This window comes from Tenebrionibacter intestinalis, assembly GCF_016632365.1.
Lineage (GTDB): Bacteria > Pseudomonadota > Gammaproteobacteria > Enterobacterales > Enterobacteriaceae > Tenebrionibacter > Tenebrionibacter intestinalis.
The window spans coordinates 1-57,671 of sequence record NZ_JAEPBH010000021.1 but is presented as its reverse complement, the minus strand read 5'-3'; the positions used below and the strand labels follow the sequence as shown (position 1 = coordinate 57,671).

The 57,671-nt window shown below is 54.3% G+C and carries 44 protein-coding genes and 3 pseudogenes (1 of these 47 running past the window's edge); 32 read left to right on the top strand and 15 right to left on the bottom strand.

What is annotated here, in order from left to right; translation table 11 throughout:
- The 4 genes from hrpA to JJB97_RS09595 form a co-directional block, all read left to right on the top strand.
- A protein-coding gene (gene hrpA / locus JJB97_RS09610) for an ATP-dependent RNA helicase HrpA (protein ID WP_238713803.1) crosses the window boundary here: on the top strand, positions 1–386 show its end. Its footprint begins 3,514 nt before the window's first position; the window shows 386 of its 3,900 coding nt (coding positions 3,515–3,900); its start codon lies off the left edge, out of view; it ends in the stop codon at positions 384–386.
- A gap of 133 nt (positions 387–519) precedes the next feature.
- On the top strand, positions 520–1,317 hold the full coding sequence (locus tag JJB97_RS09605; RefSeq protein ID WP_238713802.1) for a YdcF family protein: 798 nt from the start codon (positions 520–522) through the stop codon (positions 1,315–1,317).
- A 218-nt stretch (positions 1,318–1,535) separates the two neighbouring features.
- Complete coding sequence (gene aldA / locus JJB97_RS09600) at positions 1,536–2,975, top strand: aldehyde dehydrogenase (protein ID WP_238713817.1); 1,440 nt, start codon at positions 1,536–1,538, stop codon at positions 2,973–2,975.
- Positions 2,976–3,297: 322 nt separating this feature from the next.
- Entirely contained in the window at positions 3,298–4,416 is a 1,119-nt protein-coding gene (locus JJB97_RS09595) for an S-(hydroxymethyl)glutathione dehydrogenase/class III alcohol dehydrogenase (RefSeq protein ID WP_238713816.1), read from the top strand.
- A gap of 108 nt (positions 4,417–4,524) precedes the next feature.
- On the opposite strand, the gene JJB97_RS09590 is transcribed toward JJB97_RS09595, so the two are convergent.
- Positions 4,525–4,863, bottom strand: a complete 339-nt coding sequence (locus JJB97_RS09590; RefSeq protein ID WP_238713801.1) for a hypothetical protein — start codon at positions 4,861–4,863, stop codon at positions 4,525–4,527.
- Positions 4,864–4,949: 86 nt separating this feature from the next.
- Between JJB97_RS09590 and tssD the strand changes: the two are divergent.
- Both tssD and JJB97_RS18560 read left to right on the top strand, forming a co-directional pair.
- Positions 4,950–5,205, top strand: a pseudogene (tssD, locus tag JJB97_RS09585) (type VI secretion system tube protein TssD); the annotation flags it as partial.
- Between the two features lie 54 nt (positions 5,206–5,259).
- A pseudogene (locus JJB97_RS18560) lies at positions 5,260–5,534 on the top strand (arylsulfatase regulator).
- A 156-nt stretch (positions 5,535–5,690) separates the two neighbouring features.
- Here JJB97_RS18560 and JJB97_RS09580 read toward each other — a convergent pair.
- Together JJB97_RS09580 and JJB97_RS09575 are read right to left on the bottom strand one after the other, a co-directional pair.
- Entirely contained in the window at positions 5,691–5,993 is a 303-nt protein-coding gene (locus tag JJB97_RS09580) for a YdgH/BhsA/McbA family protein (protein WP_238713800.1), read from the bottom strand.
- A gap of 177 nt (positions 5,994–6,170) precedes the next feature.
- Entirely contained in the window at positions 6,171–7,091 is a 921-nt protein-coding gene (locus JJB97_RS09575; protein ID WP_238713799.1) for a LysR substrate-binding domain-containing protein, read from the bottom strand.
- Positions 7,092–7,396: 305 nt separating this feature from the next.
- Between JJB97_RS09575 and hglS the strand changes: the two genes are divergently transcribed.
- The 10 genes from hglS to JJB97_RS09525 all read left to right on the top strand — a co-directional run bounded on the left by hglS (position 7,397) and on the right by JJB97_RS09525 (position 21,912).
- Positions 7,397–8,740, top strand: coding sequence for a 2-oxoadipate dioxygenase/decarboxylase HglS (gene hglS / locus JJB97_RS09570; RefSeq protein WP_238713798.1), 1,344 nt, complete (start codon positions 7,397–7,399; stop codon positions 8,738–8,740).
- 40 nt (positions 8,741–8,780) lie between these two features.
- Positions 8,781–10,295 (top strand): carboxylesterase/lipase family protein, encoded by a 1,515-nt coding sequence (locus tag JJB97_RS09565; protein WP_238713797.1) that lies wholly within the window; start codon positions 8,781–8,783, stop codon positions 10,293–10,295.
- A gap of 810 nt (positions 10,296–11,105) precedes the next feature.
- Complete coding sequence (gene cas3f / locus JJB97_RS09560) at positions 11,106–14,093, top strand: type I-F CRISPR-associated helicase Cas3f (RefSeq protein ID WP_238713796.1); 2,988 nt, start codon at positions 11,106–11,108, stop codon at positions 14,091–14,093.
- Positions 14,094–14,382: 289 nt separating this feature from the next.
- A complete protein-coding gene (gene csy1 / locus JJB97_RS09555; protein ID WP_238713795.1) occupies positions 14,383–15,702 on the top strand; it encodes a type I-F CRISPR-associated protein Csy1 in 1,320 nt (439 codons plus the stop codon).
- Positions 15,699–16,643: a type I-F CRISPR-associated protein Csy2 gene (gene csy2 / locus JJB97_RS09550; protein WP_238713794.1), complete on the top strand. Its 945-nt coding sequence runs from the start codon at positions 15,699–15,701 to the stop codon at positions 16,641–16,643. The genes csy1 and csy2 overlap by 4 nt, the downstream gene beginning before the upstream one ends.
- 11 nt (positions 16,644–16,654) lie before the next feature.
- Positions 16,655–17,656, top strand: a complete 1,002-nt coding sequence (gene csy3 / locus JJB97_RS09545) for a type I-F CRISPR-associated protein Csy3 (RefSeq protein ID WP_238713793.1) — start codon at positions 16,655–16,657, stop codon at positions 17,654–17,656.
- 11 nt (positions 17,657–17,667) lie between these two features.
- Positions 17,668–18,222 (top strand): type I-F CRISPR-associated endoribonuclease Cas6/Csy4, encoded by a 555-nt coding sequence (gene cas6f / locus JJB97_RS09540; RefSeq protein WP_238713792.1) that lies wholly within the window; start codon positions 17,668–17,670, stop codon positions 18,220–18,222.
- 649 nt (positions 18,223–18,871) lie between these two features.
- On the top strand, positions 18,872–19,120 hold the full coding sequence (locus tag JJB97_RS09535) for a hypothetical protein (protein WP_238713791.1): 249 nt from the start codon (positions 18,872–18,874) through the stop codon (positions 19,118–19,120).
- Positions 19,121–19,199: 79 nt separating this feature from the next.
- Complete coding sequence (gene tehB, locus JJB97_RS09530) at positions 19,200–19,796, top strand: tellurite resistance methyltransferase TehB (RefSeq protein WP_238713790.1); 597 nt, start codon at positions 19,200–19,202, stop codon at positions 19,794–19,796.
- Positions 19,797–20,418: 622 nt separating this feature from the next.
- Entirely contained in the window at positions 20,419–21,912 is a 1,494-nt protein-coding gene (locus JJB97_RS09525) for a tetratricopeptide repeat protein (RefSeq protein WP_238713789.1), read from the top strand.
- 7 nt (positions 21,913–21,919) lie between these two features.
- On the opposite strand, the gene JJB97_RS09520 is transcribed toward JJB97_RS09525, so the two are convergent.
- Positions 21,920–23,092 carry a benzoate/H(+) symporter BenE family transporter gene (locus JJB97_RS09520; protein ID WP_238713815.1) on the bottom strand — a complete coding sequence of 391 codons (1,173 nt, stop codon included), beginning with the start codon at positions 23,090–23,092 and terminating at the stop codon, positions 21,920–21,922.
- A 91-nt stretch (positions 23,093–23,183) separates the two neighbouring features.
- On the opposite strand from JJB97_RS09520, the gene JJB97_RS09515 reads away from it, so the two are divergent.
- Positions 23,184–23,705, top strand: coding sequence for a helix-turn-helix domain-containing protein (locus JJB97_RS09515; RefSeq protein ID WP_238713788.1), 522 nt, complete (start codon positions 23,184–23,186; stop codon positions 23,703–23,705).
- A gap of 28 nt (positions 23,706–23,733) precedes the next feature.
- Here JJB97_RS09515 and JJB97_RS09510 read toward each other — a convergent pair whose 3' ends face one another.
- Positions 23,734–24,306: a hypothetical protein gene (locus tag JJB97_RS09510; protein WP_238713787.1), complete on the bottom strand. Its 573-nt coding sequence runs from the start codon at positions 24,304–24,306 to the stop codon at positions 23,734–23,736.
- 191 nt (positions 24,307–24,497) lie between these two features.
- On the opposite strand from JJB97_RS09510, the gene JJB97_RS09505 reads away from it, so the two are divergent.
- Entirely contained in the window at positions 24,498–26,465 is a 1,968-nt protein-coding gene (locus JJB97_RS09505; RefSeq protein ID WP_238713786.1) for a peptidase U32 family protein, read from the top strand.
- Between the two features lie 238 nt (positions 26,466–26,703).
- Here JJB97_RS09505 and JJB97_RS09500 read toward each other — a convergent pair whose 3' ends face one another.
- Complete coding sequence (locus JJB97_RS09500) at positions 26,704–28,242, bottom strand: methyl-accepting chemotaxis protein (protein WP_238713785.1); 1,539 nt, start codon at positions 28,240–28,242, stop codon at positions 26,704–26,706.
- Between the two features lie 654 nt (positions 28,243–28,896).
- Between JJB97_RS09500 and JJB97_RS09495 the strand changes: the two genes are divergently transcribed.
- Together JJB97_RS09495 and JJB97_RS09490 are read left to right on the top strand one after the other, a co-directional pair.
- Entirely contained in the window at positions 28,897–32,199 is a 3,303-nt protein-coding gene (locus JJB97_RS09495; RefSeq protein WP_238713784.1) for an autotransporter domain-containing protein, read from the top strand.
- 404 nt (positions 32,200–32,603) lie between these two features.
- The gene (locus JJB97_RS09490; protein ID WP_238713783.1) at positions 32,604–32,849 is read left to right on the top strand and encodes a DUF2526 family protein; all 246 of its coding nucleotides are present in this window, start codon (positions 32,604–32,606) and stop codon (positions 32,847–32,849) included.
- Between the two features lie 263 nt (positions 32,850–33,112).
- Here JJB97_RS09490 and JJB97_RS09485 read toward each other — a convergent pair whose 3' ends face one another.
- Positions 33,113–33,631: a GNAT family N-acetyltransferase gene (locus tag JJB97_RS09485; RefSeq protein ID WP_238713782.1), complete on the bottom strand. Its 519-nt coding sequence runs from the start codon at positions 33,629–33,631 to the stop codon at positions 33,113–33,115.
- Here JJB97_RS09485 and JJB97_RS09480 point away from each other — a divergent pair.
- The 5 genes and pseudogenes from JJB97_RS09480 to JJB97_RS09460 all read left to right on the top strand — a co-directional run.
- Positions 33,617–33,910: pseudogene (locus tag JJB97_RS09480) on the top strand (helix-turn-helix domain-containing protein); the annotation flags it as partial. The gene JJB97_RS09485 and the pseudogene JJB97_RS09480 overlap by 15 nt on opposite strands.
- A 114-nt stretch (positions 33,911–34,024) precedes the next feature.
- On the top strand, positions 34,025–35,056 hold the full coding sequence (locus JJB97_RS09475; protein ID WP_317978178.1) for an NADP-dependent oxidoreductase: 1,032 nt from the start codon (positions 34,025–34,027) through the stop codon (positions 35,054–35,056).
- Between the two features lie 458 nt (positions 35,057–35,514).
- On the top strand, positions 35,515–36,171 hold the full coding sequence (locus tag JJB97_RS09470; RefSeq protein ID WP_238713781.1) for an FCD domain-containing protein: 657 nt from the start codon (positions 35,515–35,517) through the stop codon (positions 36,169–36,171).
- A 347-nt stretch (positions 36,172–36,518) separates the two neighbouring features.
- The gene (locus tag JJB97_RS09465; protein ID WP_238713780.1) at positions 36,519–37,838 is read left to right on the top strand and encodes an MFS transporter; all 1,320 of its coding nucleotides are present in this window, start codon (positions 36,519–36,521) and stop codon (positions 37,836–37,838) included.
- A gap of 4 nt (positions 37,839–37,842) precedes the next feature.
- Positions 37,843–38,676: a shikimate dehydrogenase family protein gene (locus tag JJB97_RS09460; RefSeq protein WP_238713779.1), complete on the top strand. Its 834-nt coding sequence runs from the start codon at positions 37,843–37,845 to the stop codon at positions 38,674–38,676.
- 41 nt (positions 38,677–38,717) lie between these two features.
- Here the strand turns inward: JJB97_RS09460 and JJB97_RS09455 are convergent, their stop codons facing one another.
- Positions 38,718–38,939: an amphi-Trp domain-containing protein gene (locus JJB97_RS09455; RefSeq protein WP_238713778.1), complete on the bottom strand. Its 222-nt coding sequence runs from the start codon at positions 38,937–38,939 to the stop codon at positions 38,718–38,720.
- A gap of 251 nt (positions 38,940–39,190) precedes the next feature.
- Here JJB97_RS09455 and JJB97_RS09450 point away from each other — a divergent pair, with 251 nt between their 5' ends.
- Entirely contained in the window at positions 39,191–39,364 is a 174-nt protein-coding gene (locus JJB97_RS09450; RefSeq protein WP_238713777.1) for a hypothetical protein, read from the top strand.
- Positions 39,365–39,766: 402 nt separating this feature from the next.
- Here JJB97_RS09450 and JJB97_RS09445 read toward each other — a convergent pair whose 3' ends face one another.
- From JJB97_RS09445 to narU, 6 genes are all read right to left on the bottom strand, one after another.
- Complete coding sequence (locus JJB97_RS09445) at positions 39,767–41,416, bottom strand: alpha,alpha-trehalase (RefSeq protein ID WP_238713813.1); 1,650 nt, start codon at positions 41,414–41,416, stop codon at positions 39,767–39,769.
- A 369-nt stretch (positions 41,417–41,785) separates the two neighbouring features.
- Positions 41,786–42,466: a respiratory nitrate reductase subunit gamma gene (gene narI / locus JJB97_RS09440; RefSeq protein ID WP_238713776.1), complete on the bottom strand. Its 681-nt coding sequence runs from the start codon at positions 42,464–42,466 to the stop codon at positions 41,786–41,788.
- On the bottom strand, positions 42,463–43,158 hold the full coding sequence (narJ, locus tag JJB97_RS09435; protein WP_238713775.1) for a nitrate reductase molybdenum cofactor assembly chaperone: 696 nt from the start codon (positions 43,156–43,158) through the stop codon (positions 42,463–42,465). The genes narI and narJ overlap by 4 nt, the downstream gene beginning before the upstream one ends.
- Positions 43,158–44,702 (bottom strand): nitrate reductase subunit beta, encoded by a 1,545-nt coding sequence (gene narH / locus JJB97_RS09430; protein WP_238713774.1) that lies wholly within the window; start codon positions 44,700–44,702, stop codon positions 43,158–43,160. Before narH ends, narJ begins: the two co-directional genes overlap by 1 nt.
- Positions 44,699–48,439: a nitrate reductase subunit alpha gene (locus JJB97_RS09425; protein WP_238713773.1), complete on the bottom strand. Its 3,741-nt coding sequence runs from the start codon at positions 48,437–48,439 to the stop codon at positions 44,699–44,701. Before JJB97_RS09425 ends, narH begins: the two co-directional genes overlap by 4 nt.
- A gap of 86 nt (positions 48,440–48,525) precedes the next feature.
- Complete coding sequence (gene narU / locus JJB97_RS09420; protein ID WP_238713772.1) at positions 48,526–49,917, bottom strand: nitrate/nitrite transporter NarU; 1,392 nt, start codon at positions 49,915–49,917, stop codon at positions 48,526–48,528.
- 581 nt (positions 49,918–50,498) lie between these two features.
- Here narU and JJB97_RS09415 point away from each other — a divergent pair.
- The 4 genes from JJB97_RS09415 to JJB97_RS09400 are packed head-to-tail and all read left to right on the top strand — an operon-like array spanning position 50,499 to position 53,090.
- Entirely contained in the window at positions 50,499–50,738 is a 240-nt protein-coding gene (locus JJB97_RS09415; RefSeq protein WP_238713771.1) for a hypothetical protein, read from the top strand.
- On the top strand, positions 50,729–51,313 hold the full coding sequence (locus tag JJB97_RS09410) for a YmfQ family protein (protein WP_238713770.1): 585 nt from the start codon (positions 50,729–50,731) through the stop codon (positions 51,311–51,313). Before JJB97_RS09415 ends, JJB97_RS09410 begins: the two co-directional genes overlap by 10 nt.
- A gap of 2 nt (positions 51,314–51,315) precedes the next feature.
- Positions 51,316–52,548 (top strand): hypothetical protein, encoded by a 1,233-nt coding sequence (locus JJB97_RS09405; RefSeq protein ID WP_238713769.1) that lies wholly within the window; start codon positions 51,316–51,318, stop codon positions 52,546–52,548.
- Between the two features lie 17 nt (positions 52,549–52,565).
- Positions 52,566–53,090 carry a tail fiber assembly protein gene (locus JJB97_RS09400; protein WP_317978177.1) on the top strand — a complete coding sequence of 175 codons (525 nt, stop codon included), beginning with the start codon at positions 52,566–52,568 and terminating at the stop codon, positions 53,088–53,090.
- A gap of 630 nt (positions 53,091–53,720) precedes the next feature.
- Here JJB97_RS09400 and pqqU read toward each other — a convergent pair.
- Complete coding sequence (gene pqqU, locus JJB97_RS09395) at positions 53,721–55,832, bottom strand: TonB-dependent receptor PqqU (RefSeq protein ID WP_238713768.1); 2,112 nt, start codon at positions 55,830–55,832, stop codon at positions 53,721–53,723.
- Between the two features lie 284 nt (positions 55,833–56,116).
- On the opposite strand from pqqU, the gene JJB97_RS09390 reads away from it, so the two are divergent.
- Both JJB97_RS09390 and JJB97_RS09385 read left to right on the top strand, forming a co-directional pair.
- Positions 56,117–56,347, top strand: a complete 231-nt coding sequence (locus JJB97_RS09390; RefSeq protein WP_238713767.1) for a hypothetical protein — start codon at positions 56,117–56,119, stop codon at positions 56,345–56,347.
- A gap of 779 nt (positions 56,348–57,126) precedes the next feature.
- On the top strand, positions 57,127–57,354 hold the full coding sequence (locus JJB97_RS09385; protein WP_238713766.1) for a hypothetical protein: 228 nt from the start codon (positions 57,127–57,129) through the stop codon (positions 57,352–57,354).
- The last annotated feature ends 317 nt before the right edge of the window (positions 57,355–57,671 follow it).

Sequence of the window (57,671 nt, the reverse complement as noted above, 5' to 3'; positions counted from 1 at the left end):
GTGTGGATATGTCTATGGCGCTGGGACTGGCGGATATCAAAAACCAGATGGGGGGACTTGTTTATCGCGGCTTTGTTACCGGCAACGGCTGGCTGCGGCTGGCGGACACCCAGCGCTATTTACAGGCGATTGAAAAGCGCCTTGAGAAAATGGCGGTCGATCCCCATCGCGATCGCGCGCAAATGCTCAGAGTTGAACAGGTGCAGCAGGCGTGGCGCGAGTGGCTGAATAAACTACCGCAGGCGCGCCGCGACGATGAGGATGTACAGGCCGTGCGCTGGATGATAGAAGAGTTGCGCGTAAGTTACTTCGCCCAGCAGCTTGGCACGCCATATCCCATTTCCGACAAGCGCGTGTTGCAGGCGATGGAGCAGATTAACGGCTGAAGCGAGGGAATGTCTGTCTGGTTTGCCGGTTTTTTGTGTATGCGGTGAAGCCGGCGGCCGTCGCGCGGTAGACCTGGCCCTTGCGCGCGTCCGGGCGCGGGCACAGGTAGCGTTTTGAGAAAAGGTGATCACAATGTCGATAACGTTTCCTGTTCTTAACAAAGAGACTCGCCAGGCGATAAATACTCTCGGACGCTGGTTGGCGCAGGATGATGTTTCGCCGGCGCCTTGTGTTGCTGCAGACGTCATTATTCTGGCGGGAAATGCCGTTATTCCCACTATTGATGCGGCCTGTCGGTTGGCGGACGCAAGCGAATTACCGCTGGTGATAAGCGGCGGCATTGGGCATTCCACTCCTTTTCTTTATGCCGCCATTGCGCAACATGAAGCTTACAATATTTTATCTACTACGGGGCGTGCTGAGGCGGCAATCCTTGCGGATATCGCACATCATTTCTGGAACGTACCGAAGACGCGAATTTTTACCGAAACGCGCTCCACTAACTGTGGCGAAAATGCCGGCTTTACGCGTGCGTTGCTGGCCGAAAAGGGGCTTAAACCGCAGCGTGCGATTGTTGCGCAGGATCCCGTCATGCAGCGCCGTACGCTGGCGACCTTTGCCCGCGCCTGGCGCGGGCAGCCGGAGGCGGTGCAGTGGTTGGGATACCCCGGGCGGATCCCGGTAGTCCGGGAGGATAAAAACGCGCTTCATTTTGTGGGTGGAGATGAGGGAATGTGGACGATGGAGCGTTATGTAACTTTGCTGCTGGGCGAGATCCCGCGCCTGCGGGATGATGAAAACGGCTATGGCCCGGCAGGGAAAGATTTTATTGAGCACGTCGCTATCCCTGCCGAAGTAGAACGTGCCTGGACGAGGCTTAGCGCCGCCTCGCAGTCTATTAGCGCGCTGCGCCAGCGCGTTGTGTTGTAAAAAAACAGGCTGACCGTTTGCGTCGGCAACGCCGGATACGGTCATTTCTTCCGCTTTCTTCCCCATTCTCTATCTCGCTTATGTAGCGATATTTCTTGGATTTGATCACAAAATTAGCTTTGCGTTGTTACTTTTTAGCCAGCAATTCATGACTCTTTAACAGGTTATTCACCAAGCGCTTTATTAAATTTCACACAGACGCCAGAAGGGAGTACATGATGACTGAACCTGTAAAGCAACCCATGTATATCAACGGTGAATTTGAAGCCTGGGCAGGAGGCTCGTGGATTGACGTTGTGAATCCGGCAACGGAGGAAATACTTTCACGTATTCCGGATGGCGGCGAGCAGGAGGCTGCGCGCGCCATTGATGCCGCCGAGCGCGCGCAGCCCGCCTGGGAAGCGCTGCCGGCTATTGAGCGCGCCGTATGGCTGCGCAAAATTGCTGCCGGTATTCGTGAGCGTGAGCAGGAAATTGCGGCGCTGATTGTGGCTGAAGGCGGCAAAACACGCCAACTGGCGGCAGTGGAGGTGTCATTCACAGCAGACTATCTCGATTATATGGCCGAATGGGCGCGGCGTTATGAAGGGGAGATCATACAAAGCGATCGCCCCGGTGAAAATATTCTCGTTTTTAAACGTGCGCTTGGCGTAGTGGCCGGTATCCTACCGTGGAATTTCCCCTTTTTCCTGATAGCCCGCAAGATGGCGCCTGCGCTGGTAACAGGCAATACTGTGGTTATCAAACCAAGCGAATTCACGCCTAATAATGCGATTGCTTTTGCGCAGATCGTACATGAGACGGGATTGCCGCGCGGGGTGTTTAACCTGGTATTCGGGCGCGGGGAAACCGTGGGACAGGCGCTCTCTGCAAGCCCTAAAGTGGCGATGGTCAGTATGACCGGCAGCGTGGCGGCTGGGGAGAAGATCATGGCGACGGCGGCGAAAAACATCACCAAAGTCAGCCTTGAGCTGGGCGGCAAAGCGCCTGCTATTGTAATGGCTGATGCCGATCCCGGGCTTGCAGTAAAAGCGATTGTCGATTCCCGCGTGATAAATACCGGCCAGGTATGCAACTGCGCCGAGCGCGTTTACGTTCAGCGCGGTATATACGAAGATTTTGTCGCGCGCCTTACCCGGGCGATGCGTGAGGTGAAATATGGCGACCCGTCGCAGCGTGACGATATAGCGATGGGGCCGCTGATTAACGCCGCCGCCCGAACGCGCGTGGCGCAAAAAGTAGCCCGTGCGGTGGAGCAGGGCGCACGCGTCGTGCTTGGCGGCGAGACGCCGCAGGGGCCGGGTTATTTTTATCCGCCAACGCTTTTGGTGGATGTACAGCAGTCTATGGCGATTATCCATGAAGAGACATTTGGCCCGGTACTGCCAGTCGTGGTTTTTGACACGCTGGATGAGGCGCTGGCGATGGCAAACGACAGCGAATATGGCCTTACGTCGTCAATTTATACCCGTGATTTGAACGTGGCTATGAAGGCAATTAAGGGGCTGAAATTTGGCGAAACGTATATTAACCGTGAAAATTTCGAAGCGATGCAGGGGTTCCATGCAGGCTGGCGTAAGTCCGGTATTGGCGGCGCAGACGGCAAACACGGCCTGAATGAGTTTTTACAAACGCAGGTTGTGTATTTGCAATCGTAACGCAGCGCGCCCATAGCCTCTCGCAGCGAGGCAGGGCGCGCTTATTTTGCCGCGTCTGGCGGTAAATAGCGCTCTGCGTTTCCTGTGTCGTCTGTTGCATGTTGCTGTGAATGTTTTATTCAGCGACTGAGAATATAAGAAATACAATATAGGCGGTGATAAAAATTGTTACCTTGTTAAGGTATCGCTTTGCGCCAGGCCGGTCGCTCACTTATGAGCCGCCAGCAGTTAAGACGAGACTGAAAACGGCGCGTAGCGTAGTTTTTTGCCGTCTGGCGCGTGCTGGTTTTGACATTATTCATACCAACGGAAGAAGACAATGATTAAATCACGTGCTGCTGTTGCATTTGGGCCGGGTAAGCCGCTGGAAATTGTAGAAATTGACGTGGCGGCGCCCCAAAAAGGCGAAGTACTGGTGAAAATTACCCATACCGGCGTGTGCCATACCGACGCGTTCACCCTTTCCGGCGACGATCCTGAAGGCGTATTCCCGGCGGTATTGGGGCATGAAGGCGGTGGGGTAGTTGTAGAAGTCGGCGAGGGCGTGACCAGCCTCAGCCCGGGCGATCGCGTTATTCCGCTATACACCGCTGAATGCGGCGTATGCAAATTCTGCACTTCGGGAAAAACCAATCTTTGCCAGGCGGTACGCGGTACGCAGGGAAAAGGCCTGATGCCGGACGGCACCACGCGTTTTTCTTATAACGGCAAGCCTGTTTATCATTATATGGGGACCAGCACGTTTAGCGAATATACGGTGGTTGCTGAAATTTCACTGGCAAAAATAAATCCCCATGCGCCTCTGGATAAAGTTTGCCTGTTGGGCTGCGGCGTAACCACTGGTATCGGCGCGGTACACAACACGGCAAAAGTGAAGCCTGGCGATAGCGTGGCGGTATTTGGCCTGGGCGGCATTGGCCTTGCGGTGATTCAGGGGGCGGTGCAGGCAAAAGCCGGGCGTATTATCGCAATTGATACCAATGCGGAAAAGTTTGCGCTGGCGCAGGAAATGGGGGCGACCGACTGCGTTAACCCGAAAGATTACGATAAACCGATACAGGATGTTGTTGTCGCTATGACCGACGGCGGCGTGGATTTCAGCTTCGAATGTATCGGCAACGTTGATGTGATGCGCAGCGCGCTTGAGTGCTGCCACAAAGGTTGGGGGGAAAGCATTATCATCGGCGTGGCCGGGGCCGGGCAGGAAATCCGTACCCGTCCGTTCCAGCTAGTCACGGGGCGCGTCTGGCGCGGCAGCGCCTTTGGCGGCGTAAAGGGGCGCAGCCAGTTGCCGGGGATGGTGGAAGACGCAATGGCGGGCAGAATTCATCTTGATCCGTTTATCACCCATCGCCTGCCGCTGGAGAGAATTAACGAGGCGTTTGAGTTGATGCATGAAGGAAAATCCATTCGCACCGTCATCCACTTCGGCGATGCGTAATTAACGGGCCGCCGCTGCTGAGCGGCCTTTTCGCCCGTTGGACAGAGATTCGGGTATCGCCGCTGGCGGTATTGTCAACCCGTCGGGCGTATTCGCTATGGTGTAAGTTTACGTTGTTTCATCAAGCGTCAGCCGTAGCTGCGCCTGCGGCTCCATGAGCAATGTAAAGAGCTTCTGTGCAGACAGCTCATGGAGGTTTATTTGCTCAGCGCCGCGCCAGATATGCATCCCGCGCGTTACGCAAAGGCGCAGCCAGGTCATGATAGCGGCCGTCAGCAGCGAACAAACGTGCTGCGTCTGGCTGCATTCCACCCTGGTCTGCGAGGGCGTACAGAGAGCATTAAGGAAGACATTGATATCCGCAGGCGCGACAAGCGCTTCGATGTCGGGCAATAGCCTGGCGGATACGTCGCTGGAGAGGCAAAGGGTTAACGTAGAATTTGTCATGGGGTTATTTTTGATCAAAATCAAAAATAAGAAAATGAATTTTCCTGGTTTTCGCCGTTGATATCAAAAGACGCCGGCGGGGTAAAACACCACTCCTGTACCGCGCTGTCTGTGAAGGCCGAACCATGAAGAAGGCAACAATCAAGATGTACCGTATTCTGGAATCGGGCATCGAGGCCGAATATTTCAATATTATTCTGGAAAACGTCAAGTTCACAACGGTTGCGCCATACTTGTCGCCACCTTGAAACACTCGAATTGTGTTATGAGGCGATTACCTGGAAGTACACGGAGGGTAATATTAACTATCGTGATTCATGGAACGATCGTTGTTGTGCCTGATGACAAAGAGCATAAGGGGGCAAGCGCTTCCTTTGACACAAACGAGGAGAGAAAATGGTTGACTTAACCGCAGAACAGCGACAACTGGCGAAAATGGTTCATGATTATGCCAGCCGGTTTCCTCTGACAGAAAAATGGCGATGCTCTGTTATTGCAGGGCTGTTATGACTATATGGAAGCCTTTAAACGGGTGATGGACAGCGCTTCAAAAAATCCAGATGGGCTACATTTGCCTGCAATACCCTGGATATTTTCGCTTTGCAAAATGGATGGAAAGGCTGGCACTGGGCATTGCAGATGGAGTCATTGAGGTGGCGAAAGATCACTAAAAACCTCGCGCCGGAAATTTCGACGGTTCCGACGTAGAACCCCATAAGAAACTACTGACGTCATTTTTGCCGCCAAAAAGTAGTCGGGACAAGAAAGCGGTGAGCGCCCCCCGACGGGGAGCGCTTTTCTGGCGAAAACGCCAGAAGCGGCTGGCGTTACTTCACTACCGCCTGTCTGGCGTCTTTGTACACTTCCGCGACGGCTACAAAGTTCGGCCCGTGTTCGCGTGCGGCGATAATTCTGTAATACTGGCCGCCTTTATCATCAGCAAGTTTGGACAGCTTGTTATGAAGATCGCTTGGGGAGGAGACGGTGCCGCCGGAGGTGGAGACGTTCACATTACCCAGCGAAGTCAGTTTGAAATGATCTGCTTCATCTTTAGAGATTTGCGTTGCAGCAAATGCGCTAAAGGAGACAGCAGACATCATAACGCAGGCAATTAAGGCTGTTTTTTTCATCACTGAAGCATCCTTGTTTGATAAACGAAATAGCGGTCACGCGGACCGTCATCAGAAGTGTAGCGCGCATCAGTAAAAAAGCGACATCTGTCCTTAACTAAATTTAATTAGTTGATTTTCAAAATAAAAATTCAAAAAAAACAGATGTTAACCCGTGCGAAGAAGTGACGCGGCCATTCAGGGTACGCCTTTTCGAATGCAGGCCAGCAATAGCGTGGCGCTGTGGGGCATCGGATGCGCTACACGGGTCAGGATGCCGATGGGATCGCCCATACCCGATATTTTAACAGGTAACGTACACAGCATCCCCTGGCGCAAATCTTCTTTTACTGCGCCGGATGGAACAAACCACACATATGGATAATTCAGCGTTAGCTGGCGTGAAAGCGAGGCTGACAGGGTTTCCACACAGGCGGCAGGCAGCTTACAACCCTGGCTTACAAGCAAAGTTTCGGCTATCTGGCGTGGCGCAGTGCCCGCCGGCGGGACAATTACCGGCCATTCCATTACCTGTTTCAGCGTAATGGTAACGTTGAGCAATGGGTGCTCAGGGCGTACAACCAGCTTCAGGGTTTCCCGAAATAGCGGTTCATAGCTAAGTCCGGCCATCAATTCAGGATCGGCCACACGGCCAATGCCCAAATCAATTTCGCCTGTTTTCAACCCTGCCAGCAGCATGGCGTTGCTCATGGCCGCTACCTGTATTGTTACGCCGGGATGACTGGCGTGGAAGGGGCCGATAATGGCGGGCAAAATACCGGGGGCCGCCGTGGGCAGAGCGCCAATACGCACCACATCGGCGCTCTGGTCGCCAGGAGATTTCAATGAAAGCGCGGCATGGTTAAGAGCATCGAGCACTCGTACGGCGTGGGTCAGAAACTGTTCACCCTTTAATGTAAGCTGCGCGCCAAGGCGCCCGCGTTCAAACAGGCGTGTGCCGGTTAGTTGTTCCAGTTCATTAAGTGTCTTAGACAGTGCGGGCTGGCTGAGATGAAGCGTTTCAGCCGCGCGTCCCAGCGTCCCCTGCTGAGCGACAGCGACAAAGGTATGGAGGTGGCGTAAGCGGATACGCTGGCTAAAGAGGGTATTTTTATCCATAGCTAAAGGTAAAAACAGTAGGGGGGGCGAAACAAGGACATTTACTTAATTTTGTTAACCTGTTTGCAAATTAAAATTAACATAAAGGCGATGGCGGCTGAAAAACGCGTTCTGTCCCGGGTGAGCAAAACTGGCTAAGCCTGCATTTTGGAAGGGAGATGTTTTGTCACGTCCTGGCCCGCGCTGGAAAGAAGATCACAAAATGCAAATAATTCTTCTTCGTATCTGCGGGCGGACTACGCTTTCCAGTGACATATTCGGTAAAAAAATGGGATAACTAAACAATCCACTGGAGGCGTAGCACAATGACGAATACCGTCACGGCAGATTACATCCGGGAGATATTTGCTCAGGCGATGTCGGCCATGTATCAGCAAGAAGTTCCTCAATACAGTACTTTGCTGGAGCTGGTGGCGGATGTGAATCTCAGCGTGCTGGAAAATTCTCCGCAGCTTCATCAGCAGTTGGCGAATGCAGGAGAGCTTGCCCGGCTGAACGTGGAGCGCCACGGCGCTATTCGCGTCGGCACTGCGCAGGAACTTGCGATGCTGCGGCGTATTTTTGCCATTATGGGTATGTATCCTGTGGGCTATTACGATCTGTCGCAAGCGGGCGTGCCGGTACATTCCACTGCATTTCGCCCAATTGATGATGCGTCGTTGGCGCGCAATCCGTTCCGGCTGTTTACCTCGCTGTTGCGTCCTGAACTTATTGAAGATGAAAAGCTGCGTCGGCGCGCGCAAAGTATTCTGGCAAAGCGTGACATCTTTACCCCGCGCTGTCGCGAACTGCTGGCGTTGCATGAGCAACGCCAGGGATTTAGCGAGCGGCAGGCGCAGGCGTTCGTTACCGAAGCGCTGGAAACTTTCCGCTGGCATAACCATGCCCTGGTGGATGCCGCCACCTATGAGTCGCTCTCCCGGGCGCACAGGTTGGTTGCCGACGTGGTGTGTTTTCGCGGTTGTCATATCAACCATCTTACGCCACGTACGCTGGATATTGATCGTGTCCAGGCTATGATGCCGGATTGCGGTATTACGCCTAAAGCCGTCATTGAGGGGCCGCCGCGGCGTGAGCGGCCCATTTTGCTACGCCAGACCAGTTTCCAGGCGCTTGAGGAGCGCATCATATTTCATGGCGACAGCCCGGGCGCCCACACCGCCCGCTTTGGCGAAATCGAACAGCGCGGTATGGCGCTAACGCCGAAAGGGCATGCGTTGTACGACAGACTGCTGTTTGAAGCCGGAAGCGGTGTCGATAACTTTAGCCACCAACTGCGCCTACAGGAAGTATTTCGCCCCTTCCCGGACGATGAAAACGAAATCATACGCCAGCAACTGGGTTATTTTCGCTATCGCCTGACGCCTGCGGGCGAGGGTCATCGCCACGCTATTCATCCTGCAAAGGATGTGTGTCGCCTGATAGAGCTCGGCTGGATCGAGGCTCATCCTGTTACCTATGAAGACTTCCTGCCGGTGAGTGCGGCGGGTATTTTTCAGTCCAGTTCCGGCGATCGTACAAAAATGCTGAACGCGGGGCGAGCCAGCCGTGAGCGCTTTGTCGCCGCCCTTGGCTGCCCGCCGCTGGATGCGTTTGCGCTGTATCAGGAGGCGGAAAATCGTAGTAAACGGCGTTGCGGTCTATTGTAAACGCGGTAATCTGCGTGGGTACAAAATTAAGGACGGTTGTATGGAAAACCCACGCTTCCCCATTGTCACGCTTTCTCAGGGCCAGTTGGCCGGTACGCTCGACAACGGTATTGCCGTTTGGCGCGGCATTCCCTATGCTCAACCACCTACCGGAGAAGGGCGCTGGCGCGCGCCGCGGCCGGCTACGCCGTGGGAAGGGGTAAAAATGGCCGATAAATTTGGGCCGTCGCCGTGGCAGGACGCGCAGACGTGTTGTGAGGTCGGCGGCGGCGATCCGGGTGTCTTTTCAGAAGACTGCCTGTACCTCAATGTCTGGGCGCCTGCCGCGCGTAGTACGCCGCTGCCGGTCATGGTTTGGCTGCACGGCGGCGGTTTTACCCTTGGCGCGGGTAGTTTGCCGCCCTATAACGGCGACGCGCTGGCCGCGCGAGGCGTTGTGCTGGTCACGCTCAACTATCGCCTGGGGCATCTTGGTTTCTTCGCGCACCCGGCGCTTACCGGAGAGGATCCGCTCGGTCAGACCTGTAATTTCGGGCTGCTGGATCAGATTGCCGCGCTGGCCTGGGTGCGCGATAACATAGCCCATTTTGGCGGCGATCCCGGCAATGTCACGCTGTTTGGCGAATCTGCCGGCGCGCGTAGCGTACTGTCTTTGCTGGCTTCGCCGCTGGCGGGCGGCCTGTTTCATAAAGCGATTATTCAGAGCGCCTATACGCTCAGCGATGTCAGTCTCGATAAGGCGCTAACGCAGGGCGTCGCCGTGGCGCAGCATTTTGGACTCAGGAACGCCACCGCCGATCGTCTACGCGCGCTTCCGGCGCAAGCGTTTTCTCAGTTGGCTTCGCCGCTGAATATCGGCCCTGCGCCGGTTTGCGGCGATCGGGTATTGCCTGTCCCCATGCTCGACGTCTTCTTTGCCGCACGTCATCATCGGATGCCGGTAATGGTGGGTAGTAACAGCGATGAGGCCAGCGTTATGGCGGTATTTAACGTTAATGCTGAAAAAGAAATTCAGCGTATACGTCGTGAAGACAGGTTTGGTCTGGGGCTTATCAGGTTATTGTATCCCGGCGTGCGTCGCGATGAAGAGCTGGGGCGCCAGGTGTGTCGGGATATGGTCTTTACGACAATGGGTTATGTCGTCATGCAGGCCCAGCAGCGGCTTGGGTTGCCGTGCTGGCGATATTGGTTTGATTATGTCTGCGAGTCTGAATATTCAACCTGTCCCAGCGGCGCCGGGCATGGCGATGAAGTGGTCTATGCATTTGATAACCTACACCGCACGCCGCCCGCCAGCGCCTGTGTCAGCGCACAGGATATTGCGTTTGCCGGCCAGGTGGCGGATTACTGGGTTGCTTTTGCCCGCCATGACATGGCCGCCCCCCCGGTATTGCCAGGCCCGGTTGCCTGGCCTGCAAGCGTACGCGGCGTCGATCGCCTGCTGCGCATTGGCCTTAACCGACGCGCGGGCTTTCGTATCGAAAAACATTTTATGCGCGCCAGAATGGCGCTGTTTAAGCGCGTGATGAAACGCCACGTGAGTCTGGATAAGTGAGTATGTACAAGGATTTTTTCCTGTTTGCGCAGCGCCAGCCCGCTTTCCAGTAAAATATTTACCACACAAGCACATTTTTTATTTGTAGAAATGAATAAACGGCTTGTGTTTATTGTTGTAAAAAATAACTCTGTTGTCTGCGATATACTTCCTGTAAATCGCACTTCCGGATTGAGATTACGCTGATCTGATGAGTTGGCGTTTTTTTATTTATGTTTAATCCTTGAAGGCGCGCCGTTAAGCAACTGGTACACTATCAGCGTGCCGGTATTTATGCTGCCGCCGGGAACTGATTATTCACGACCTGCCTCAACGAAAATAAAAACATAGAGGTTTCAACGTCATTAAGATTAACGATTTTGTATTCCGCTATGCTAATTTATTTTTAAAATATTAACTGGAAATTTTTGTTATATTAAACTCAGTTTGGTTGGGTAATTTCCACCAGGAGAAATTTAAACACATAATGATTAATCTGTTTAAGGTGGTAGGGAAATGATATTTATTTTTTTGACAGGTATAATGCCGGTAAATTTTTAAAGTGAAACTCTCTGTTAAAACGGGAGCGTTGCGGTATGTCTGTATTTTCCAGGCCCACACTATTTTATTCAAACCATGCTGATAATCATTATCTCAGTTATTGCCATACTCCCGTTCGCTTTAACCGGCGTAAAAGTGGTGTAGCCAGGCCGAAGCCTGCCATTTATGAACAACCGAACGCGCTGCGCTATCCGTATCCGTTGCGGCAAACTACACGCCGAAGCGCGCCATTATTTCAGACGGACCTGGTAGCGTGGGCTGATGCCGTTTATGGGTAATGCGCCTGTGCGTGACGGCGGAGTGAATAGCTGGCGTAGCGCTGAAACGTTTGCCGTGCTGGCCGCCATTGCCGCATTGTTTCACGATTTCGGCAAAGCCGGGCGCTGTTTTCAACAATCGCTGGCCGGCACTGGGAAATTTCGTTTTCAGCCCTATCGCCATGAATGGATTTCGCTGCGCCTGTTTGAGGCATTTGCGGGGCAAAAAAGCGATGATGAATGGCTGGCAAAACTGGGGCAATTATCCAGCGCTGATGAGAAACCGCTGCTGGCGAAGCTGGTTAAAGACCATCCGGACAGGCGTATTTGCCCCGTGAGCGGGCAGGCGCTGAACGCCAGCCCGCTGCGCAGCCTGGCGCCGCTTGCGCGCGCCGTTGGCTGGCTTATTCTCTCACATCACCGCCTTCCGCAGGCGCGTACCGGGGAGCCTGATATTGCATACTGTCGCCAGTGGCTGGAAAATCAGCTTAATCCAGACTGGAACTCGTTGAATCACAAGAAGTTTAAAACGCGTAAAATTTTTGAAACTGTCTGGACCTTCCCACAAGGAACGCCGCTGCGCAGCCGTACCTGGCGGCATAAGGCGCAACAGGTCTCAAGGCAGGCGATGAAACTGCAAGTGTTGCGCGGCGCCGGCGAGCAGGGCTGCCTGTTTACTCAGCATATGGCGCGCCTGACCTTAATGCTGGCCGATCACCATTATTCGGCGCAGCCCGCTGCGCCGGCGTGGCGGGATGAAAACTATGTCGTCTGGGCTAACGGCGCTAAAAGCGGGGGATTGCGGACGATGCATCAGCGGCTGGACGAACACCTTTGCGGCGTGGCGCACTATTCGATGCTGATTGGGCGTATGCTGCCGCGCGCAATGGCCCTGTTGCCGGCTATCGGGGAGCAGCCGGGTTTTTGCGAGCGGATCGTTGATAAACGCTACCGCTGGCAGAACAGCGCCTGGGATGTGGCGTTTGCGCTGCGCGCGCGTAGCCGACGGCACGGTTTTTTCGGCATTAACATGGCCTCTACAGGGTGTGGCAAAACCTTCGCCAATGCCCGCATTATGTCTGCGCTGTCAGATCCTCACAGGGGCTGTCGCTTCAGCGTTGCGCTTGGGCTACGCACGCTGACTCTGCAAACTGCCAGCATGCTGGAAAAAAGGCTGGGTTTAAGCCATGACCTGTTAGCGGTGCTGACCGGTTCGACGGCGGCGCGAGAGCTTCATGACCCCCCTTTGCCCGAACCGGATGACGGCAGCGACAGCGCCGACGCGATGCTGGAGGAGAGCGATGATGTACATTTTGCCGGCGTTGTTTGCGCAGGCCCGCTCGGGGAATGGCTGAATAAAGACCCGCGCGTAGCGCGGATGGTATGCGCGCCAGTGCTGGTCACCACGATAGATCACCTGATGCCTGCGGTTGAAGGCGTAAGCGGCGGTAGACAAATTCCGGCTATGTTGCGTCTGTTGAGCAGCGATCTGGTGCTCGACGAACCGGACGATTTCGATCCTGCCGATTTACATGCCCAGTGTCGGCTGGTTCACTGGGCCGGTATGCTGGGCGCTCGGGTGTTGTTGTCATCGGCAACGCTACCCCCGGCGCAGGTAGAAACGCTGTTTAGCGCCTATTGCGAAGGGCGGCGCGCATGGCAGCGTGAATGCGGCGACGCGGGAGTGTCGTTGAATATTTGCTGCGCCTGGTTTGATGAATATGGATCAACGGCCCGGGATGCGGCGAGTGATGAGACTTTTAGTATGGCGCATCGTGAGTTTGCCCTGCTTCGCGCCAGCCGCCTGTCTGAACAAAAGCGCCTGCGGCTGGGAAATATTGTGCCGGTCAGGGCCGCTGCTGCCGGTCGCCGTGGCGCAATTGACGCCGTTGCCGCTGAAGTGCAGCGCCAGATGCTGCGTCTGGATGCAGATCATCATGACCGCCACCAAAGCGGCAAAACCGTCTCGTTGGGGATAGTGCTTCTCGCCAATATTGACCCGCTGGTGGCCGTGGCCCAAACGTTAATGGCGCAGGCGTCGCCGGACGGCTGCTGTATACATTACAGTATTTACCATAGCCAGCACCCGCTGGCGGTGCGCTCATTTATTGAAAAACGGCTCGACAGGGCATTTGATCGTCGCGATCCGGCGCAGTTGTGGCAGTTGCCGGAAGTCAGCGCGGCGCTGTCCGACAGTCTGGCGCGGCGCCATCTCTTTGTCGTGCTGGCCACATCCGTGGTTGAAGTGGGGCGCGACTGGGATGCGCACTGGGGCATTATCGAACCCAGTTCTATGCGTTCACTTATTCAGTTTGCCGGACGCATACAGCGCCATCGTGCAATAGCGCCCGCCTCGCCGAACCTGATTATCCTTGGACGTAACATTAACGCGCTTAGCGGACGTAATCCGGCTTACTGCCAGCCGGGTTACGAAACCCTGAAATGGTCATTGCCCAGCCATGACATGCAGGATTTGCTGCCGGAGGCTGCCTGTCGGGGCATCAACGCGCTGGCGCGCATTGCGGAGAATAACGATGATAATGCCTTCGCCGCGCTGGAACACCGGCGGCTCAGAGCGGAACTGTTAGGTCAGGATGAGATGAAAGCGCCGGCGGCTGCGCTCTGGTGGCGTGCGCCCGTGACCTGGTGCGCCGAGTTACAGCGACGTCGACCGTTTCGCTGCACTGGCCCCCAGGCGCAGTTTTTTATTCGTATGTCGAACAACGACGATATACCCGCATTTTTTTTTAAAACCGAAACGGGAAACTGGAAAGCATCGGAGCGATTTATACGCTGCGAACTCACGATGGGCGAAGGCGTAAAGCCGTGGTTTCGTATTGATTACAATGTCGTACTAACAGCGCTTGCCGATGAACGAAAAATGACGCTGACGGCAGTATCGGAACGTTATGGTGAAGTAACGCTGCGTGTGCATAAACGAAGTAGTGCGGATCCGTGGTGGTTTCATCCGTTGTTGGGCGTGTTTCGCACGCCTGATTAAATATCACCGCGCGTCGCCGCGTTTGTTTCGATGAAACGTATTGCGCTGGTTTGAATAAAGAAGGCGCATAATATCTGGAAAAGTTTCATGCCCATTAATGTCCTGTTTAACGATGCGTCGTGAGGAGACTTATCTCGCAAAAAATAAAATGCGTTTTTTCTGACACTGCTAATTAGCTCAATGTTCTGGATAATAAATCATTGTACTTACAAGCGGGTGTTTGCGTTCGTAGAAAAAACTTATTTTTTTATTTCACTGTATTTTGATACCAGCGCGTTTGGGAGAAAATATGTCGCAGGATGCTCTGACTGCCTTTATTGCTGATTATATATTTAAGCGACGCCAGTCAAAACTGGCGCTTTTTGATAAAAATGCAGCGTTGCGGCTGGCGGGGGCAAGCGCCAGTCAGCAGGCCGTTATTGCACAACAGCGTTGTGAACTGGAACAGCGTTATACGCCGCAGAACTGGCTGACCGATGCCGCCAGCCGCGCGGATCAAATTGCGCTGGTTACTCATGCGGCGAAATTCACCCACGGCGATTCTAAAAGCAGCAGCGTCTACTGCGAGGCGCAGACGGAAGGGGGCTATCTGAGCAGTGCGGCACTGAAAGCCCCCGTGTTGGATGTGGTCGGCAACGCCGCTGCGCTTGACGTGGCCAAATTTCTGCAAACGGAAATTGCGGGCGACTCACTCCTGGCATGCCTGAAACGCGGCGACGTCTCTGCTCTGAGCGCTTATGCTGAAACGCCGCAGCAGCTCAACGAGTGGGTAACGGGTTTTTCTCGCGCGCTGGCCGTGGGCAAACCGTCTTCTCACCGCCTGGCAAAACAGGTCTATTTTCCGGTGGGCGCCGGCTATCACCTGTTAGGCCCCCTGTTTGCCAGTTCGCTTGCGCATGCGGTTTACCAGAAAATAGCGGCGCTGCGTTCCGGCGAAGACGCAAAAGATATCCGGCAGGCGCTGCGTGAGAAAAAATGGCATCCCAGGCCGCTGGTGGCTTTCCCTCAGTTGGCTGAAATGCGCTTTGGCGGCACTAAACCGCAGAATATATCGGCGCTTAACAGCGCGCGCGGCGGCCGAACCTGGCTGCTGCCTTCGCGCCCTCCCGAATGGATAACGGCACGCAAACCGCCGCAGAATCTTCACTCTTTTTTTGCCGCCGGCGGCCGTTACGACCTGGAGGCAACGCCGGCGTTATGCCGCATCGCAGGGTTAATTACCGGCGCAGGGGAGAATAAAAACTGCCGTATCCGCCGTATGCGCGACGGTTATATCGATGAGTTAATCGATGCGTTATTTGCAATGGCGGCAGAACTTCAGCAAACGGCGTGGCAGGGATGGAGTCTGGGATGTCCAAAACTGAAACAGCATCAGCAGCTTTGGCTCGATCCGGGGCGGATAAAAAACGAAGACGCGTTTGCGCAGGCGCGTGAAAAAGACGACTGGCAGCATGCCGTCGCGGAGGATTTCGCCCGCTGGCTCAATCATCGCCTGCGCCAGTTTTTGCCGGACGTCGGTTTAGTTGAAAAATGCGAATGGCAGACCTGGCCGCGTTTTCGTCAACAGCTACGCGTCATGGAAAAAATTATCAGGGAGGCGTTAAAGTGAGCTCGCTTATTATACTGCATCGCCTGCGGGTGGAAAACGCCAATGCCGTTGCAGGCCTGACTTACGGCTTTCCGGCAATGACCCACTTTCTCGGCTTTACTCACGCGCTCTCGCGCAGGCTTAACAACAGCCATTCGCTGCGGCTTGATGGCTGTGCGGTCGTCTGCCACGCCTGTCAAATACACGCGCATGCATCGGGGCGCGATTATCGATTCGCGCTTATGCGTAATCCGCTTACCAGAGAGGGGAAAACCGCGCCGTTTAATGAAGAAGGGCGGATGCATATGACCGTTTCGCTGCTGATGGCCTGCCATGGTGAAATCGCAAACGGCGAATATGGTCAAAACGCGCTCGCCGACTATCTTGCCCATCTCTGTCCGACTATGAAACTTGCTGGCGGTACTATCGTGGGCAGTACGCCGCCACATGTCGAGGTGCTTGACTGGCCGGAGAATACGCAAGCGTTGCGCCGCATTCAGTGGCGGTTGATGCCGGGGTTTGCCCTGCGCGATCGCAGCGCCTGGCTTGTCGAACATCTCCAGGCGCTGCGTCTTGAAGATCCGCAGGCCACGCGGCTCGACGCCTGGCTGGATTTCGCCGCGCTGAAAATGCGGGCCGAACTGCCGCAGTCCTGCTCGCCCGATTCAGGGGCGAGCGCTGCATGGCGCTACATGCCAAAGCCGCTGCCCGGCTATCTGGTCCCAATAATGACCGGCTGGCAGAGAATTTCGCCGCTTTACGCGCCGGGCGAGGTTGTCAACGCGCGTGATGCGCAAACGCCATTTGCCTTTGTCGAAGCCGTTTACGGAGTGGGGGAATGGTGTGGGTTGCACCGCGTTCGCGCGATTGAAGACATTCTCTGGCGCTATCACACCACAGGTTCAGGCTACTACTGCGGCGCTACGGAACCTGCGCTGCATTGCGTGGAACATTTCGACTAAAAGGACAGATTATGGCTAAGGCATCCGATGCTGTAAAAACCGCGTCTGTGCTGGCATTTGAACGCAAGCTGGCGACATCAGATGCGATGATGTATGCCGGTTGCTGGCAGGGAGAACAGTGGCAGCCGGTGGTAATAAAAGAGAAAGCCGTGCGCGGCACGATTTCAAACCGTCTGAAAAACGCGATTGCCTGCGATCCGGTTAAGCTTGACGCTGAGATTCAAAAGCCGAATCTACAGCGCGTGGATACGGCGGCGCTCAGAGCCGATGCAGATACTCTGAAAGTAAATTTTACCCTGCGCGTGTTAGGCAACCTCTGCACGCCGTCGGTGTGTAATGACCGCATTTATCAGCAAGCGCTTGAACGGGTGATTGCCGGTTACATTGATGAACACGGCTTTTGCGAGCTGGCCCGCCGTTATGCCTGTAATCTGGCGAACGGGCGTTTTTTGTGGCGTAACAGGGTGGGGGCGGAGCAGATTCGCATTTGCGTCACCTGCGGTCGCAATAGCTGGGCGTTTAACGCGTATGACTATTCATTGCGAGAATTTTCATCCGGCAATGCCGGACTGGCCCCGCTGGCCCAGGAAATTGAAAAAGGCCTGAGCGGTAAACACGCCGTGCTGTTGCAGGTGGAAGCGCAGGTGCTGATGGGGGCAGGTCAGGAAGTGTTTCCGTCTCAGGAACTGGTGCTTGACGCCAATAGCAGCAAAAGCCGCTTTCTTTATCAGGTAGATAATGTGGCTGCGATGCATGCGCAGAAAATTGGCAATGCGCTGCGCACTATTGATACCTGGCACCCTAAAGTGGCTGAACTGGGGGCAATTGCTATCGAACCATACGGCGCGGTAACCAGCCGTGGCGTAGCCTGTCGTCAGCCGAAAGAAAAGCTTGATTTCTATACGCTGCTGGATGACTGGGTAATAAAAGGCAAAGCGCCTGACGTGGCGCAACAGCACTATGTTATGGCCGTGTTGATCCGCGGCGGGGTGTTTGGCGAAAAAGGAGAGTAAGGAGAGGCGTAATGAACAGTTATCTCAATATTCGCGTACTTCGGGATCCTGAGTTTTCAACAGAAGCGCTAATGGCGGCGCTGTTTGCCAAGCTTCACCGCGCGCTTGGCGCCAGGGGCAGGGGCGACATCGGCGTCAGTTTTCCCGAGTATTCGCGCACGCCCGGATCGGTACTGCGCCTGCACGGCACGGCGGTTGCGCTGAGCGAACTGGAAGCGACCCGCTGGCGCGCCGGGTTGGGTGACTATTGCCACGTTACTGATATCGCCCTCGTGCCTGCGGGCAACCGCTGGCGCACTGTCAGACGGGTACAGGTCAAAAGCAGTCCGGCACGGTTGCTCAGTCGGTCGGTGCGAAAGGGATGGCTCAGTGAGGCGCAGGCGCAAGAGCGACTGGCGAGCGCCCAGCCACAGCAGAGTGATCAGCCATACCTTAACCTGAAAAGCCTCTCCAGCGGCCAGCACTTTCGCCTGTTTATTTGCCACGGAGAGCTGTTGAGCGCGCCGGTTGTCGGGCGATTTAGCAGTTACGGCCTGAGCGCCCGGGCGACCATTCCGTGGTTTTGACTAACGGATAAAGCCCAGCCCCGTTTGCTTTTGTCATTGCAAAGTGCGGGTTTGCTCACGGCTGTGTTATGTCGTAAAAACAATAATGTTAACCAATAAATATATATTTTAGTTGACTGTCGTACAGGCAGCTTAGATATGTTTAAAGTTTTTATATCCGATGTGATGCGTTGACTGCCGCACAGGCAGCGTTATACCCACGCGGCGCTGATACTGTGCTGCGTATATTTCTTGCGTCTGCGTGCGGCCAGTGCCGCTAAGCTATCATCAGATGCCCAGGTTTGCCGGGCAAATGGCCTGCTTTAGCGTAACAAAAGCTGGCTGCGACAGGCGATGGGCTGGCCGCACTATGTTGGCGCTACGGGGCGATTTCCCGTTGCGCCGCCGTGATTTCGCCAAAACGGATAATCCAATAACCTTTTGTTTTAAAAAAGTTGTTTTTAAATTTTTTAGTGAAAATTTTGACTATAGCCTTTTATACTTCTTTTTGACGCTGGTCATCCGCCTGGTAATTTCTTAAAATGCATTTAAAATACCACTTTAAACGTTAAAAATGTGGGTAAGACAATGTCTTTGCGCCAGCGAAAGCTCCTGAGCCCCCGGCGGGAAGAATTGGTATGGCGCCTGATATTATTGGGCTAAGGTGGGCGTGGCGTTATGCGGCGACTATCTGGCCTGCCGTTCTGGCAATGTGCCGATTGGCGCGACTGTCGCTCTCCGGGCGCGGCTGGCGAGGGCGTTTATCTGGCGCACGCTGTGCTGTTTGATAGCGCAACACCCGAGTCAGCCGTTGGAATACCTCTTTTCGGCGTTTTTCGCTCGGCCTGGCGTTTTGTCCCAGCGGCTGGCGTTGCCGCTGTTTATTTTCTCCGGCCTGATTATTGGGGGCTTATCGTAGGCAACCTTGCGCTGCTGGCGCAGGGCAAATTGCGCTTTTACGTACCGCACCCTGAACGTTCTTTACAAAAGGAAAACTTATGACCGTCCGTGACGCAAACTACTTCACAGATAAATATGGCCTGACGCTTACGCACTCTGAAGTGCTCAATGCCGCCACCCTTATTGCGCCAGGCAAAGCGCTGGATCTGGGCTGCGGAAACGGTCGCAACAGCCTCTATCTTGCGGCGAACGGCTTTGATGTCACCGCCTGGGATCGCAATGCCGCAGGCATTGAGAATATGCGCCGTATTGCTGCTGCAGAGGGGCTGGAAGAGCATCTGCGCAGCGATATTGTCGATCTTAATACTGTGCGCTTTGACGGCGACTACGACTTCATTCTTTCCACTGTCGTGATGATGTTCCTGCAACCGCAGACAATTCCGGGGCTGATTAGCAATATGCAGCGCACTACGCGCAGCGGTGGCTACAACCTGATTGTTGCGGCTATGGATACCGATGATTTTCCGTGCACGATGGGTTTCCCGTTCACCTTTCGTCGCGGAGAGTTGAAAAAGTATTACGAAGATTGGGAACAGGTAAAATACAACGAGGATGTCGGCCAGCTTCACCGTACGGACGCCGACGGCAACCGCATCAGGCTGCGCTTTGCTACTATCCTTGCGCGTAAACCTTAATTCCGCGCCTGTTAGCGTGTTAAGCGCTGTAAAAAATCCAGTGATTTTTTACAGCCTGATTTTCTCGCTAAAGCGCTGCGCAGGCATCAACAATGACGTGAAACCCGATCGCCTCACAAAGGTAGTATGGTGCTTTATTACCTGCCGCCATGCTCCCGAGGCGTAAGTTTGTCATTAGCCCAGTATAAATATCTGCTCATTAAAGGCCGCCGCCGGGCGCATTAAGAAAACGATGCATTAGTTCATTAGCGAAAAAAGCGCCAGAACCAGCCTTTAAGCGTGAACGGGTAACACATCTGTTAATGATCTCTGGCGTGCCTGTTCGGTGAAACAGACAGCTTAAGAAAGTAATTATCCGTAAAAATAACTGAGTTTCCGGAGAGAACGTTTATATTTATAGCCCGGTCTGCCAACAGAAAAATGTGAATAATAACGAACGCGGGTAAAAAGACGGCATCATAATACGGAATTTTTCCGTAAAGAGTTTTTATATCCGCATAGCGCGGCTGGACACCGGTTAACGGCCAACGATAGTATAATGAATCTGCAAATCGCTTAGCGGCAACCACTGGCATTGCCGGGGTTTCGCAGAGTATTAAGCCGGTCACCAGAGGAGAAAAAGATGAAGGGAAAACGCGCGCCGCAGGACAAAAGCCAGGCTGCCTTGCGCCAGGCGGTGACAGGGCTGATGGAAAGCGGAAAATATCAGGAAGCGCTGAAAAAAATACAAAGCCGCCTGCTGTTTGGGCCTAAAGATATATGGCTTATTGTAGAAGCGGCGCGCTGCTGTCGCCGCCTTGACAGAAAAGATGATGCCGCGCGTTATTACACTCAGGCGTTAAGCATCGCGCCAAATGATGCCGGTGCGCTGAATGGGCTGGGTCTTATTCATTATGAGCGCGGTAATAATGAGGAGGCGGAAAAATACTACCGCCGTGCGTTACGCGCTATCGCCAACTATCCCGCCTGTCGCAATAACTATGGCATATTGCTGCACAAGCTGGATCGGTTTGAGGAAGCGGTGGAACAGTATGAGGCCGTGCTTGCCGAGGCGCCGAACTATCACGACGCTCGCTACGGCCTGGCCTCTGTTTTTGCGCAAATAAAACGGTTTGACGAGGCGGAAGCGCATCTGCGCTATCTTCTGGCTCATCAACCTGAGGATACGCGCAGCAGTACTGTTTTAGGCATGATACTTATCCAGCGCGGCCGTTATGAAGAAGGCTGGAAGCTGTATCGCGATCGTTATGCGCAAAACAATATCTACCGCTTTGTTAACCGTCCAGCGTTCAGCTTCCCTTACTGGCAGGGCGAAGATTTGCACGGTAAAACGATTATGGTGCACCGTGAACAGGGGCTGGGCGATGAGATTCAGTTTAGTCGCTACGTCAGCCGCCTTAAGCAAGAAAAAGGCGCAGCGGCAGTTTGCCTTGTATGTAGCCGCGCCCTGGTATCGCTGATGCGCCAGTTGCCAGGGATAGACAACGTGATTGAGTATGCGCCGGGTAAGCCATTGCCGGTGTTCGATTACTGGATAATGCTGCTGGATTTGCCTTTCTATTTCACCGATTCACCCACCCCTTTTGCCATGACGCCGCCCTGTTTCAGCGCCGATCCGCAGGCCGTTGCGCGCTGGCCGCTGCCGCCAGGCAAGCTGCGCGTGGGCCTGGTATGGAAAGGTTCTGTCGGGCACAATAAAGATCGTTTCCGATCGTTGCCCGGCCTTGAGACGCTGCGCCCGTTGTTTAGCGTACCGGGTATTCAGTGGGTCAGTCTGCAAAAAGGCGCCGGGGAAGAAGAGGCGCTTAACCCGCCTTCGGGCATAGCGCTGCTGGCGCTTGGGCACCTGGTGCAGGATTATATTGATACGGCGGCGATTATCGCCCAGCTCGATCTGGTCATTAGCGTGGATACATCCGTGGCACACCTTGCCGGCGCGCTAAACAAACCCTGCTGGACGCTGGTTTCCGCCATTTGTACGGACTGGCGCTGGCTGGAGGGGCAGGATACCACGCCGTGGTATCCATCAATGCGCCTGTTGCGCTGCGATCCGAAAGAGGGCTGGACGCTGCCGGTTTTACGCATGCGTGATGCGCTGATGAGTATGGTTGAATAAACGCATTTCATCGACGCCGCCTGTGTGCTGCCGACAATACAGCGTAACACAGACCGCCGCCGGCAAGCCCCCAGAATGCTGAACTGATGCCCCAAAGCGTTAGCCCGGAGGCGGTAATCAGAAATGCGACAGTCGCCGCATCGCGCTCGGTTTCATTCATCAGCGCCTGATAAAGGCTGCCGCCGAGCGCGCTAAGCAGCGCCAGCCCGGCGAGCGTGTGAATAAACGCGGCAGGGAGCGCCGCCAGCAAAATGGCGATACCGCCGCCCGCAATACCCGCCAGTAGATAAAATACGCCAGCGGCGGCGGCGGCCTGCCAGCGCCGCTGCGGGTCGGGGTGCGCTTCCGGGCTTTGGCAGATGGCGGCGGTAATGGCGGCGATGCTTATGGAATAGACGCCGAGCGGGGCCAGCGCCAGTGTGATCAGACCGGTTGACGTCATCAGCGGCGATACCGGTACGCAGTAGCCTGCGGCTTTCAGTGCGGCTACGCCGGGGGCATTTTGCGAAGTCATCGTCACTAAAAAAAACGGCACGCCGATGCCGAGCAGCGTCGGCAGGCTGAAGACTGGCGTTATCCATACCGGCGCGGCAAACAGGCTAACGTTGGGCGCGGCGCTGACGTTATCGCCCAACAGCGCCGCTGCCAGCCCTACTACCAGCGCGGCGGCTACGGCGTAGCGCGGCGCCAGCGCTCTGGTAATAAGCCAGCTTATTAACATCCCGCCACACATTACCCCCTGGTCGCGCAGTCCGCCGAAGGTTTCAAGCCCGAAACGCAGCAGAATACCGGCCAGCATGGCGGCAGCCAAAGTATGCGGTATTGTGCGCATCAGCCAGGCAAATAGCCCGGATAGGCCGCACAGTACAATCAGTACGGCAGCAAAGATAAATATACCCGTAGCCTCGCCGGGCGTAACGCCATGTAGGCTGGTGGCAAGCAGCGCCGCGCCCGGCGTTGACCAGGCTGTTAATACCGGCGCGCGCCAGCGCAGCGTTAGCAACAGTGTGCTGGCGCCCATCCCAATACCGAGCATGGTCATCCAGCCGGCAATCTGCGGCGCAGCGAGGCCTGCGGCGGCGGCGGCCTGCCAGATAATGGCGGCTGAACTGGCATAGCCCACAAGCACGGCAATAAAGCCAGAAAACAGCGTGTGAAGGGGGATAGGGGGAAAGCGAATAGCAACTCCATTGCGGGATGGCACCGGGCGACTATAGCACCGTGCGTTATAACGCACAAGCTGCTATGCTGTGGCAAAAAAAGGAGTTACTGTGAATATCAATAACATACTGCCTTCGGTTGTCAGGCAATTACGCCAGGCCCGCGCCTGGAGCCTGAGCCAGGCGGCGGAGCGGACGGGGGTATCGAAGGCGATGCTCGGCCAGATTGAGCGCGGCGAGTCCAGCCCTACGGTGGCGACGCTTTGGAAGATAGCCACCGGCTTTAACGTGCCGTTTTCCGCGTTTTTCAGCGAACCGCCGCTGGCGCCGGCAGATGCATCAGGGCAGATGACGGCGGTGCCGCTGTTTCCCTATGATGCCGCGCTGCGCTTTGATCTGTTGGTCGTCACGCTGCCCGCCGGCGCGCTCAGCGAATCTTCGCCCCACGAGCAGGGCGTGATTGAGGATGTGGTGGTTATTGAGGGCGTACTGGAACTTGGGCGAAACGGGCGCTGGCAGCGGCTTGCGGTGGGAGAAGGGCTGCGCTTTCCAGCAGACAGCGCCCATTCTTACCGCAACAGTGCCGGCGTAGCGTGTCGATTTCATTCGCTGATTCACTACCCAATGGCCTGAACGCGTTGCCAGCGCCACGCTGGCGTGTTTAAGGGTTAAAACACAGCGCTACAGCGCTGGCAGGCGCGTTGCTGTTAAAAAAAGCGGCGTAATCACGGGTCAGGCTGTGTGCCCCGGCAAGGGCGCTGGCCGAGGAATAAAGGGAGTAAGCGGTATTGTAGCTGCGCCAGCCTTCTTTATCCTCGCAGGCCGGGTGGCGCCTGAGGCTGACGCCGGTTGCAGAAAACTGCGCCATGAGTAAATGTAGCTGCTCGCGGGCCGCTTCCTGCTGGCGCTGCGTACTGTTGGCGCGCGTTAGCGTCAGATTACGCTCTTGCGCTTGCGCGCACTGCGCCTGCACATTCTCCAGCGCGGCGTTTTGCTCAATTAGCGCTTTTTCGCGCAGCTCAAGCGCTTTTTCCCAACGCAGGAGCTGCTCTTTTTCCGCCATACGGGCTTTGTAAAACGCTAGCTGTTCATTTTGCAACGCCAGCCCCTGCGCTGTTAGCGCTCTGTGTTCCTGCCAGAGCTGCCAGCCAGCCCAGGCGAAAAACATCAGCACTGCCAGCGTAGGCGCGATAAATTTGCGTGTAAAAAGTGTGAGACAGGTTTTCAGGTTCATTGTTTATCATCCATGTAAAACGCGCGTCCTTAAGCTGCCCGAAATAAGGCGCTGTAGCGCTAAAAGTATGCCTGAAACAGGTTGCTGTGGGCGAACATAAAAAGCGACGGAAATTAAAATCGCAGACGGGTTTTGCCGGATGCGTATTGTGACTACAATAGCCGCTTTTCAGCACACAACGGATATCCCTGATGCGTCAGCACTCTGCTGCTCTCGAACTGCTCAGCCCGGCCCGCGACGCCGCCATCGCTCGTGAGGCGATCCTTCACGGCGCCGATGCAGTCTATATCGGCGGCCCGGGTTTTGGCGCACGCCATAATGCGGGCAACAGCTTAAGCGATATTGCCGCGCTGGCGCCGTTTGCCCATCGCTATGGCGCGAAAGTGTTTGTGACACTTAATACTATTCTTCACGACGACGAACTGGAGTCCGCGCGTCGGCTTATTCACGCTCTTTACGAGGCGGGCGTGGATGCGCTGATTGTACAGGATATGGGCATTCTTGAACTGGACATCCCGCCAATTGACCTGCACGCCAGCACCCAGTGCGATATTCGAAGCGTTGAAAAAGCGCAGTTTCTGGCACAGGTCGGATTTTCACAGATTGTGCTGGCCAGAGAGCTGGATCTGCAGCAAATCCGCGCCATTCACGATACCACTGACGCCACGCTGGAATTTTTTATCCACGGCGCGTTGTGTGTGGCCTATTCCGGGCAGTGTTACATTTCGCACGCGCAGACCGGGCGTAGCGCTAACCGCGGCGATTGTTCACAGGCCTGCCGCCTGCCGTTTACGCTCAGAGATGACCAGGGACGCGTGGTGGCATTTGAAAAACACCTGCTGTCAATGAAAGACAATAACCAGACCGCCAATCTCGCGGCGCTGGTGGACGCAGGCGTACGCTCTTTTAAAATAGAAGGGCGTTATAAAGATATGAGTTACGTGAAAAACATCACGGCCTGGTATCGCCAGCAGCTTGACGCGCTGCTTGAAGATCGTAGCGATTTGCATCGTGCCTCACATGGCCGCACGCGGCACTATTTCACCCCGTCGCCGGATAAAACGTTCCATCGCGGCAGTACCGATTATTTTGTTAACGGCCGGCAGGGCAACATTGGCGCTTTTGATTCACCTACCTTTGTCGGCCTGCCGGTGGGCGAGCTGGTGAGGGTAGGGCCGGACTGGCTTGATGTGCAAAGTGATGAAGAGCTGGCTAACGGCGACGGCCTTAACGCGCTGGTAAAGCGTGAGGTGGTGGGTTTTCGCGTCAACGTGGCGGAAAAAACCGGACCGGGACGCTGGCGTCTGTGGCCGAATACGCTGGCGGACGGGCTTCGCAAACTGCGTTTGCCGCATCCGCTTAGCCGCAACCTCGATCACCGCTGGCAACAGGCGTTACTGAAAAACTCCAGCGAACGGCGGATCGCTGTGGATTTGACGCTGGGCGGCTGGGAAGAGCAGTTGATCCTTACCGCCACGTCAGAAGACGGCGTGAGCGTAACGCATACGCTCGACGGCCTGTTTAGCGCCGCGCGGGATGCGCAAAAAGGTCGTGAGGCGCTGGAAAATGGGTTGGGTAAGCTGGGGCAGTCCCTTTACAGCGCGCGCAGCATTCAGCTTTTGCTGCCGGAAATATATTTTGTTCCCGGCAGCCAGCTTAACCAACTGCGCCGTGATACGATTGCTCTGCTTGACGATGCGCGCCTTGCGGCTTTTTCACGCATGACCCGCCGCCCGCAGTCCACGCCGCCGCCGGTGTGGCCGCAAAGCCACCTGACGTTTCTTGCCAACGTTTATAACAAAAAGGCGCGTCAGTTCTGGCAACGCCACGGGGTAACGCTCATTGATGCCGCCTATGAGGCGCATGAAGAAAAAGGCGACGTACCGGTGATGATAACCAAACACTGCCTGCGCTTTGCCTTTAACCTGTGCCCGAAACAGGCGAAGGGCAGTATTAAGAGCTGGCGCGCCACGCCGATGCAGCTTGTGCAACAGGATGACGTGTTAACACTGAAGTTTGACTGCCGGGCGTGTGAAATGCATGTTATCGGCAAGATCAAACAACACGTGCTGAAAATGCCGCTGTCGGGCAGCGTGGTAGGGTCGGTATCGCCGGATGAACTATTAAAGACGCTGCCGTCACGGCGGGAAAAGCGCTGATGGCGAGTCGTTACAGCTAGCGCGCCGTCCCGACGTGTAACGGCAAAAATGGATATAGTCGCGCCAGGGTAATCTGGTCATCCTCAACTGACGGCGGATAGCCCGCTTGCCGCCGCCTGCTGTATCGCAGAAAAGTCGGTTTACACGCCTTAAGACGTTAATTTACTCTGTTTGTGCCGGTAATGGCGCAAACCAGCAGCGTTATACCGCGTTGCAATGGCGACAGCGGACCGCTTCATTACGCCAGGCGGAATACGGCAACGCACTGCCTGAGTTCGTGTGATTTCTGGCTGAGCAGCCGTGTGGACGCCGAAGCGGACTCAACCAGCGAAGCGTTCTGCTGGGTAACAGAATCCATCTGGCCGATAGCGATATTGATCTGATCGATACCGCTGCTTTGTTCGCGGGTGGACATAGCGATTTCGTCCATTATTCCGCTCACCTGCTTTACCGAAGCGAGAATGCGCTCCATGCTTTCACCTGCGCGGTTGACCTGACTACTGCCGCTGCGAATCTGTTCGCCGGACAATTCAATAAGTTCTTTGATTTCTTTCGCTGCGACCGACGAGTGCTGGGCAAGATTGCGCACCTCGCTTGCCACTACTGCAAAACCGCGCCCTTGTTCGCCCGCACGCGCGGCCTCAACCGCAGCGTTAAGCGCGAGAATATTGGTCTGAAAGGCAATATTTTCAATAATGTTGATAATACTGTTAATTTTTGCCGAGCTGCTCTCAATATTCTTCATCGATACCACCACCTCACACATGATGTCATCGCCGCTGCTGGCGTTTACGCGCATGCCCTCCGCCAGACTGCTGGCGTGATGCGCGTTTTCAGAGGTCTGGCGCACGGTGGCGGTGAGTTCTTCCATGCTGGCGGCGGTTTGCCCCAGCGATGCCGCCTGCTGCTCGGTGCGGGCGGAGAGATCGGTATTGCCATCGGCAATATCTTCAACCGCGGCGGCAACGGCTTCGCCGGTGGCGCGCACCTGGCCGATAATCTGGGTCAACGCCTGGCGCATACGCTCAAGCCCTTGTAGCATCTCGCCGATTTCATCCTGAGTATGGCATTCAATCGGCATATGCAGTTCGCCTGCGGCGATACTGTCGCAGTGTTCACGCGCCTGGTTCAGGGGCGTAAGCACGCGGCGGTTGAGCTGTAAAAACAGTACGCACAACACGCTGCAAAAGAACAGAGCAACCAGCCCAATGGCGGCCAGGCCGTTGTTAATGCGCCCCTGGGCTTCGTCGTTAAGTTTTTTGGCGTAGTGTTCGCGATAGGCAAGCAAATTATTAAGCGCGAATTCAAAATCGTGCTCCAGTTGCGGCAGGCGGGAAGAAAAAAGACTATTGTAACCGGCTACATCGCCTTTTTGCGCGGCTTCCAGCAGCGGCATAAGCCCCTGAGCACGATAATTTTGCCAGCTTTCATCATAAGCCTGCGCCAGCGCCTGTTCATCGGGTTGTCTGGCATGGGACATATAAAGCTCAAAAGCGTTGTCGCCCTTTACCATCGCTTCACGGGCCGCTTCCAGCGTTGTCTCTACGGCCTGTTGGTCGCCCGTATGACTGGCGTTTAGCGCTTCATGGAGCCGAACGCGCATTGTTCGGCTGTGGTTTATTGGGTCAATAACCGACAGCACAACGCGAATCTCGTGATTGATGTTATCCAGCGCCTGATCGTTGCGTAAGAGCGACCACGCCGCTACGGCAATACTGAACAAGAACAGAAACATAAGCAGGGCAAAAGTAAACAGAGAAAGGCGTCTTACAGACATAATCTCTTCCTTAATTTGGGCTAAATAAAGGTCAATGAAGCTATTAATTTCTTACCATGCATTTTTATCGTCTGGTCTTTTGCCTTCTTTACGGTTTTTTATATAAATTCCAGAAAGTTGTTTGATTTACAAACAAACTGGCGCATTGCTGGCCGATTTAGCCTCTGTAAAACAAACTGAGGTCTTCGTAGAAAAACTAAAGAAGGCGATGGCATGGCTACGGGCTTTAATCGCTTTGTTTAGTGCAGGCGGTTCGGCCAGCGTACGAAGGTCGCTCGATTCCCGAAAATATAACTTCAGCGTCTTTATGCTAACGCCAGGCATGCAGTTTCGTCCGCTCCAGGGTTTATCGCGTTCCGATATCGCGTAGGGCTACCCGCTTTTATAAATAAAAAACCTTTAATAAATAATGCGTAACCGGCAGAAGACAGGCTGGTGGAAAAGTATGCGGCGCCTCGCCTGTGGTGATTTTCATGATGGGCAGGAAACACAAACCATATTTATTTGAACGGATCTCTTGTGAAGGCAATGTTCGGTTTCCTGAACTGGCACAGCGACAATGTCAGATTTGTTTGTGTTTTATTGAGGTTAAATATGCGTTCATATTAGCGTTGAAAATGGCTACTTTTGTTAACGCGATAAGGAATAGTTGTTATGAAAAAGCTGTACATGACGGTTGCATTAAGCGGTTTATTAGCCACTAATCATTCGTCTGCTGGAGAAAGCTATCTGGTTTACAGCCCGCAGGATATTGGCGTATTTCAGGTGCGCTTCTTTGATGTTGGCGACGGTCCGTTTATAGCTAATGGGCCGCAAGCTTATGAGTCCACCTGGAACCTTGATCAGCAACAGAAAGACAAAATACTTAATGCCATACGTTACTGGGCTGAAATTATCACTCCCAAGCCAGAGCAATTGCCCGCCGTTATTAACGTTGGTACGTTTAATGAAGAGAATGCGGCAGGTTACAGCGAACCCGTACCCGATGACGCTATCAGCCTGACGCAACTGCAGGGGGCGTTGAACGGCGTCGATACCGGCGAGTTAACCTTTGGCTCTCATGCCCAGTTCATTCTGGGCGAACTGGATTTTGACGATATTCCTTATGTGCCTGCGCAATTGCCGCGCACCGGCAAGGCCGATCTGACCGGCGTCGTGATTCATGAGCTGGCGCATGCCCTGGGCATTTCCAGTATGGTTGACGACATGGAGGATACATTCACTCCTGCTTTCGATACTGAGCCTTTGGGGGCCTGGAGCAGCCATCTGCGCGATGACCGGGGCAATCCCGCCAAGCCCGGGCAGGTAATACTGTGTAAGGGGTGCAATAACTCATGGGATCCGCAAGGCTTTGATGTACGTCTCGATAAAGGCTATTTCTCCGGCAAGTATGTCGATGAGGTGCTTGCAGGCGCCATGCCTGGCGTGCCGGTGAAAATGTTGGGGGAGGATGGCTCGGTTGATGATGATTATATGAGCCATATTGAGCTGAAAAACAGCATGATGAGCCATCAGGACTACCGCAATTACACAACGTTTATGGAGGCGGAACTGGCGCTGTTGCAGGACATGGGGTATCAGATTGATCGGCGCAACTTCTTTGGTTTTTCGCTATATGGCGACGGGCAAACGCTGATTAACCGCAACGGCTATTTTCTGCGTAATCAACAAGGGGATGGCTACCTGGCGGGCCAGTATAATACTGCGACGCTGGGGCTTGGATTGCATGTTTATGGCAGCAATAACCGTATATTTCAGCAAGCGGATCTGTTGACAAAGGGGGCGGGCGGCGCAGGTATCCGTATCGACGGGCAAAATAACACCCTGAGCATCGAACCCGGAACCCATGTTTACGCCGACGGGGTGAATGGCCGTGGAGTGATGTTTGCCTACGGTAAGCAGCATAATCTTATTCAGCGCGGCGATGTTCAGGCGTTGGGCAGCAATGGCGTCGCTATCAGCTTTGATTTTGGCAATAACCTGCTTGGTAACGACGAGGAGTATCGCGGCTCCTGGATCCATTACGTAGGCGGGTATACCGACGCATTATTACCCGAGCTGCAGGGCGCCCTGGTCGATAATGCGGATATTAGCGGGCGGGTTGCTGGTAAGGGGGCGGCAATTTATATGTCGCCAAACGCGCTTGTCGGCACGATTAATATTTTAAACGGCGCCCGGCTGGAAGGGGATATTTACTCAGACTACAGCCAGCGGGATGTTTATGGTCAACAGCGGTTGACGCAGCTTACCTTCGGGCGAATGGCTGATGCGCAAGGGCGGGCTAACGAACAATCAGATCCTCACTTCAGGCTGAATTATCGCGGGAATATTGAAGGTATCAATAATCTGGCGTTAAGCGCTCGCGGGGGGAATACCTCACTTAACGGCGAACATCAGATTTACAGTATGTATATTGCCCCAGGCGCCACTTTATCCGGCAACGGCAGCTATATCCTCAATGAGGAGGGGCGCTTTGTGAATGACGGCATTCTCGCACCGGGGAATTCATTTGGGCAAATCAGTATAACAGGCGCTTATCAGCAAAGTGAGAACGGGCAAGTGCGATTAGACGTTGACGGGCGTGGAAGGCATGACACGCTGACAGTTGACGGCCATGCGCAATTCAACGGTCAACTGACGTTTGTACCGCAGCCGGATTGGTATGCGCAAAACTGGCGGCTGGATTCGAAAGAATTGTTAAAAACCACCTCGCACAGCGGCGATTTTCGCGTAGTGAACAGCCTGCTTCGCTCACCCACACTGACGTTCCAGGCAACGCCACTGGGAGAAGATGGCTGGCAGCTCTCGATGCGGCGCGCCTCCAACGCATATAGCCAATATGCGCTCAACGATAATGCCCGACAGGTGGGGCAGGCGTTGGATAAAATTGTATCGGTAGCGGATTCGGATATACAACCGTTGTACCGCGCTCTGGATTTCTCTGCCGCCGATGGCAGCAGTATCAGCGACGCGTTACAGCAGCTTTCTCCGGCGGCTTACAGCGCCATGTTCGCCAGTTCCCTTAATCGTGAACAGCAGATAACGCGGATTGTGAACGGGCCGAATTTTGACGTAACCGCGGCGCCGTTTTCGCCAGGCGAGTGGCGCAGCTTTGCTATACCTTTTGGCGCCGGCTTCTGGCAACAGCGTCAGGGCAGCAGCGTAGGGTATGACGCCAGCAGCTATGGCATGCTATTTGGCGCCGAAAAACGAAACGAACGGGATAGCAACTGGGTTTATGGTTTTCATGGCGCGGTCAGCGGCCAGTCGGTGACGGTGAAATCACCGGAAATGGCGCATGGGAGAACCACCGCTTTTAATCTGGGGATCCAGACGCGTTATGGCGCTCAAAAGCCTGATGGGGTGTATTTATTTGGCGATGGGCGTTTTGGCATTGAAGATAGCTGGTTAGATCGGAGCATCCACACGGGCGCCTATGAAGCCAGCCATCATGCCAACTGGACCGGGCTGACAGGCTCTTTTACGGTTGGCGGGGGCTACCGTTGGGCGCTGAATGATAATGTGAGCACAGGGCCGGTAGCTTCATTAAATTACACCACACTGCATCGTCCCGGCGTCACGGAAAACGGTAAGAACGGCAGCCGCCTGATGACGGGATCGGAAACTTTCGATTCGTTGCAATCAAGTATTGGGTTGGCAAGTAACTGGAATTTGCCGCTCGATTCAGGAAGCGCTATCTCAGCTAAACTACAGCTTACCTGGGAGCATGAGCTTTTGGGCGGTGATGTGAAGCAACAGGCTTCTTTCGCCAGCTATCGCAACGCAAAATTTAGCGCCAGAAATCAGGTGACTGGCCGTGACGCGCTGGGCATTAAGGCGGGAATGAATTATAAAATCAATGCCAATGTTGAATTGGGTATCGGCATTGAAAGCGATGTCTTTCGTTCCGGTTATAACTCGGTCGCAGGGAATCTTTCCGCCTCCTGGCGTTTCTGATATCTGTAAAGGAGGGAATAATTGGGCTGGCCGACATGAAGGCGGACATTCTCAGGTTACCCCCGGCGGTGAAAGCATTGCCTTTACCACAGGGTGGGACAGAGCGCTAGAGAGGAAAAAACGGGCGCTTTGTCCTCTTTGTTGCCTGTTGATGAAAATCAATGAATGGAATTTTCTGGCATGCCGGGCCGAACGCATTCGGCCCGGCGTTTAACAATAAATTTGTCAATGACTGCCTTTGTCTTTTCTTATCATCAAAGCGTCTTAACGTGGGTTTTCGTTTCACCGCGCGTCAGCCCCTGTTAAGAACGCTTTGAGCGTCAATAAGCGTCGTTCGGATATGGGCGGTCAACGCTACTGGTCTGGGCGACAACGGTTAAGGCAAACGCCTTCAGGAGGCAAAAATGTCACATCTGGATGAGATTAAAGGCCGCGTGGACGCGGCAATTCACGCCGGCGTTATCGCATCGATGAACGAACTGCTGATTGCGCTCAGCAACGACGATGCGCTGGGGCGCGAGGAGCGCTACGTTGAGCAACAGCGGCTGCGGGCGGCCATTGCCCACCACGGCCGCCAGCATAAAGAAGATCTGATGCGCCAGAGCGAGGCGCGGCGTGAGAAACTCAATCGCGGCGGCACGATACTTTAAGCTGGAAGGGGTGCAAAGTGCTTTCTTAGGATTGGGTAGTATGAAGCACCTTGTGGCGGCAAACCGGCTTAACGCCGGCCATGTGATGTTCGCCCGCCGCTGCGGGCAGCAGTGATAGTCAGAACGGGCGTCTGGCGATCAGCGCGGCAAGCCGCATCGCGATAAGAATGGTGGATGGCGCCTGGATGATGCGCGCTATCAGCGCGTTTAATAACCAGCCCAATGCCTGCGACAGCCAGGCGCAGGTACGCAGGCGGGGGCGTTCACGAACAGGCGTCTGGTTGCGTGCGATGGTCGAGCTGTAGCTGCATAAATGTCAGATCCAGCCAGCGGCCAAATTTGGTGCCCACCTGCGGCATTTGCGCAGTGAGGGTAAAGCCCAGCCTGCGATGCAGATGGATGGATCCGTGGTTTTGAGATTCAATAGCAGCCACCATGACGTGTTTACCGATTTGTTTTGCATCATCAATCAGCGTGAGCATCAGCGCTTTACCGATGCCCTTGCCCTGATGGTCGGGGTGAACGTAGACCGAATGTTCTACAGTATGGCGAAAGCCCTCAAACGAGCGCCAGTCGCCGAATGTGGCGTAGCCGATAACCTGCGTTCCTTCCACCGCCACCCGTACCGGATAGCCTGCCGCCTGGCGATGGCTGAGCCAGTTACGACGGTTTTCATCATCAACGGTGGCTTCATTCCAGATGGCATTGGTGTGCAGCACGGCATGATTATAAATTGTGGCGATAGCGGCGCAATCTTGTGCTGTTGCATGTCGGATAGGCATGTTGCTTCCCTGTTGGTGTTCACTATAATCGCACGTTTAAATACTATAACAGACGATTTAAATCAACGGACTGGCGCATGTGTCAGAATTGAGCGCGAGGAGCGAGGATGGTCGCTGAATACGCTGGCGGAGCGAGCCGGCGCGTCCTGGGCAATGATTCATAAAATTGAGCATGGGGCCAGCAGCCCGACGGCAACAATGCTGGCGCGGCTGTCGGAGGCGTTTGGCATGAGTATGTCAACGTTGTTTGCCCGTGCTGAATTGCAGGAGGGCAACCTGCGGTCGCGCGGCATGAGTTGTAATGCGTGCAGCCAAAGCCGCACTTTCTCCGCATTTGGTCTGTGTGTCATTCAGCTATGATGAATGTTTGTCCGCCCTGAAAGGAGAATTGACATGACACAGAAAGAAAACCGCCGCTGGGTGCTGGTTTCACGACCACACGGTAAGCCTGCATGTGATAATTTTCGCCTTGAAACAACTTCTGTCGCTCCGCCAGGTGAAGGTCAGGTTCTGTTGCGCACCGTTTATCTGTCGCTGGACCCTTATATGCGTGGGCGTATGAATGATGAACCGTCCTATGCGCCTGCGGTTGCCCTGGGCGACACGATGGTGGGCGGCACAGTGTGCCGGGTCGTTTCGTCGCGCCACCCCCAGTTTCGTGAAGGCGAATGGGTGTTGGCCTATACCGGCTGGCAGACGTACGCGCTTAGCGACGGCGAAGGGCTGGTAAAACTTGGCGATAGCCCGGCGCATCCCTCCTGGAGGTTAGGCGTGCTGGGAATGCCTGGCTTTACCGCCTACATGGGGCTGCTGGATATTGGTCAGCCAAAGCAGGGGGAAACGTTGGTTGTGGCGGCGGCCACCGGCCCGGTAGGAGCGACGGTGGGGCAAATTGGCAAAATCAAGGGGTGCCGGGTCGTGGGCGTAGCCGGCGGCGAGGCGAAGTGCCGCTATGCGGTAGAACAGTTGGGTTTCGATGCCTGCATCGATCGGCACGCTACAGATTTTTCGCAGCAGTTAGCCGATGCGTGCCCGAAAGGAATAGATATTTACTATGAAAATGTCGGCGGCAAGGTGTTTGATGCCGTATTGCCGCTGCTCAATACTTCAGCGCGTATACCGGTATGCGGCCTGGTATCTGGCTATAACGCTACCCAGCCGCCCGAAGGGCCGGATCGTCTGCCGCTGCTGATGGCGACCCTTCTGAAAAAGCGTATCAGGATGCAGGGATTTATTATTGCCCTTGACTACGGCCGCCACGTTGATACGTTTCTGCGTGAAATGACGGCCTGGGTGCAGGCCGGCAGCATTCACTATCGTGAAGACATAACCGATGGGCTGGAAAATGCGCCGGAAGCCTTCTTTAATATGCTGGAAGGGAAAAATTTCGGCAAAGTTATTATCCGCGTCAGCGACGATAGTTAGCCCCTTTTTCGCAGCCGTTTCGCCGTCGCGAATCGGCTGAGGAGATTAATCTAAGCCGGGCTGAAGGAATTTGGCCCGAAATCTCAAAAAATCAGTTAGAAAAATCAAAAGATTGTTTTTCTCCATCCGGGTTTTGCCCCCCTCTTTATCATCACTCTGCGTCGCGTTTTTATATATAAAACCTCAGCCTTTCTTCGTCAGTATAACGGCGTTACTTCGATACCTTGATGGGGCGCGCCTTAAACACCGGCTTGCGCGGGACGTAGATACGCCACAAATGTAATCGCCTGATGCGATAATTTTATTGATGAATCATAACGCCTGTCAGACCTGTTCAAGGCATTCCAGAGGTGATTCGGGCTTTGTTTGTTCTTAAAATGAACAATACAGTTTAATGTTTCTAATGATATGGTGTATTTTACAGCTAACAAAATGGACCGTTGTTAAATGAGAAAATTATGCTGAGTCTCGAAAAAACGCAGCGCGCGAGTCTGACAACTTTGGTTGAGCTGCGGTTGAAAGGTGCGCTGATTGTTGGCGCGCTTAAGCCTGGCGCTCGTCTGGTTACGAAAGATATCGCCGCACGGTTAGGTACCAGCATTACGCCTGTTCGCGAAGCGCTGTTGCGCCTGGCCTCTTCCGGGGCGCTTGAGGCTACGCCTGCGCAGGCGTTTCAGGTGCCGTGCTTGCCGCTGGCGCGTTTTCAGGAAATTACCGCTATTCGTAAGAACCTTGAGGGGATGGCGGTGCGTGAAGCCTGTCGCTGCATTACCGTGGAACAGACAGATAGCCTGCGTCAACTGCTGGAGGTCTACCGTCAGGCACGACACTGCGGCGTGGTGGAATCGGGTCTTCAGGCCAATCGAGCGCTGCGCTTTCGCCTCTACGGTTTTGCCCGCTTGCCTGTGCTGACGGAAATGATCGAGCAACTTTGGGTATGCATTGGGCCTGGTTATCATTTCCTTTACCCCGCTTCGCAGGAAATGGTAGGCAGCTATGAAGATTACGTTATGCTAATAGAAGCGCTCGCCGCCCATGATGAAACGCAGGCCGAGCGCCTTATTCACCGTGTTATTGATATTGGCGCGCAAATTATCTTGCGCCGCTACGATTAAACGAATAGACATGAGTTACCGGTACTGCGCGTTATTATTACCGCTGCGAAAAACAGCGCGCGCGGTGGATATATGCTGTGACCGCGCCTCCTTGCATACAACGACGCTGCCCGGGCGCCCTGAAAACGCAGTTTATCCCCTTTGGCGATAAACCTGGCGGTACGTCTTGCCGCAGTCCGACGCACAGGGTAGCATTCATACGTTAACTATCAACGGGTTCAGGGCAGGATGCCTTCTGCTTTAATAATAATAAATATCTGTACCCCTCCCCGGAATCTTCAGCGGGCTAGTGAGCATGCGGTCTGAACGATAACCGGAAAACATAAAAGACGTAAGGACGCATCAACATGACAACCCCACAGGGCGGCTTTGCCGCTTCGCACGCGCCTGCCGAAAAACGCACGCGCGCACGGCTGGCGATCCTCGCGCTGCTGGCCGTCGGTACGATGATTAACTATCTCGACCGTACAGTACTTGGCATTGCCGCAATCGACGTCGGCCACGAACTTGGGATCGGGGCTGCGACGATGGGCATTGTCTTTTCCGCATTTGCCTGGACCTATGCGCTAATGCAGATCCCCGGCGGGATTTTTCTTGACCGCTTCGGCAACAAAGTCACCTACGCGCTATCGTTGACGCTGTGGTCGGCGTTTACGCTGCTGCATGGCGCGGCGGTAGGCATTAAAACGCTTTTGTTATGTCGGCTGGGGCTGGGTATGAGCGAGGCGCCGTGTTTTCCCGTTAACAGTCGCGTCGTCGGCAAGTGGTTTCCACAGCATGAGCGCGCCCGCGCCACGGCGGTCTATACCGTTGGGGAGTATCTGGGGCTGGCGGCTTTCGCGCCGCTGCTGTTTTTTATTATGGAAGCGTTCGGCTGGCGAATACTGTTTGTCGTGGTCGGCGTTGCGGGGCTGCTGTTTGCGCAGGTGTGGTGTCACTACTACCGTGAGCCGCACGAGTCTGAGACGGCTAATAGCGCAGAGCTGGAATATATTGGGCTTAACGCTGATGCGCCTCAGGAAGAGCCAAAAATGAACGCAAGCTGGCATAACGTAAAACTGCTGCTGCGATGTCGGCCAATCCTTGGCGCCGGGATTGGACAGTTTGCCGGCAATACCACGCTGGTTTTCTTTCTGACCTGGTTTCCTACCTACCTTGCCGTTGAGCGCCATATGCCGTGGCTGAAAATCGGCTTCTTTGCCGTGATGCCGTTTCTTGCCGCCGCGCTCGGCGTCATGGTCGGCGGCTGGGCGTCAGATGCGCTGCTTAAACGCACCGGTTCGGCTAATATTGCCCGCAAGCTGCCGATTATTGTCGGATTACTTATGGCAAGCAGCATCATTACCGCTAACTGGATGCCTAACGACCAGGCGGTAATTGCCGTGCTGTCGCTGGCGTTCTTTGGTCAGGGAATGGTAGGGCTGGGCTGGACGCTGGTGTCCGATATGGCCCCCAAATCGCTGGCGGGACTGACCGGCGGGCTTTTTAATTTCTGCTCTAATATGGCGTCAATCATTACGCCACTGGTTGTCGGTATTATCGTTTCTGTAACCGGTAACTTTTACTATGCGCTTATTTATATTGGCGGGGCGGCGCTGCTTGGCGTTTGCGCCTACGTATTTATTCTTGGCGATGTAAAACGCATCGTTCTGCCCGGCGTGGAGTAATAACATGGCCATTGATGGATCGACGCGCGTGATTGCGCACCTGGGCTGGCCCACGGAAAGTTTCAAAGCGCCGCTGATTTACAATCCGTGGTTTGCATCACAGCACGAAAATATCAAAGTGGTGCCGCTGGGCGTGAAGGCCGAGGCCTACCCAACGCTGCTGGCCGGTTTGTTCAGCGCCACAAATGTTATCGGCGCGCTTATCACCATGCCGCATAAAGTGACAACCTGTGAACTTGTATCCACGCTTAGCCCGACGGCGCAAATTGCCGGGGCCTGTAATGCGGTGCGCGCCGGGGAAGATGGCCGCCTGCACGGCGACATGTTTGATGGCGAAGGTTTTGTCCGCGGGATGCTACAACGCGGCCAGCCGGCGCGGGGCGCGCGGGCGTTGGTGATTGGCAGCGGCGGGGTGGGTAGCGCGATTGCCGCTTCGCTGGCGGCGGCGGGCGTCGCAAGCCTTACGCTATTTGATACGCGAGCGCGCATCAGTGAAGCGCTGGCCGCGCGCTTGCGCGCGCACTACCCGCAACTGGAGGTGCAGACGGGAAACCGCCGCCCTGGCGGGCATGATATTGTAGTCAATGCCACGCCGCTGGGGATGAACCCAGGCGATCCGCTGCCGCTGGAAGTGGCGCAACTCACGCCGGGAACGTTTGTTGGGGAAGTGGTCATGAAACAGGCGATAACGCCGTTTCTGAGCGCCGCGCGTGAACGCGGGTGCGTTATTCAGCAGGGGCTGGATATGCTGTTTGAAATGATCCCGGCCTATCTGTCCTTCTTTGGTCTGCCCACCACCAGCGCGGAAAACCTGCGTAGGGTGGCGAAAATCGACTAACGTGAAAACACGCCGGGAGGCGTCTCCCGGCGACCAGGGCGCTACGGCTTAAGCGACCACTTTATCTGAAATTCAATTTCTTCTTCTTCGCCTTCGCGCTCATGTTCAATGCTGTATTGCGCGCGTACAGGGACATAAATACGTTCTCCTGCGATCTGGATTTCAAATTCGTCGCCGGACTCCAGCGCATCGGCCAGCCTGCGCAGCTTTGCAATAAATTCTTTGTTTGAATAAACCTTTTCAACGTCGCGTTCGGGTTTCACTGGCGCTCCTTTGTTTTAGCGGTAAGCCACACAGCGATAATAAGCCTGCGGCGATCGCCGGTAAAGGGCTTCTGTCCCGCGCTGCCGTATAACGTCTTTTTAACAGAATAATCTGTCAATTCTTTTCTTGTTTTTACATTATTGTGCGGTGTGTGGCCGGGCGATTGTGGGAAAACCCTGCTAATCTGGATGTAATGAGCTTAACGCTCTGCGTTAGGCGCGCATTTCTGCCTGGTCTCTAAGGAGGACATATGGATAAGTTAGTACAGCCTGTATATGTTTCCCCGGTACTCGCCTGGTTAAACGCACCCCAGCGTCAGGATCTGCGGGAAACCGGCCTCACTCGCTGGGCAGGAGGGAAACGCGGGCGCAGCGGCGGGCCGGTTATATCGCAACGGGAAAGCGCCCGGCAGAAAAAGCCCTAAAAAAACCGTAATAGGGGGAGGCTGTCGACGAATACCGGGCTGTGCAGTGACATCAATGAAAGAAAAGTAGGCTGGTCGTCACAAAGAGAGCAAGCCCCCCCGGTTTTTATCCCCTTTATCAACAATCTGACGCCCCGTAATGGGGCGTGAGACTGCTGACAAACCCCATCCTGCCGCAGTCAGGATGGATGAAATACAATAAAAAACAAGGAAAATCAAAGCATTGATTTTCGCCTAATTACTACAAAGAAGGAAAAACCCCGTTTTTTCCTTCTTTGTCAACAATCTGACGCCCCGTAATGGGGCGTTCTGTATTCCGGCGCGGCAGGCAAAACGGGACTCGTTGGCCCGGGCGCCGCTATTTATCGTTGGCGGCAATCTGGCGTACGGCATGTCACTTCGCTACGGCTCGCCGTAAAGCCCAATCAGTCTGCGCACCACGCCGTTTGTCCAGCCGAAGCCATCCTGTAACGGGTATTCGCCGCCGCCGCCTTCGCAGGCGGTATTATTGGTAATATGGTATTTTTCCACCAGCTTGTGTTGCTTCTGATAGACCTGATTGACGGTGTTTAGCCAACGATGGGCGATATCATCGCCCAGCGCGTCGTGACCGTAGCGCTTCAGTCCCTGGATAGTCATCCATTGCAGCGGAGCCCAGCCGTTAGGTTTGTCCCACTGCTCGCCGGTCTCGTACTCCGTAGCGAGCACGCCGCCGGGCGTCAGAAGACGCGTGCGTACCGCCTCTGCGACCCGGGCTGCCTGTTCGGGTGTGGCAAGTTCCACGTAAAGCGGCACCATGCTGGCTGCGGAAAACAGCCCCAACGCTTGTCGACGCCAGTCGTAGTCGCGATAGCAACCGCTTTCTTCATCCCACAGATAGCGGGTCATGGCCTGGCGGCGCGCGCGCGCTTTCTGGCGAAAGAGTTCCTGGCCGTATTTATCTCCCCTGAGCGCGGAAATGTTAGCAATAGTGCTTTCGAGCTTGTAGAGGAATGCGTTGAGATCGACAGGAATAAATTGCGTCGTGCGGATGCTCGCCAGCCGCGAACAATCGCGCAGCCAGCGCGAGGAGTAATCCCAGCCTGAGGCTGCGCCGGCGCGCAGATCGCGGTAAACTTCGTTAGCCGGACGCCCGGAGTGGCGCGCGGTTTCCACATCTTCGCGCCATGCTTCGTCACGCGGCGTGTCGCGGTCATCCCAGTAGCGATTTAACAGCGAACCATCAGGCATCCTGACGGTGTGGCGATAGGCCTGATTCAGCAGCAGGGATTGTGCGCCATCCATCCAGTAGGCGTATTCCTGGCGCAGATGATCCAGATAGCGCCGCGCGCCGCGCACGCCATCTTCTTCAAACAGCTCCACCATAAGGGCGAATACCGGCGGCTGCGAGCGTCCGAGGTAGTAAGTGCGGTTGCCGTTGGGGATATGGCCATATTTCTCAATCATCCATGCGAAGTTGTCAGCTATACAGCGCATCAAATCTCCGCGTCCGCTTTCCGCTAGTCCCAGCATGGTAAAATAGGAGTCCCAGTAGTAGGTTTCGCTAAAGCGTCCACCGGGCACAATATAGGCCTGCGGTAGCGCCAGCAGCGATGACCAGGGGATATGATCCTGCGGCTCGCGGGTCAGCACTGGCCACAGATTATCAATATGTTCTTTAAGAGAACGGCTGGGATCGGAAATATAGTCGCTGTTGTGCGTTTCCGGCAGCCAGAAATGCTCTTCTATAAACTGGCGTAGCGTAAAGCCGGGCTGGCGGCGGGTGCGGCGATAACGAATCAGGATATCGAGCGGGTCCATTTTCGGCGCGCAGTCGGGAAAGGTTTTGCTGTCGGCGAAGATATGGGACGTCTGCACATGTTCGAACAGTTCAAGGTAGCGATCTGCCGGAGTCAGCGCGTCCGAGGCGGGCAGCCCTTCGATCATTTCCGGTTCGGGTTCCGCCTCAATCATTTCATCCAGTTTTAACTCACAGGGGTCGAGCGCGTAGATGAGTTCTTCGACAACCTCTAAATTCAGCGCACGGGTAACATTGAGTTTCTGGTTGAGCATAGCGATAAAAACCTCCGGGTTACGATAGTGCCATTGCAGGGCAACGCCCGATTCAATACTAAGCGTAGACACTTGCGTTGCTCTCAGAAACGCAAAGCGTACGATAGATTATATTTTACTCGCTATGGCGTGGCGGAATATTCTTAAAATGAGTATCGGGTGGGTCGTTTTCTCTGTATATTGGGGTAAAAATGGTGTGAATAACTACGGATGCGGGCGTGGAGTTGCGTTTTATGTCAGATTACAGGGCGGTAACGACAGACAGCGCTGCCAGGAAGGATAAGGGGACGCACGGGGCGCGCCCCCTTAAATCCGTTTACCGGGAGCAGGGTGAACGGAACATTCGCTGAATCGACGCCAGGCTTTGTATCAACGCCGTGAGCGCACCAGTTGATAATGGCGCGTAATGTATTCCAGCGGTGCGCTCCACATATGCACCAGACGGGTGAACGGGAATAGCAGGAAAAGCGTCATTCCGAGTATCAGATGTGCGCGGAACACATAGGCCACGCCGTCCAGATGCGCCGATGCGCCGCCGTGAAAGGTCACGATGGCCTGCGCCCAGGCGACCAGCTTCAGCATTTCGCTGCCGTCGGTATGCTGCGCCGAGAAGGGAATAGAACTTAATCCCAACAGGCACTGAATCATCAGAAGCGACAGGATCAAAATATCGGCGGTACTGGAGCTTGCGCGCACACGCGGGTTCATCAGGCGACGCCATAGCAGCATCAGCCCGCCGACCAGCGTCAGCACACCGCAAACGCCCCCCAGCCACATCGCCATTTGCTGCTTTACCGGGACAGGCAGGAACGGCTGGTACATCCAGTGTGGAGTGAGCATGCCGAAAAAGTGGCCGAAGAAAATGCCCAGTATCCCGATGTGGAACAGATTCGAGGCAAGGCGAAACCCTTTCTTATCGAGCATCTGGCTGGAGCCTGCCCGCCAGGTGTATTGACCGTAGTCGTAGCGTAGCCAGCTACCGAGCAGAAAAACCGTGCCGCACAGATAAGGGTAGATGTCATAAAAAAAGACGTTGAGATAGTGCATCATTTTTGGCCTCCGGCTGAGAGATCCAGATACTGTGCCACCACCTTCTGGCTGAAGCGGCGCTGGTGTTGTTGCAGCGGTGACGAACTGCATGATGCGCCGCTGTCTTCAATAAACTTCACCTGTTCTTCTTCCCAGACGGCGTCCAGCGCTTTGGGCGTGTCGTCACGGGCCTCTTTGGCGATCTGTTTAGTGACACTGTCACTTGTGAGCGAGCTGCCGGCAAAACGTAGCAGGGTATCGAACAGAATATGCCACGGCGCCTCGCGCTGTTTTAACCGCCCGCCAAGCAGCGCCAGTATCGGCGCCACATCCCGCAACCCCTGCCGCGCTTCTTCCGGGCTGCGGGTGCTGAGGTATTCGAGATACAGCGGCAGGTAATCCGGTAGTTCGCGGCAATCGAGCGCCAGTCCGGCGCGCTCATACTGGGCCATTAAATCCACCATTGCCTGTCCGCGATCGCGTGATTCGGCGTGAACATGTTCGAACAGCAGCAGTGAGGTCGCGCGTCCGCGCTCGAATATCTCGCCCCATTCAGCCTGGCGATCGAGCAGGCGGCCGCTCAGCAACGCGCGGGTAAATGGCAGGAGTTCAGGCGCGTCCTGTTGCGCCAGCTCGATTAACTCATCGCCACTATCCCACAGCGCTTCGTCGGGATACTCGAGCAGCAGGGCGACAGCTTTAAGAATGCGCATTATTCCCCCTCGGCCTTGTCGGTGATTTCCGTAATGTTAATCGCGTCGATACGGCTGCTGTTAAACAGATTGAATTTTGTATCAGAACCATGACAGCCGTCGCCAAAGCTAAAGCCGCAGCCGTTGCGTTCCGGAAAGGCATCGCGCGCCATTTCACGGTGGCTGGTGGGGATAACAAAGCGATCTTCATAGTTGGCGATGGCAAGATAGCGGTACATCTCTTCCACCTGCGCCACGCTCAGCCCCACTTCGTCCAGCGCGCGGGTATCCGTCACGCCTTCCACCGTCTGGGAACGCATATAGTGGCGCATGGCCATCATGCGCTTAAGCGCGCGCAGCACAGGCCCGGTATCGCCGGCACTGAGCATGTTCGCCAGGTATTGCACCGGAATACGCAGATTTTCTACGGCGGGCAGCACGCTGCCGTTGTGCGGCAGGCCGCCGGCGTCAGCCACCGACTGAATCGGCGACAGCGGCGGCACGTACCACACCATCGGCAGGGTGCGGTATTCCGGATGCAGCGGTAGCGCCAGTTTCCAGTCCATCGCCAGTTTGTATACCGGCGATTTTTGTGCGGCGTCGATAACGTTTTGCGTTACGCCATCTTTTAGCGCCTGCTCAATGATTGCCGGATCGTTTGGATCAAGGAAAACATCGAGCTGGCGCGCATAAAGATCTTTCTCGTTTTCGGCGCTGGCGGCCTCTTCAATGCGGTCAGCGTCATAGAGCAGTACGCCAAGGTAGCGAATACGCCCGACGCAGGATTCAGAACATATAGTCGGCTGGCCGGTCTCAATGCGCGGATAACAAAAAATGCACTTCTCGGATTTACCGCTTTTCCAGTTGAAATAGATTTTTTTGTATGGGCAGCCGCTGACGCACATGCGCCAGCCGCGGCATTTGTCCTGGTCAATCAGCACGATGCCGTCTTCTTCGCGCTTATAAATCGCGCCGCTCGGGCAGGTCGCCACGCAGCTTGGATTCAGACAGTGTTCGCACAGGCGCGGCAGGTACATCATGAAGGTATTTTCGAACTGGCCGTACATCTCCTTTTGCATGGCCTCAAAGTTGTAGTCTGCGGCGCGCTTTTCAAATTCACCGCCCAGCAGCTCCTCCCAGTTTGGCCCCCATACCACTTTATCCATACGGCGGCCGCTAATAAGCGAGCGCGGGCGGGCGGTGGGCAGGTGTTTGCCCTCCGGCGCGTTGTGCAGCGTTTTATAGTCATAGGTAAAGGGTTCATAATAATCGTCAATCTGCGGCATCGCCGGGTTGGCGAAGATATTCGCCAGCACGCCAGCCTTGCCGCCAAGCCTGGGCTGTAGCTTGCCGTTAATTTTGCGAATCCAGCCGCCCTGCCATTTTTCCTGATCCTCCCATGCTTTGGGATAGCCAATGCCGGGCTTGGTTTCAACGTTGTTGAACCATGCGTATTCCATCCCTTCGCGTCCGGTCCAGACGTTTTTACAGGTTACAGAGCAGGTATGACAGCCGATGCATTTATCCAGATTTAACACCATGCCGACCTGGGAACGTATTTTCATTTTTTGTTCTCCTGTACCTGGTTGCGGCCTTCATCATCCAGCCAGTCGATATTTTTCATTTTGCGGATGACGATGAACTCATCGCGGTTGGAGCCGACAGTGCCGTAATAGTTGAAGCCGTAGGACAACTGGGCGTAGCCGCCGATCATATGCGTTGGTTTAGGGCAGACGCGCGTTACGGAGTTGTGAATGCCGCCGCGCAGGCCGGTAATTTCGGAACCGGGGATATTCATGATGCGCTCCTGGGCGTGATACATCATGGTCATGCCGGCCGGTACGCGCTGGCTGACTACCGCGCGGGCGGTGAGTGCGCCGTTAGCGTTGAACGCTTCAATCCAGTCGTTATCTTCTATGCCCAAATCTTTCGCATCGACTTCGCTTAACCAGACAATCGGCCCGCCGCGTGACAGGGTCAGCATCAGCAGGTTTTCGCTGTAAGTGGAGTGAATGCCCCATTTCTGGTGCGGCGTGAGAAAGTTCAGCGCTTTTTCCGGGAAACCGTTGGGCTTCACGTTGAGCATTTTCTCCACGCTGCGGGTATCTACCGGCGGGCGGTAGGCGACAAGGCTTTCGCCGAAGGCGCGCATCCAGGCGTGATCCTGATAGAGTTGCTGACGTCCGGAGATGGTGCGCCAGGGGATCAGTTCATGTACGTTGGTATAGCCAGCGTTATAGGAGACGTGCTCATCTTCAAGCCCTGACCAGGTTGGGCTTGAGACAATTTTGCGCGGTTGTGCCAGGATATCGCGAAAGCGTATTTTTTCATCCTCTTTGGGCAACGCCAGATGGGTGTGTTCGCGGCCGGTAAACTCGCCCAACGCCTGCCAGGCTTTTACCGCCACCTGGCCGTTCGTTTCCGGCGCCAGCGTCAGAATAACTTCGCAGGCGTCGAGAGCGGAGTCGATATTGGGTCGCCCTTTAGCCGGACCGTCGGCTTTGCGGTAATTTAGCTGCCCCAGCAGATCCACTTCTTTGTCGGTATTCCAGCTAATGCCCTTGCCGCCGTTGCCAAGTTTATCCAGCAGCGGCCCAAGCGCGGTGAAACGCTCATAGGTTGCCGGGTAATCGCGCGTTACGGCCACAATGTTCGGCGCGGTTTTGCCCGGGATAAGTTCGCACTCCCCCTTGCGCCAGTCCTGTACGTCAAACGGCTGTGCCAGTTCGCCGGGAGAGTCGTGTTGCAGCGGCTGTAAAACAACGTCGGTTTCTTCGCCAAGATGGCCAACGCAGGTCTGCGAAAAGGCCTTCGCGATACCTTTATAGATTTCCCAGTCGCTGCGCGATTCCCAGGCAGGATCGACGGCAGCAGAGAGCGGGTGAATAAACGGATGCATATCCGAAGTATTCATATCGTCTTTTTCATACCAGGTGGCGGTAGGCAGTACAATGTCGGAGAACAGGCAAGTGGTTGACATGCGAAAATCCAGCGTCACCAGCAGATCCAGCTTGCCTTCAATTGCGTCGGTTTGCCATTCCACCTCCTGCGGCTTCACGCCATCAGTGCTCCCTAAATCGTCGCCCTGTATCCCGTTTTGGGTGCCGAGCAAATATTTAAGCATGTACTCATGGCCTTTGCCGGAAGAGCCGAGCAGGTTAGAGCGCCAGACAAACAGATTGCGCGGATGGTTGACGCCAGAGTCTGGCTGCTCGCAGGCAAAGCGGATCTCACCATTCTTTAGCGCTTGCGCAGTATAGGCGGCGGGAGACTGGCCCGCGTCGCTGGCGCGAGCGGCGAGGGTAAGCGGGTTGACGTTTAGCTGCGGCGCGGATGGCAACCAGCCCATACGCTCGGCGCGTACGTTAAAGTCAATCATATGCCCGGTAAAATGGTTGCTGTCGGCAAGTGGAGACAGCAATTCCTGCGCGGTAAGTTTCTCGTAGCGCCACTGGCTGGCATGATTATAAAAAAATGAAGTGCTGTTCATATGACGCGGCGGACGATTCCAGTCCAGCGCGAACGCCAGCGGCAGCCAGCCGGTCTGCGGGCGCAGCTTCTCCTGTCCGACGTAATGCGCCCAACCGCCGCCGCTTTGCCCCACGCAACCGCAGAAGATAAGCATATTGATCATCCCGCGGTAGTTCATATCCATGTGATACCAGTGGTTGACGCCAGCGCCAAGGATAATCATGGAGCGGCCGTGAGTTTTGTTGGCTGTATCGGCAAACTCGCGGGCAATATTTTCTATATGACGGCGCGGCACGCCGGTTATCTGTTCAGCCCAGGCCGGAGTGTAGGCTTTGATATCGTCATAATCAGCGGCGCAGTTTTCATCATTTAACCCGCGATCGACCCCGTAGTTGGCCAGCACCAGATCGTAGACGCAAACCACCAGCGCTTCGCGGCCGTCTGCGAGCGTAAGCCGTTTGGCGGGGAGCGGGTGTTGCGTTACCGGTGACTGCTTCACGCTGCGAAAATGGCTGCTTTCCTGGCCGCCGAAATAGGGAAAACCAACCGTTGCCTGCGTGTCGCTGTTATCAAGCAGACTCAGGCGCAGTTCGGTTTCGTTGCCGGCCGCGAGCGGCTCCAGGTTCCATTTGCCTTTTTCGCCCCAGCGAAAGCCGATGGATCCATTCGGAACCACCAGCTCGCCCTGGCTGTTGAAGGCGACGGTTTTCCATTGCGGGTTATTGGCTTCGCCCAGATTATCGACCAAATCGCTGGCGCGCAGCAGGCGGCCTGGGGCATAGAAACCGCCTTCGCGCGGTTCAAGCAACACCAACATCGGCATGTCGGTATAGCGCTTAGCGTAGTTAATAAAATATTCGCTGGGGTGTTTAACATGAAATTCCGAGAGGATAACGTGGCCCATCGCCATTGCCAGCGCGCTGTCTGTGCCCTGTTTTGGCGCCAGCCACTGATCGCACAGTTTGGCGACCTCCGAGTAGTCCGGGGTAATGGCGATGGTTTTCGTTCCCTTGTAACGCACTTCGGTAAAAAAGTGCGCATCCGGGGTACGAGTCTGTGGCACGTTTGAGCCCCAGGCGATGATATAGCTGGAATTGTACCAGTCGGCGGATTCGGGCACGTCGGTCTGCTCGCCCCAGGTCATCGGTGAAGCCGGCGGCAGGTCGCAGTACCAGTCGTAAAAACTCAGGCAGGTGCCGCCAATCAGCGAAAGATAGCGGGTGCCGGCGGCATAAGAAACCATCGACATAGCCGGAATCGGCGAAAAGCCCGCCACGCGATCGGGGCCGTAGGTTTTAATTGTCCAGACATTAGCGGCGGCAATAAGCTGGTTAAGCTCTTTCCAGTTTGAACGGACAAAACCGCCGCGCCCGCGCGCTTCTTTATAGCTTTTGGCCTTTTGCGGATCGTCAATTATAGAGCCCCATGCCGCGACCGGGTCGTCGTGAGCGGCCAGCGCCTCGCGCCAAAGTTCGATTAACCGCTTTCGCACCATAGGATATTTCAGTCGATTAGCGCTGTAGAGATACCAGGAGTAGCTGGCGCCGCGCGGGCAGCCGCGCGGCTCCTGGTTGGGCAGGTCAGAGCGGGTACGCGGGTAGTCGGTCTGCTGGACTTCCCAGGTCACAAGCCCGTTTTTGACGTAAATCTTCCAACTGCATGAGCCAGTACAGTTGACGCCGTGCGTGGAACGAACCACTTTGTCAAACTGCCAGCGCTGGCGGTAACTGTTTTCCCAGTCGCGATTACTGTGCATGACCTGGCCGTGATCGCCGGAGAAGGCATCGCCTTTTTGCTTAAAATAGCGAAAGCGATCGAGAAGTTTACTCATGGTATATCTCCTGACAGGGAGCTCCCTCCCTGTGGGTTACATTATTAAGCATGTTCCCGCGGTTTCGTTCGCAGCGGAGGTTAAGGTTATTTTGTATTGAGCATACGGCGGCCATACACCAGCCAGGTGATCAGCACGCACACAATGTAGAAGACGAGGAACACTTTCATGGCCCCCGCAGGTGAGCCTGTCATCGCCAGTGAGCTGCCGAATGCTTTGGGAATGAAAAAGCCGCCAATCGCGCCGATGGCGGATATAAAGCCGAGCGCCGCTGCGGTATCGGTGACCGCTTCGCGCTGGGCTTCGGCGTCACTGCCGCCGCGTGCCTTCACGCGCTTGATGGTGAGCTGGCGAAAAATAACTGCAATCATCTGGAAGGTGGAGCCGCTGCCAAGGCCTGCGGTGAAAAATAGCCCCATAAAGACGGCGTAGAATGCGGCAAAGCTGCCGCTTGCGCTGCCCGGCAGGGTCAGAAATAGCAGAGCGCTGAAGATAGCCATAAAAATGAAGTTGATGAGCGTAACGCGCACGCCGCCGAATTTATCAGAAATAATGCCGCCCGCCGAACGCGCCAGGGCGCCGATAAACGGCCCGAAAAAGGCGAGTTTTAGAATGTTAACGTCGGGAAACTGGGTTTTCGCCAGCATGGCGAAACCGGCGGAGAAGCCGATAAAGGAGCCAAAGGTAGCAAGATAAAGGAGGCTTAATAGCCACAAATGCGCCCGCTTAAGCACGGGGAGCTGGTCGGTAATCGAGGCCCTGGAACTGGCGATGTCGTTCATACCAAACCAGGCGGCGATAGTCGCCAGCAACAACAGCGGCGCCCAAACCCAGGCGGCATTTGCCAGCCACAGGGAGCCGCCGTTTTCCTGCGGCGCGCTGCTAACGCCCAGAAAGGCGAACAGCGGAAGCGCAATAACAAACGGCGCCACCAGTTGCATGACGCTGACGCCCAGGTTGCCCAGCCCGCCATTAACGCCCAGGGCGCTACCCTGCCGCTCTTTTGGGAAGAAAAAACTAATGTTGCCCATGCTGGAGGCAAAGTTAGCTCCGGCAAAACCGCACAACAGCGCAATAATAATAAAGACCCAGTAAGGCGTGGCAGGGTTCTGTACTGCAAAACCCAGCCAGACGCAGGGCACAATCAGTATAACCGTACTAAAAACCGTCCAGCGGCGGCCGCCGAAAATAGGCACCATAAAAGAGTAGGGCACGCGCAGTACCGCACCGGAAAGAGCAGGCAGCGCGGTCAACAAAAACAGTTGGTCAGTAGTAAATGCGAAACCTACTTTATCCAGATTTACCGCAACTGCGCTAAATAACATCCAGACGCAGAAAGCCAGTAATAAGCAGGCGACGGAAATGCACAAATTTCGTCGTGCAATGGGTTTTGCTTTATTTTCCCAGAAGGCCGGGTTATCCGGCCGCCAGTCTTTTAACAGATAACGATTATCTCTATTGCCCTGCTGTGACGACATAGTTAGCCTCATATGCTTATTAAAATAACAAATTCAACTGGTTATTTTTATTTTAAAACTACGTTTGATTCATAGGGTTGTAAGATTTATCGCGCTAACGAAACAAAGAATAGATAAAATCTGGCCGTGGTGAGGGAAAGTAGTGAAGAAGTTACCGGGTTAATTGTTACTATTTGTAACAAGAATTGCAATGTTTTGAAACATATTCACAGCGTTTGTACTGATTCATTAGAGGTACGACATTATACCGGGATTACGCTGGAGGTTACGCAAGCTGGCGGGACGTAGGGCGGATGGGGCCGGGGTTGTTCAGGCGCCCGAAATTCGCGCCGTATTCATGAAATACGGCAGGTTTCAAAAATCGGAGAATTAATTCACTTTATGCGCGACTTTTTAAAAAAACTCATACGTGTTTTAAGGCCATTTAAAAATACTTCAAAGCTGGTAACAACATCGTTTAATTGAACTGACGCCAGTCAAAAAATACCCACCAAAAAGAATTATTTTGAATACCGTCCAATAACCCTTTTGGGGTAATCATGGCGTAGCCTGTTATCCTCATTATTAACCAGCTTTTTTGCGTGTTTTATGTGGTTCCTGTTCTGGCGCTACAGGGCCACCCTGTTCTGAGATGCCATACTTCGCCAAAATCTCTTTGCGATCCTCTTCGGATAACGCCTCAAGCACTAAGGCTGTTTGTATGCCGGGCTATCGCTAAAGTCTCGGGCCTGACGGATTTTAAACTGCGCTCGCCTGCTGACGATGTGCTGTATGCCGAAGCGACCGAACTGCTGACCGTGGGCGAAATCACATGGCTGTAGACAACGATATGCAGGTTGATGAACGCGATCGGGCTGAATACCTGACGCCGTATCAGACGGCGTTTTTGCAACTGCTGCCGGTGGGCCGGGCATGGAACAAGGCGCCATCAGGCAAACTGGCCGCGCTGGCCGGTGCGCTGTCTGACTCGCTGAAAACCGCTGACAGCATGGCGACCCAAATGCTGGCGGAGCGGTTTCCGATATCGTCAACGCTGCTGCTGGAGGACTGGGAGCGGTTTCTGGGGCTACCGGATTGCACAAGCGAAACCGGCACGATTAACACCCGCCAGCTTGCGGCGGATAACAAGCTAAAGATGGTGGGTAGCCTGTGCCGTCCGTTCTATGAGGATCTGGCCGCGCAGTATGGCTATGACGTTGAATTAACGGATTCTGACGAAGGCCAGTATACAACCAATGTCAACGTTAAAAACGGTGTCAGTTACCGTAATGCTACGGTGCTGGATAACTGTTTAACGCCACTGCGGGTATATGACTCCGGCGCGCTGGAGTGTCTGCTGGAAAAATATAAACCGGCTCACCAGATTTATAAGTTTATTTATCCCGACGAGGAATAATTATGTTTCACCTGGACAATAACAGCGGCGTTTCGTCAATGCCCGCAGTCGGCGCCATGCAGGACAACACCACGCGCTGGTTTACTGAGGGGGCCGGAAATCAGTCTCCGAGCTGGCCTGGGCAGGACTGGTTTAATATCGTACAGGCCGAGCTATTAAATGTTTTAACGGAAAGCGGAATTACGCCGGTTAAAACGCAGTTTAATCAGTTAGCCGTAGCGATTAAGGCTATTGTCAATAAAAACGCATTATTGCGTGACAACCTGTTATCTGAGATTAAAGCGCTGGGTGTCAATTCCCAGGCTATTGCTCGCATTAATCTTGGATTGGGAACTGCTGCGCTAGCAGATGTGCAGACATCAAAAGATGATGATACATCGGGGCGGTTGCTAAAAGTCGGTTCGGCAATTTCGGTACGAGGTTTGAGTTATGGGCCTGATATTGCAGGCCGTACTGATTTCAATACTGCCCCCTCAAATTCAGTGACATTTGTTTATTCTGGTGCTGCTAATTCCCCTGGGTTGGCGGGTTCGGTAGTGGATTTTTCTGGGTTATCAGGTAATTACAGTATTCAGATTGCTGCGGGCTACACCACAGGAAAAACACTGAAGTTCAGGGCGCGCAATGGGGACACAAAACAATGGAACCCTTGGTATGAGGTTTTTCATACGGGTCGCCCGCCAACGGCTGCTAATGTGGGCGCATTGCCAATAATTGGCGGTTCACTGACAGGGGCGTTGTATGTGGGGACGACGCCTAAAAAATCATCGGCACAGTTCACGGTAAAAACAATTACCGACAGCAATAGCTCAGGGGACGGGCAAACCCATATCGCTTACAATAGTGGTACGGACACTGCCCCCATTTATCATCATTATTTCAGGGGACGGGGCGCGACAAATATTACAACCGAGGCTGGCTGTAACGTTAGCACCACCCTGGCTGTCGGAACAACCATCACGGCAAAAAAAACCATCACACCTGGTGATTACGCCAATTTTGACGCCCGCTATTACACCAGGACGCAGGCTGACGCTCGTTATATCCAGGACATCGATCACACCGCCCCCGTGGAAAAACAGTTTTACGACGGACAACCGTACACGAATACGCACGCCACTGATGGCGCCTATCTCGCGAATATTCGTTTCGTTGGCGGCATGTCGAATGTGGGATGGTTCATCATTCGTTATACGCGAAAAAAAATTAACGGCACGTGGTACACGCTGTCCTGATCCAGGAGAAACGAATAATGCAACAATTCAGTAAATTTTCTGTTTACGTGCCAGAAGATGCTGACCGGCTCGCACTGGTTGAGCAATATGGCGTCATGTTTCTAAAAAATGCCGATGGTCTGGACTGGTACGATTGTCGTCGTGCGTTTGCGGCTGATACGCTCAAAATAGGGTATGACGATGATGGGCGTATCGCGACGTTTACGAGAGATGTAGATGCATTGATGCCTGTTGATTTGCTTGTGGCTGAGGTTCCTGCAACAGACGAAAATATGCGTATAGCACTGGGAGAGGACTGGTTTTATATCGATGGACATTTGACACAGAATATCAATTATATCGCCCGGGCAGAGACCAAAAAATCACAGTTGTTGACGGCTGCTGCTGCGGCTATCGCGCCACTACAGGATGCTGTTGAACTCGGTATTGCCACAGACGAAGAAATAGCGTTACTGGTTGCATGGAAAAAATGCCGGGTACTATTGAACCGCATTGACACAAGCGCCGCCCCAAATATTGACTGGCCCGAAATGCCTGAATAAAGCAGCAACGCCGATTCATCAGGTGTAGTAAACCCCGCCAACCGCTCATCAACCCGAATGACGGGCGTCGGGGTGTTGAGCAGGTAACCGGAAGGGTATGGGGTTCAACAGGATGTGGCTGCGCGTTCCCGCCATTTTGAGTCGAGGGAGAGCGGTTACGCGCTGAAGGGGATAAAGCAGCTACATCCTTCCGTTCAGTGGGTACACCCTTCACGCATGCACGCTTCGGGCGTGCCGGTGTATCACAGGGAAGATTTATGAGCCGGACGGCGAGTGGTATCAGTAAACAGTAATAAATACCGTGTATCGCTCTGGCGAGCGTGAGCGGTAACGAAGGGATAATCGTGAGCATACGACGATGCGTAAGCGTAAGTAGTTGGAGATACGTCAGATTTATTACCAGACGAGCCAGAAAGGGACAAAACACGAAGTTGTTTCACATTCAACCCAGCCCGAAGCCTGTGTCGTTCAGTTAAAATGCGAAAAATCAGCCTGTCGCATCTTTTTTGAATCGCGTTCGCGTTTTTTGTGAACCGCTACAGCGTGACCGTAGAAATAAACATATTTGTATAGCGCCTATAAAAGCGCGCTTTTAGATAAAGCGCGACGGAGGGGAGAGTGACGTCATGTTTATTCGAACTGATAGCTAACCGTTGCGCCAATACCGTAGTGACGCCCCGGCGCTGGTTCGTAATAACGGCCGTTGCCTTCATTGACAATGACTGAACCGGCGTAGATTTTATCGAACAGATTATCGATGTGGCTAAAGAGATCGAACGTCCAGGCCTTGTGCAGCCATTTATAACCGGTATTTAGCCCAGCGGTAGTGTAGGAAGGCGCGCGGGCGGTGTTGGCGTCGTTGGCCTCGACGCTGCCGGTATAGCGTAGGCTGGCGCCGGCGTACCAGCCTGCTTCAGGCACCCAGGCTAGCGAGACAAATCCCATGCTGCGGGCGATGCCAGGGATACGCTTGCCGTTGCAGTCGCCGCGTTGGCAGACATTGCTGCGCCAGATGGCATCAAGCCTGGTCCAGGCAAGCGTTACCTGACCGTTATCGGCAAAGCGCTGTTCAAGACCCAGCTCCACGCCGCGGCGACGGGTTACTCCAGCGTTTTTATAGGTGCTACGCCCGCCGATGTTTCTGCTGACCACAATGTCATTATCCGTGTCGGTCTGGAACAGGGCGGCAGTGAACAGCCCGTTGCCGATGCGGGATTTACTGCCGATCTCCCAGGTAGTGCTGTCAGACGGCTTCAGGGCGGTATTCAGACCGCTTGTACCGTCGTCACGATAAGAGAGCTCGTTAAAGGTCGGGGTTTCAAAACCACGCCCGCCGGTTACGTAGAGGTTCCAGGCATCAGTTGCGGCATACTTCAGTGCGCCGGCTGGCAGCCATGCGCGATAATGAACCGCGCCGCTGTCATCGCCGTTGCCGGGCGTAATATAGTGATCGTTAGAATCAAACCGAATAGCGCTGTAGCGCGCCCCGGCATCAAATGTCAACGTTCTGGCGAGCTGCCAGGACGTTTGCAGATACGGGTCGAGGTTCCATATCAGATTTCGTTCATTGCGGCGCAGCTTCCCTTTCTTGCCAAACGTCGGGACCGTATCGTTGCTGATATAATTCTCGTAGCCTTCACGTTTTTCATTCAACGTTTCGACATCCAGCCCGCCCGTCACGCTGACCGGCACGCCGAGTTCCCCGCGGTGCGTCCAGCGCGCATCAATGCCCTGGTAACGGCGCGCCAGCGAGATAACGCCGCCGGCATGTCCGGGATTGCGCTGAGGCGCCTGGGGAATAGATTGATACTGCGTGGTTGCGCGCTGGCCGACCCATGTCGATAAACTGAAATCATCGCGTTTGCTTATCTGGCGGTCATAACGCAGACCCATCTGCCTCTGCCCGATAGTTTTGCGGGTATTGTACTTTGCAGCGCGCGGCGCCTGTCGGGAGGCTGCGCGCCATTCCTGATAACCAAGACCGCCTGGATCGGCGGCGGCGATATCGACGCTATTGAGAATCAGCGTCAGCTTAGCGGCGTTATCCAGCTTTATGCCCAGCCTTGCATTACCGAGATTTTTTCTGGCGCTGCTGCGCTCGCGAAATCCGTGCGTGGTAAAGCGGCTGGCAGAAAGGGTGTAGTTCATATCGCCTGCCTGCGTGCCGTCTCCAGTAGCGCCGCTGGCTTTCGCTTCGTTGCGCCAGGAGCCAAAGCTGCCATACCACGTGCCGGCCTCCAGCGAGTTGGGTTGGCGACCGGCCTGTGTTTTCACATCAATAATGCCGCCGGAAGCATTGCCGTATAGCGCAGAGAACGGACCTCGCAGCACGCTTATGGCGTCCGCGCTGTTGATATCAATATTTGAGGTCTGCCCCTGGCCGTCAGGCATGGTAGCCGGGATGCCGTCAACGTACAGGCGAATGCCGCGCACGCCGTAAGTTGAGCGCGCGCCAAAACCACGTATTGATAGCTGTAAATCCTGAGCGTAATTCTGGCGGTTTTGCACCTGAAGGCCCGGTATCCCGTGCAGGCTTTCGGAAAGATTGACGCGTGGTGTGGCGCGGCGCATGTCGTCGCCGTAGACAACGTTTACTGCCGCTGGCATATCAAGCACTGGTAGGGCGGCCTGCGGCGCGGCGCTGACAACCAGCGTTTCCTGTGCGCCAGCGATAAACGGCAGAAGCAGAGGGGAAATAAGTAGGGTAAACCGCGCGCAGGGCGATGAAGTGGTTTTTTTCATAGCTGGCCGGTAAGGCAAAGGATATTGTTTAAGTGTAGGGAATATCATAGACAATACTGCGGCATTAATGAGAACTTTTTATTATCGGGATGACTCCGAAAGGCGTGTATAAGCGCTTTATAATTAATATTGCGTCATGGTTATTTGTCTGTATTTTATTTGCGATTTAATTTAAATATAGACAGCGTATTTGTGCTGTGTACTATGAGTGAGTCGGGGGATATATTGATTTTTATATTTTCCCTGCCTGTAAATTTAAATTAACGTTATAAGGAATGTCACAGATGAGAGAACTAAACTCTGTAGAAGTAAATGCTGTTTCTGGCGCGGGCTTTATTGCTGATATCGGGGCAGTATTGGGCGAAGGTATCGGCAAATTTATTGATGCCGCTACGGGCAAAACGGGGAATGCGACTGCTGGACTGAATGCGGGGCAACATATTGGCGAAACCATAGAAAAAGCGCTTTCGCCTATTTGCTCTATTTGGGCCAGCATATTTGGCACAAGAAAATAATGAGCTAAGGTTTAAATCACTGCCCAATAATTATCCTGTAGACGCTAAGTTATACCCGTTGAGAGACTGTATTTAACTGAACGGAAAGGTAATTCAACAGCGTGATTTAAAGTCAGTAGCTTGTTTCAGAGCCGAGTCGGCTTTAATTGATTGATTTTAGCTGAAGGCCATTTTAAATTATGGCGGCAGGTTTTATCAGCAATTGCGTCAGTAAAGCCTGCCGTCATTAACTAAGGCCAGGTGCTGTCGTCGGTTAATACTGTGAGTTAGCTTTGCTTTTTTACCAGGCGATACCGGCATAGTTCCTGTTCAACTTGACTTTTTGATAATGTTTTCACCAGTCTGTTTGTTGGTCTGTGTATTCGCTAAAATGCCAGGCGCCGTGCCAGCATACCAGAAACATTGCCCCCGATCGGCCGGTAAAGCAGGCGGTACGATTTGCCGCCGGCCGCTGGAACCTGATAAGCCTGTAGCACAGGGCATTTTGGTTTTATGTTTAGCCAGAGGGTAACCCTGGCAGACTGGAGAAGGTTGAATCTTCGGCGCGCAAAGGCAGGTTAAGAATTAAGCAAAATTTTTATCTTTACGATACGGTGAAAGGTGAATAAAGAGCGGAAGAGAATTTTTCCTGCGCTTTAGTTTCCATTCGTATTTTTTTGATTATTTATCTGAACTATAGACAGCAAAATTTCGCCGTGTAACATATACAGGGCAAGGCAATATTCCGATGGAATTGTCTGCTTTGTCCGTCTAAACTAAATTTATAGGGAATTACAAAAATGAGAGAATTGAACTCTGTAGAAGTTAATGCCGTTTCTGGTGCTGGTTATATCACTGATATCGGTGCTGCTCTGGGCGAAAGCATCGGTAAAATCGTTGAAGTTGCTACCGGCAAAACCGGTTCTTCTTCTATCGGTCAGCAGATGGGCCAGAGCATCGGCGCAATCGTAGAAAATGCGATCAGCACCATTTCTTCTATTTTCGGCAACCTGTTCGGCCGTAAGTAATAAGAAAGTAATCTTTCCTCTGTTATTATCTTAATTTGTTTTAGGATTTTTCGAATTTCATTCGGAGATAATCCGAAAATAAAGGTAATATAAGGACAGATAGTGTGTCACTTAACTTTTTCTGGTGCGCTTACGCTGAATGTTGATTCATGCACGAGCCGTTTGTTTTGTGGCATAAAAAGATAAAAGGGCGCGGCGTAAGCAGCGCCCTTTTTGTATATAGAAAACCCCCAGCTAGGCTGCTGAGGGATCCCCATAAATCAGCGCTAATAAACCAACACCATACTTCGGTAAGTTCTGGCGAGGTGGTCAAGAAT

Excerpts from the sequence above, each read along its gene's own strand:
- narH (WP_238713774.1), bottom strand. The coding sequence starts at position 44,702 with ATGAAAATACGTTCCCAGGTCGGCATGGTGTTAAATCTGGATAAATGC.
- JJB97_RS09575 (WP_238713799.1), bottom strand. The coding sequence starts at position 7,091 with ATGGATAAAAATACCCTCTTTAGCCAGCGTATCCGCTTACGCCACCTC.
- JJB97_RS09505 (WP_238713786.1), top strand. The coding sequence starts at position 24,498 with ATGCGTCAGCACTCTGCTGCTCTCGAACTGCTCAGCCCGGCCCGCGAC.
- pqqU (WP_238713768.1), bottom strand. The coding sequence starts at position 55,832 with ATGAAAAAAACCACTTCATCGCCCTGCGCGCGGTTTACCCTACTTATT.
- JJB97_RS09450 (WP_238713777.1), top strand. The coding sequence starts at position 39,191 with ATGGATAAGTTAGTACAGCCTGTATATGTTTCCCCGGTACTCGCCTGG.
- JJB97_RS09405 (WP_238713769.1), top strand. The coding sequence starts at position 51,316 with ATGTTTCACCTGGACAATAACAGCGGCGTTTCGTCAATGCCCGCAGTC.
- JJB97_RS09410 (WP_238713770.1), top strand. The coding sequence starts at position 50,729 with ATGGCTGTAGACAACGATATGCAGGTTGATGAACGCGATCGGGCTGAA.
- JJB97_RS09385 (WP_238713766.1), top strand. The coding sequence starts at position 57,127 with ATGAGAGAATTGAACTCTGTAGAAGTTAATGCCGTTTCTGGTGCTGGT.
- JJB97_RS09400 (WP_317978177.1), top strand. The coding sequence starts at position 52,566 with ATGCAACAATTCAGTAAATTTTCTGTTTACGTGCCAGAAGATGCTGAC.
- JJB97_RS09465 (WP_238713780.1), top strand. The coding sequence starts at position 36,519 with ATGACAACCCCACAGGGCGGCTTTGCCGCTTCGCACGCGCCTGCCGAA.
- narU (WP_238713772.1), bottom strand. The coding sequence starts at position 49,917 with ATGTCGTCACAGCAGGGCAATAGAGATAATCGTTATCTGTTAAAAGAC.
- JJB97_RS09605 (WP_238713802.1), top strand. The coding sequence starts at position 520 with ATGTCGATAACGTTTCCTGTTCTTAACAAAGAGACTCGCCAGGCGATA.
- JJB97_RS09475 (WP_317978178.1), top strand. The coding sequence starts at position 34,025 with ATGACACAGAAAGAAAACCGCCGCTGGGTGCTGGTTTCACGACCACAC.
- JJB97_RS09460 (WP_238713779.1), top strand. The coding sequence starts at position 37,843 with ATGGCCATTGATGGATCGACGCGCGTGATTGCGCACCTGGGCTGGCCC.
- cas3f (WP_238713796.1), top strand. The coding sequence starts at position 11,106 with ATGGGTAATGCGCCTGTGCGTGACGGCGGAGTGAATAGCTGGCGTAGC.
- hglS (WP_238713798.1), top strand. The coding sequence starts at position 7,397 with ATGACGAATACCGTCACGGCAGATTACATCCGGGAGATATTTGCTCAG.
- csy1 (WP_238713795.1), top strand. The coding sequence starts at position 14,383 with ATGTCGCAGGATGCTCTGACTGCCTTTATTGCTGATTATATATTTAAG.
- JJB97_RS09470 (WP_238713781.1), top strand. The coding sequence starts at position 35,515 with ATGCTGAGTCTCGAAAAAACGCAGCGCGCGAGTCTGACAACTTTGGTT.
- JJB97_RS09490 (WP_238713783.1), top strand. The coding sequence starts at position 32,604 with ATGTCACATCTGGATGAGATTAAAGGCCGCGTGGACGCGGCAATTCAC.
- aldA (WP_238713817.1), top strand. The coding sequence starts at position 1,536 with ATGACTGAACCTGTAAAGCAACCCATGTATATCAACGGTGAATTTGAA.
- JJB97_RS09495 (WP_238713784.1), top strand. The coding sequence starts at position 28,897 with ATGAAAAAGCTGTACATGACGGTTGCATTAAGCGGTTTATTAGCCACT.
- JJB97_RS09580 (WP_238713800.1), bottom strand. The coding sequence starts at position 5,993 with ATGAAAAAAACAGCCTTAATTGCCTGCGTTATGATGTCTGCTGTCTCC.
- narI (WP_238713776.1), bottom strand. The coding sequence starts at position 42,466 with ATGATGCACTATCTCAACGTCTTTTTTTATGACATCTACCCTTATCTG.
- JJB97_RS09445 (WP_238713813.1), bottom strand. The coding sequence starts at position 41,416 with ATGCTCAACCAGAAACTCAATGTTACCCGTGCGCTGAATTTAGAGGTT.
- cas6f (WP_238713792.1), top strand. The coding sequence starts at position 17,668 with ATGAACAGTTATCTCAATATTCGCGTACTTCGGGATCCTGAGTTTTCA.
- JJB97_RS09500 (WP_238713785.1), bottom strand. The coding sequence starts at position 28,242 with ATGTCTGTAAGACGCCTTTCTCTGTTTACTTTTGCCCTGCTTATGTTT.
- narJ (WP_238713775.1), bottom strand. The coding sequence starts at position 43,158 with ATGCGCATTCTTAAAGCTGTCGCCCTGCTGCTCGAGTATCCCGACGAA.
- JJB97_RS09425 (WP_238713773.1), bottom strand. The coding sequence starts at position 48,439 with ATGAGTAAACTTCTCGATCGCTTTCGCTATTTTAAGCAAAAAGGCGAT.
- JJB97_RS09565 (WP_238713797.1), top strand. The coding sequence starts at position 8,781 with ATGGAAAACCCACGCTTCCCCATTGTCACGCTTTCTCAGGGCCAGTTG.
- JJB97_RS09590 (WP_238713801.1), bottom strand. The coding sequence starts at position 4,863 with ATGACAAATTCTACGTTAACCCTTTGCCTCTCCAGCGACGTATCCGCC.
- JJB97_RS09525 (WP_238713789.1), top strand. The coding sequence starts at position 20,419 with ATGAAGGGAAAACGCGCGCCGCAGGACAAAAGCCAGGCTGCCTTGCGC.
- JJB97_RS09510 (WP_238713787.1), bottom strand. The coding sequence starts at position 24,306 with ATGAACCTGAAAACCTGTCTCACACTTTTTACACGCAAATTTATCGCG.
- csy3 (WP_238713793.1), top strand. The coding sequence starts at position 16,655 with ATGGCTAAGGCATCCGATGCTGTAAAAACCGCGTCTGTGCTGGCATTT.
- JJB97_RS09390 (WP_238713767.1), top strand. The coding sequence starts at position 56,117 with ATGAGAGAACTAAACTCTGTAGAAGTAAATGCTGTTTCTGGCGCGGGC.
- JJB97_RS09485 (WP_238713782.1), bottom strand. The coding sequence starts at position 33,631 with ATGCCTATCCGACATGCAACAGCACAAGATTGCGCCGCTATCGCCACA.
- tehB (WP_238713790.1), top strand. The coding sequence starts at position 19,200 with ATGACCGTCCGTGACGCAAACTACTTCACAGATAAATATGGCCTGACG.